Below are 57,671 nucleotides of genomic sequence, written 5' to 3'. Positions count from 1 at the left end.
GCCGATCGCGAGCAGACGGTGCTGCTGGCCGAGGCCGAGCGCGATGCACAGAAGCTGCGAGGCGAGGGCGATGCCGAGGCGACCCGTATCTACGGCGAAGCGGCCAACCGCGATCCGGGCTTCTACGCCTTCCAGCGCAGCCTGGAGTCGTACCGCAAGGCGTTCGAGAAGGGCGACAGCGTGATCGTGCTCGAGCGCAACGACCCGTTCCTGCAGTACCTGCGCAGCGACCGCTGAGCACGACGATGTCGCAGCTGTGGGCGGCGCTGTGCCTGGTGGCGGTGATCGAGGGCCTGATCCTCTTCGTCGCCCCGGGCCTGTGGAAGCGCACCGCAGCCCAAATGCTGGCGATGTCGTCCGGTGCGCTGCGCCGCGTGGGCGGGGTGATCCTGCTGTTGGGCGTGACCGCCCTGGTGCTGGTGCGCGGCGCAGGCTGAAACGCGCCCGTGCGCGGGGGCTGAACCTCCGGCCGCCCCTGGGGTGGCCCCGCACGACGAAAACCCGGAGAATGCACAAAAGCCGGCTGGCCGCCCCTGCAAGGGCGCGCTTGCCGGCTTTTTCCGTGTCCGGGTCCGGCGCGGCGGACGTGCCCCGATGGCGCGCTCCGCAGCGGCGCGTCGCGCCAGGTGCGGACCCACTCTGCGGCCCCGATGGCCGCACGCAACAGGAGTCATCAAGATGGGTCAGTCAGTCGTAGTGCTCGGCGCGCAATGGGGCGACGAAGGCAAGGGCAAGATCGTCGACCTGCTCACGCAGGACATCGGCGCTGTGGTGCGTTTCCAGGGCGGCCATAACGCCGGCCATACGCTGGTCATCGGCGGCAAGAAGACCGTTCTCCACCTCATTCCCTCGGGCATCCTGCGCGACGATGCGCTTTGCCTGATCGGCAACGGCGTGGTGCTCAGCCCCGCGGCGTTGATCAAGGAGATCGGCGAGCTCGAGGCCGCCGGCATCGAGGTGCGCTCGCGGCTGAAGATCAGCCCGGCCACGCCGCTGATCATGCCCTACCACATCGCCCTCGATCAGGCCCGTGAGAAGGCCGCCGGCGGCAAGGCCATCGGCACCACCGGACGCGGTATCGGCCCGGCCTACGAGGACAAGGTCGCTCGTCGCGGTATCCGGGTCGCCGACCTGCACTATCCCAAGCAGCTCGAGGACCAGCTGCGCACCGCGCTCGACTACCACAACTTCGTGCTGACCCAGTACCTGGGCGTGGAGGCGGTGGACTTCCAGAAGACCTACGACGAGGCGCTGGCCTTCGGCGAGTACGTCGAGCCGATGAAGTCCGACGTCGCCGGCATCCTGCACGACCTGCGCAAGCAGGGCAGCAAGGTGCTGTTCGAAGGCGCGCAGGGCGCGCTGCTCGACATCGACCACGGCACCTATCCCTACGTCACCAGCTCCAACACCACCGTCGGCGGCGCGCTGGCCGGCACCGGTGTGGGCGCGGATGCGATCGACTACGTGCTGGGCATCGCCAAGGCCTACGCCACGCGCGTGGGCGGCGGCCCATTCCCGACCGAGCTCGACGACGAGATCGGGCAGGGCATTCGCGATCGCGGCCAGGAATACGGCGCCTCGACCGGCCGCCCGCGCCGCTGCGGCTGGATGGACATCGTCGCACTCAAGCGCGCGGTCGCCATCAACGGGATCTCGGGACTGTGCATCACCAAGCTCGACGTGCTCGACGGCATGGAGAAGCTCAAGGTCTGCATCGCCTACGAATATCGCGGCAAGCGCACCGAGTACGCCCCGCTCGACGCCGCCGGCTGGGACGAGTGCACGCCGGTGTACCTCGAGTTCCCGGGTTGGGAAGAGACCACCCACGGCATCACCGAGTGGGACGATCTGCCGCCCGCAGCCCGCGCCTACCTGCGCGCGCTCGAGGAACTGGCCGGCTGCCCGATCAGCATCGTGAGCACCGGCCCCGACCGCGCGCACACGATGGTGCTGCAGGACCCGTTCGCCTGATCGCGGACGTGGCATGACCGACACGGCCCGGCGCGTCCGGGCCGTGTCGTATCCGGGCACCGGCATCGACCGGCCGCGGTCGCCCGGCGGGCAGGCCACGTGCATGCACGACGGGCTTGCGCGCAGCGACGCCGGACGCAACGATGCGTCCGTCACGCCGCCTCCGGCGTGCGATCGCCCGTTGCCCGCCACCGAGACCCCGATGCGCCTGTTCCCCGCCGTCCTCGCCATCGCCGCCGCCCTGTGTGCAGGCTGCCAGGCCGACGCGAAAGATCCGCCGCTGCCGTCGTTCGGCATCGACCTGTCGCATCCCGACAATCCCTATCTGGTCACGCCGGTCGAAGGCCATGTCGTGCTGCTCGACGGACGCCAGGTCGCGCTGCCCTACGGCAGCAGTTCGGGCACGTGGGGCCAGTCGGGAAAAGGCGCCGGCGAGGACCGCGGCATTCCGGTGGGCGCGCAGATCGTCTACTACGCCCGGTACGACGACACCTTCTACCGCCTGGACGCGGCCTTCCCGCGCGCGTTGATGGAAACGTTGGCTTACCGGGCCTATCCCAACAACGAGTCCGATTCCAGCGAGCAGCCGCTCCAGCCCTATATCGACGTGCGCCAGGTGCCGGACTACGCGCGGCAGTTCAATCGCTTCGGCATGAGTTACTACCCAATGCGCGGACTGGTGTTCGGCTTCGCGCCCGAGGGCCTGGTCGCAGTCTGGGTGCGCTACGGCGCCCAGCAGGTTCAGGTCGGTACGTTCCGGGCCCAGCCGGTCGAGGACGATGCGCGCTACGCGGACGCGTTGTTTTCGACCATCTCGGTGACGCGCGCGCAGATGCGGGCCCAGGTGATGCCTGACGCCTCGGCCCGTCCGTGGCTGGACTACCAGCAGCGCTACGACTGGGCCCCGGTGTTCGAGCCGCCCGGTTCCGACGCCGAGCTCTATCAGGTCATCACCGAGTACTTCAACGGCGAGCGCGAGATCATGCTGCGTCCCTGGGTGGGGCAGGGGATCGCCCAGTCGCGCGCGGTGCCCCGGGAGATGACCCTGTACTGGCGCTCGCCCAGCGGCAATACGCTCGAGACCGCAGTGCGATTCGACTGGGCCGCGTTGAACCGGCTGTTCGCCGCCCAGCCCGGCGCCCATGCGTTGCGTTTCGTCGATGACGGCCACGGCGGCCTGGACGTCAGACTGGGCGATGTCGCCGTGCCGACGCTGCACCTGGATTCGGCGCGCAGCGGGTTCACGTTCAAGCCCTGAGCGGGCCCGTCGCGGCAGGCGGACGACAGGCGCACGCGCCGATTGTCCGCAGCCGCGCGGCTTGCCATGATGCGGGCGAGGGTTCATCGGTTTGCCGGATGCAGGCCACGCATTTCACTTTTGCAGGGCTGGTTCGTCCAGGCATCCATGGAGTCCGTCCGTCACCCGATTGACCGCTTACCCGAGCCCGACGCGCCCGCCGTGCCGGCGCCGGCGGGCCGGCCTGCGCCCGGCACGCTCGACGCCGCCGAACTCGTGCGCAACCTCAACACGACCCTGGTCCGCTCGCTGCAGCACCGACTGGGGTCCTATGAGGACGCGCGCGAGGTCGCGCAGGAGGCCTATGCCCGGCTGCTGCATCTGGGCAATGCCCAGGTGGTCAGTTTCCAGCGCGCGCTGCTGTTCAAGATCGCGCAGAACCTGGCCACCGACCTGTTGCGGCGACGCGCCTACACCGAGCTTCCCGAGCCGGACGGGCTGGAGCTGTGGCCCGACCCGGGCACCGATCCCGAGCGTTCCGCGCGTGCCCGGCGGGTGGTGGAGCGACTGCCCGACGTGCTCGCCGAGCTGCCGGAGAAGTGCGCAGAGGCCTTTCGCCTGGTGCGGATGGAGCAATGCAGTTTCAAGGAAGCGGGGGAGCGTCTGAATCTGACCGACCGGATGGTGCGGATCCATGTCGCGCGCGCACTGGCGCTGTGCCAGCTGCGCTTCGACGAACTCAGGGACGATGCGGAAGGTGACGACCATGCATGAGCCCACTGCCGCGCGCCGTGCCCAGGCGCTCGAAGAGGCCGCGACCTGGCTCATCCGGCTGGGCGAGCACGACCTGAGCGACGCCGACGTCGATGCCTGGAATGCCTGGATGGAGGCCTCGCCCCTGCATGCGCAGGCTTTTGCCGACATCGACCTGCTGTGGGAGGCCGCCGCGGACGTCGATCCCGGCCGCGTCCAGGCCGTGCGCGAGGCGCAGGCGCCCCGCGTCGCCCCGGTTGCGGGCGATGACGCGGCGCGCGCCGCGATCACTCCGGCGGTCACCGAGGCCACGTTCCGGCCACGATCGTCGGTGCGCACGGCGCACGCGGCTCGCCGTGGTCGCCGCACCGGCGCCTGGGCGGCGCTGGCCGCCAGCGTCGCCGCGGTCGCCGTGGCCGTGGGCCTGTGGCGCGCCGATGCGCCCAACGTCGGGCCCGAAATGCACCTCGTTGCCGCCGTCGGCACACCGCGACAGACAACGCTTGCCGATGGCTCGCGCATCGATCTCGATGCCGGCAGCGAGATTGTCGTGCAGTACAGCAGCCAGCGGCGGCAGGTGGAGCTGGTCCGCGGGCAGGCCTATTTTTCAGTCGCCAAGGATCCGGCGCGGCCGTTCGAGGTCCGCGCCGGAGGTGCGATGGCGCAGGCACTGGGCACGCGATTCGTGGTCGCGCGTCGGGCCGAAGGCGAGCGCGTCTCGGTCACCGAGGGCCGCGTGCAGGTGACCGACCTCCGCGTCGACGGCGGTGCGGCGCACCAGGTGGTGCAGTTGACGGCCAACCAGAGCACGACCCTGGTCGAGGACGGGCCGCTGCTGGCGCCGGTGGCGCACGAGCCCGCGTCGACCCTGTCCTGGCTCGATGGCAATGTGACCTATCGGCGTGAATCGTTGCGCAACGTGGTCGCCGATCTCAATCGCTATTCCTCGCGCCCGATCGTCCTGCAGGACGAGGCCATGGCGCGGATGCAGGTGACCGGGCGCTGGCAGACAGGCGACCTGGATGCCTGGCTCGACAGCGTCGCCCGCGCGCTGTCGCTGCGGGTCGTACGCGATGGCGAGCGGATCGTGCTGACCCGCTCGGGGCCCGCGCCGCGCGTGTCCGATCAAAGCGGCGCGGATGCGCCGACCGCACGGGGGCTGCAATGACCGGGAGACGCTTGAGAGCTTGAGCGCATACCGTCGCCGGGCGGCATCCTGCGTTCCCCGCGCTCTGCGGTCGGGGGCGGGCGCGCGATGGCTGTTGTCGGCGTTGGCCGCGGTCTCGTTGTGGTCTGGCCCGGTGCGCGCCGTCGAACCGCCGGCCGCGCGGACCGTCTTCGACCTGCCGCCGCAGGCGCTCGAAGATGCGTTGATCCAGTTCTCCGAGCAGTCGGGCCGGCAGTTCGTGGCGATCGGCGATCTGCGCGCCGCCCCCAGAACGCCCCGAGTGCAGGGCGCGATGGACGATCGTGACGCATTGCGGCGCTTGCTCGCCGGCAGCGGTTTCGATTTCCGGGTCAGCGAGGACGGCGTCGTCGCCATCGCCCCGGCGATCGCCGCGCCGCCGCGCACGCCCGCAACGCCGCAGCAGTCGGCCGCGCCGCAGAGTCGCACACCGGTCGACATGGGCAAGGTGCAGGTGACCGCCCGGCGTCGGACCGAGCGCAGCCTGGATGTCCCGTTGGCGGTGACCGCGCTGCGTGGCGCACAGCTTGAGGCCGCTGGCGTGATGAATGCCGCCCACGCGATCGATTCGGTGCCCGGTGCATCGACGGTCGATGTCGGCGGCGGTTTCACCCAGGTGCAGATCCGCGGCGTGTCGAGTTCGCTGGGCGGCAACGACAATGGCTACTACCTCGACGAGATCCCGTTCACCGGCGTCACCGTGCCCTGGCACCCGGATGCGCGTGCGTTCGACCTGGACCGCGTCGAGGTGCTGCGCGGCCCGCAGGGCACGCTGTTTGGCGAAGGCTCGATGGGCGGCACCGTCCGCATTCTGACCAACGCGCCGGCCTTCGACCGCGTCGCGCTGCGCGCCACCGCCGGCCTGTCGACGGTGCGCGACGGCGGCAACGGCCGAAGCGCCAAGCTGATGGCCAACCTGCCGCTGGTGGCCGAGCGCCTGGCGTTGCGTGCGGTGGCCACCGACGAATCGCTGCCCGGCTGGGTCGACGACAGCCGTGACGGCCGCCGCGACATCAACAGCCAGCACGTGCGCACCGGCCGCTTGCGCCTGTCCGCACTGCCCACCGAGCGCTGGCGACTCGACGTGGCGCACTGGACCTTCGATTCGGACGCGCCGGGTGGCGGCTACGCGGCCGACGACGCGATGCAGACCTCGTACTTCTACAGCCGCGATGTGCGCTGGACCACGTCCAACCTGGTCAGCACCTATGAGGCCGACGCCTCGACCCTGGTCTACACGCATGCGCAGGCCGACCTCGAACAGCAGCAGGCCGGCGAGATCCTGCCGGGCACTGCCTATACCAGCGCGATCGACATCGCGCTGCAGACCAACGAACTGCGCTGGAGCTCGCGCGGACGCGGCGCGCTGTCATGGACGCTCGGTGCCTACCGGCGGCACGCAGCCCGCGCCGATGTCGCGGCGATCGGCGCCGTCGCACCCAGCCGCGCCCGGCAGACCAACGACGGCGCGGCGTACTTCGGCGAGGCGACGTTGCAACTGCCCAAACCCGAATGGAGCGTCAATCTGGGGCTGCGCTACTTCGAGGACCGTGTGCGCGGCGCGTCGTTGACCGCCGATGCCCAGACCGGGCTCGACGAGACCTTCCACAGTTGGAATCCGCGTCTGGGCGTGTCGTGGAAGCCGGCACCGGATGCCACCGTCTACGCGAGCCTCGCCAAGGGCTTCCGCTCCGGCCAGTTGCAGCCGGTGACCTCGGTGCTGCTGGCGCAGGCGGCCGGTATCGCACTACCCACCAGGATCGACGCCGACCGCATCCTGACCAGCGAAGTCGGGGCGAAGCTGCTGCTGCATGATCGGCGGGTGCTGCTCGAGACCGCGGTCTTCGACAGCCGTTGGCGCGACGTGCCCGTCCGCGTGCCCGTGACCGACGTGTTCAACGGCCTGGTCAATTCGGAGGGCGCGCGGATCCGCGGCGCTGAACTCGGGCTCACCGTACAGTCGCGCACCGACACCCGTTTCGAGTTCGAAGCGGCGTGGATCGATGCCGCCTATAGCGCGCGCGTCGAGGGCACGACCATCGCGCCGGGCACCCCGGTCTACAACATTCCACGGCTGACCGCTGGGGCCTCGGCCGAGCATCGCCATGCCGTGCGCGAGGGCCTGCAACTCGTCACCCGCGCCGGGCTGCGCTATCACAGCGCACGCCAGGTCTCGCTGACCCAGGGCTCGCCGGGCGACGCGATTCTGTGGGCGGGCGCGCGCGTGGGGCTGGAATCGGACGCCGGCTGGAGTCTGACCCTGTACGGCGACAACCTGAGCAACGAATCGGGCGCCGACGATGCCCGCAACATCCGTGGCATGGCCACGCGACTTCGGCCGCTGACAGTGGGCCTGGAGTTCGAGACGCGCTACTGACCCGTGCGCATGACAGGCGCATTTCACTTTTTCTTCATTCGCTCGTCACGGCTTTTGGAAGGCCATGCACGACGCCTGGTCTTCGACGCGCACATCGCGCCCCACCGATCGCCAGGAGAGAGCCGTGACCCGTACCGCCCGCGCTTCGCATCGCCCATCCGTCCCCGTCCGCCAGGTGCTGTGCGTAGGCATTGCCACGGCCCTGCTGTTCGCCGCCAATGCGCAGGCCGACGACGCCCTCGCCACCGATGCTCAGACCGCCGACACCGCTCGGGCCACCTCGCACGATGACGCGGTCAAGGAACTGGGCAGCGTCACCGTGACCGCGCGCAAGCGCAGCGAGCGTCAGATCGACGTGCCGATCGCGATGTCGGCCATCACCGGCGAGCAGATCGATGCCTTCGGCATCAACAACGTCTCGGAGATCATCACGATGACGCCGGGTGCCGCCTCGGTCGACAACGGCGGCGGCTTCACCCAGGTGCAGATCCGCGGCGTGTCCAGCTCGCTAGGCGGCAACGACAACGGCTACTACCTCGACGAGATCCCGTTCACCGGCGTCAGCGTGCCGTGGTATCCGGAAGCGCGCTCCTGGGACATCGACCGCGTCGAGATCCTCAAGGGGCCGCAGGGCACGCTGTTCGGCGAAGGCTCGATGGGCGGCACCGTGCGCATCCTCACCCGCAAGCCCGACTTCAACACCTTCGGCGGCGCTTTCGAGGGATCGGCCTCGACGACCAAGGGCGGCAGCAACGGCTGGGGCGGCAAGGGCGTGGTGAACATCCCGCTGATCGACGATCGCCTGGCCGCGCGCGTGGCGGTCACCGACGAAAAGCTCTCGGGCTGGACCGACGACAACACCACCGGCGACCAGGACATCAACGAGCAGCGCGTCAAGACCGGACGGGTGAAGGTGCGCTTCGCACCGGTCGAACAGTGGACGATGGACCTCGCCTACTGGAAGTACGAGTCGGACGCACCGGGCGGCGGCAACGGCGCGCTCGACGATCTGACGACGAACTCGTTCTACAGCAACACCGACGAATGGCACACCGCCAGCTTCGTGAGCACCTACGATTTCGGCGGCTCGGAACTGTTCTATTCGTTCGCCGACGCCGAACTCGACTATGCCAACGACGGCATGCTCAATCCGACCACCTCCTACGTCAGCAACATCAACCTGCAGGTGCGCACGCAGGAACTGCGCTGGTCGTCCACCGGCGACCGCCGGGTCGACTGGACCGTGGGCTACTACCTGCGCGAGGCCGAGCGCAACGACGCGTCGCAGGTCGGCGGTGCGCCGCCGAGCCAATCCAGCCAGACCAATGACGCCTACGCGGTCTTCGGCGAAGTCACGGTGAAGCTGCCCGATCCGCGCTGGGCACTGACCGGCGGCCTGCGCTACTTCAGCGACGACGTCGACGCGATCTCGGTCTCGACCACGCGCACCTCGACGCTCAACGCGAACTTCGACAGCTGGAATCCGCGCGTGTCGGTGTCGTTCAAGCCCGAGCGCGATACCACGCTGTACGCCAGTGCGGCCCGCGGTTTCCGCTCCGGCCAGCTGCAGCCGATCTCCTCGATCCTGCTCGCCGAGCAGAACGGCATCGTGTTGCCGTCGACCATCGATCCCGACTCGATCACCACCTACGAGCTCGGCGCCAAGTCGCTGTTCCTCGACGGCAGCCTGCTGGTGGAGGGCGCGCTGTTCTACAGCGACTGGAAGGATGTGGCGGTGCGCGTGCCGATCACCTCGACCATCAACGGCCTGACCAACTCCAAGGGCACCGAGAACAAGGGCGTCGAGTTCAACCTGGTCTACACGCCGACCGCATCGCTGATGCTGCAGCTCGGTGGCGCGATCATCGACGCCACCTACGTCGCCGATGTGCCCGGCACGCCGCTCAACAAGGGCACCGACGTCTACAACGTGCCGCGCAACAGCCTGTCGGCCTCGGCCGCCTACAGCTGGGACATCCGCAGCGACCTGCGCGGTGTCGCGCGCACCGGTTTGGTCCACGACTCGGCGCGTGAGACCGCGCTGACCGCCGGGTCGCCGGGCGATGCGATCACGATGCTCGATGCGCGCGTCGGTCTGGAGTCCGATGCCGGCTGGTCGGCCTTCCTCTACGGCGAGAACCTCACCGACGAGGATGGCGCGCTTAATGCCCGTACGACCCTGGGCGTGGCCAATCGCCTGCGGCCGCGGACCTTCGGCGTGCTGGTGCGCTACAGCTTCTGACCCGCCCCGACCGGCGCCTGCAACGGGCGCCGGTCTTCCGACAGGACGATCTCATGCCTTTCTCGCAACGGATTCACCCCGGTGCCCGGTTGCTGGCGCTCTCGGCGCTCGCGGCCCTCGCACCGGCGATGGCGCAGACCGCCGACCCGCAATGGCTGGAACCGCCGCACGACGCCCGCGCGCTGGAGTGGGCGCGGGGCAAGACCGCGGCCTCCGAAGCCGCGATCCGCGCGATGCCCGCCTATGCCCAGGTCAAGGCCGAACTGGCGGGTGCGCTCGCCACCGGCGCCGCTGAACCGGACATCACCTTGATGGGCCCGCGGGCGCTGCGCTTCTTCCGCGACGCCGCGCATCCCTATGGCCTGCTGCAGCTTGCCGACCGCGACGCAGACGGCCTGCCCGGGTCGTGGCGCACCGTGCTCGATGTCGGGCAACTGCGTCAGGCCGAAGGCACGCCATTCGAGTTGCAGGCCTACGATCTGTCCAGCGCCTGCCTCGCGCCGACGTTTGCGCGCTGTCTGCTGCGGTTGTCGCCGGCGGGCGGCGACGAGGTCGAGATCCGCGAATTCGATCTGGACGCCGCGCGCTTCGTCGACGAGGGCTTCCGCACACCGAAGGCGCGCGCCTTCGCCGAATGGATGGGTCCCGACCAGGTGCTCGTCGAACACACCGCCGATGGTGCGCCGAAAACGATGGCCGGCTGGCCGGCGTCGGTGCGCCTGTGGCAGCGCGGCGAACCCCTGGCGCGTGCGCGTGAGGTCTATGCCGCGCAGCCAACCGACGCGATCGTGCAGTTGTTCGCGGTCGGCGAGGGGGCGCAGCGCCGCGGCGTGATCGTGCGCGCAATCGATTACTCGACGTTCGAAGTCTTCGGCGTCGGCCAGGATGGCGCCGTCGAGCAGGCACCGCTGCCGCGCTCGCTCAAGCCGATGGCCGTGCAGGCGCTGGTCGGTGGGCAGGTGGTGGTCCAGCTCGGCGTCGATGCCACGGTCGAAGGCACGGCATATCCGGCCGAGACGTTGCTGGCCTGGAACAGCGACCCGGCCACGACCGGTGCGCGTGTCACCCGCATCTACACACCCGCCGACGGCGATTACCTGGGCGGCCGCAGCGACATCGCCAGCGCACAGGGCAAGCTGGCGTTCGTGGTCAACCAACTGCTGGTGCCGCGCGTGCTGCTGGCGACGCCGGTCGAGGCGGGCTGGCGCGTGGACGAAGCGATCGCCGGCGGCCCCGGCGATACGCTGTCGGTGCGTGGCGGCGGCAGTTCGGCCGACGACCTGATCGTGACCCGCGAAGGGTTCGTCGCACCGCGCCGGCAGTCGCTGTACCGGCCCGGACAACCGCTGCGCCTGCTGGCCGAGGACCGCAGCCTGTTCGACGGCGCCGGCTACATCACCGAGATCCGCACCGCGACCTCGCGTGATGGCACCACGGTCGACTACTGGCTGCTGCGGCCGAAGGCACTGGCGCCCGGTCCGCAGCCGTTGTTCATGACCGGCTATGGCGCGTTCGGCATCTCCTACCGCCCCGGTTACTTCGATCACACGGTCGGCGGCCCGGCCTTCAAGCTGTGGCTCGACCGCGGCGGCTCGCTGGCGATTCCGGCGGTGCGCGGCGGCGGCGAGCGTGGTGAGGCCTGGCACCAGGCGGCGATCCGCACCCAGCGTCAGCGCTCCTACGACGACTTCATCGCCGTGGCCGAGCAACTGGTGTCGAGCGGCTACACGGTCCCGGCGAAGATCGGCGTGTTCGGCATGTCGAACGGTGGCCTGCTGTCGGCGACGCTGGGCACTCAGCGCCCCGACCTGTTCGGCGCGGTGGTCAGCGATGTGCCGCTGACCGACCTGATCCGGATGCGGCACATGGGCATGGGCGCGGCCTGGATCAACGAGTACGGCGATCCCGACAAGCCCGACGAGGCGGCCGCGATGCGCGCGTACTCGCCGATGCAGAACGTGCGTGCGGGCGTGACCTATCCGCCGTTCCTGGTGACGATCTCGACCGAGGACAACCGCGTCGGACCGGGCCATGCCCGCAAGCTGGCGGCGCGGCTCGATGACGTCGGCGCACCGGTGTACTTCCTCGAGGACGAGGAGGGCGGGCACGGCGTCAGCGACGCATTCCGCAACCCCGAACTCATGGCCTTGCGCATGACGTTCCTGATCGACACCTTGCTGCCCGCGACGAACGCCACGCCCTGACGGCGCGCGGTACGAGCGCCGCACGACCACGCCAGGGATCGCCTGGCGTGGATTTTTTGCACGTGGCGTCGGCGAGGGCGTCGGTCTGCGGGCCCTCCAGCGCGTGACGCCGGGCGCGGACTGCCTGAATGGCCCCGCCGACGGCCCGTCCTTTGCGACAGTGATGCACAACACGCTTTGCCTCCCCCGCCTGCGGGGGGAGGCCGGCGCGCATTGCGCGTCGGGTAGGGGAGGGGCCTTCTCCGGAATACGCCCCCACCCAACCCTCCCCCGCAGGCGGGGGAGGGCAGGACGCGTCGGGCGTTTCGGTTGCTGATGTGACCCGGACGCGTGTGCGTGGGAGCGCTTCCGTCACGTATAGAAGACGCGATCACGCTGCGCGCCTCACGTAGCATGGTCGGGCTCGGGTGCATGATCGCGCCCGCGACCCACCGCATGACCCGACGGCTCGAGGGAGCGCCGATGTACCTGCAGACCGTGTTCGGCGATGCGCGCCATCCCAATCCCTGCCGCGGCTGCGGGGCCGACGACCCGCTCGGCTTCGATATCCGCATGGCGTTCCAGCCGATCGTCGACGCACGCGACCGCTCGATCTTCGGCTACGAGGCGCTGGTGCGGTCGATGGACGGCGGCGGCGCTGCGGCGGTGATTGCGCAAGTGCGCCCCGAACAGCTCTACCGCTTCGACCAGACCTGCCGGGTCAAGGCCATCGAGACCGCGGCGCGGCTGGGCCTGCGCGAGCGCCTGTCGATCAACTTCTTTCCCAATGCGGTCTACGAGCCGGCGACCTGCATCCGCCTGACGCTCGCCGCCGCGCAGACCTTCGGCTTCCCGACCGACAAGCTGATCTTCGAGACCGCGGAATCGGAACAGGTGCGCGACCATGGCCACCTGACCCGGATCTTCCGCGACTATCACAGCCGCGGCTTTTTGACCGCGATCGACGATTTCGGCGCCGGCTATGCCGGCCTGGGCTTGTTGGCGGATTTCCAGCCCGACCTGCTCAAGCTCGACATGGCGCTGGTGCGCAACGTCGATGCCGACCCCAACCGCGCCGCGATCATCGGCGGCGTGGTGCAGATTGCGCAATCGCTGGGGTGCACTGTGCTCGCCGAAGGCGTCGAGCGCGACGCCGAGTACCGCACACTGCGGGCCTTGGGCGTGCCGTTGTTCCAGGGCTATCTGTTCGGCAAGCCGGCGCTGGAGGCGCTGGTGCCGGTGCCGGATGCCCTCTGGGCCCATCTCGAGGCCTGAGGCGCGACCAGGCTCGGTCGGCGAGGGCAGGGACCATCGCATCGCGGGCGTTTCACCGGCCCTTGCCGCCGCATCGGGGAGGATGCCCGGTGCCGCGCGTGGCCCGCGCGCGACGCGTCCCGCCCTCACCGAGACCTTCCATGGACACACGCCCTGTCGTCGTGGCGCCATTGCACAGGCCGCTGCACCCCTTGCACATGCTGCTGGTCACCAGCGCATTCCCGCTGTTTCTCGGCGCCCTGATCGCCGATATCGCCTACGCGCGCAGCTACGAGATCCAGTGGACCAACTTCGCCTCCTGGCTGCTGGTCGGCGCGATGCTGTTCGCCGTCGTCGGCCTGGTCTGGGCGCTGGTCTCGCTGGCCACGCCGACCGCGCGCACGCGCACCCGGTTCCTCTATGCCGGCCTGCTGGCGCTGACCTGCGTGCTGGGCTTTCTCAATTCGCTGATCCACGCGATGGATGCGTGGCAGAAGATGCCGCAGGCGCTGGTGTGGTCGACGCTGTGCGTGCTGTCGATCGCCGCGACGCTTTGGTTCGCGCTGGGCGGCACGCTGCGCCGCCGGGAGGTGGTGGCATGAACATCCGGCATTCCCGATCGAAGATCGCATTGCGTGTGCTGGTGCCCGCGCTGGCGTTTGCGCTGGCGGCCTGCAATGGCACGCCCGAGGAGACCTATGTCGGCCCGTCGCCCGACCTGCCCAAGCCGCAGCGCGGTCTGTTCCCGACGTTGAAGGTCTCGCTGCCGGCGCAGTGGGGCGACGAGCGTCCGCAGGTGCCCGAGGGCTACGAGATCACGCCGATCGCCGACAACCTGCAGATTCCGCGGCAGATGCTGGTGCTGCCCAACGGCGACATCCTGGTCGCCGAAGGCCGCGGCGGCCGCGCGCCCAAGCTCACGCCCAAGGACATCATCGCCGGCGTCATCAAGGGCCGCGGCAATACCCAGGTCGAGAGCGGCAACCGCATCACCTTGCTGCGCGACGGCGATGGCGATGGCGCTTACGAGAGCCGCTCGATCTTCGCTGAAGGCCTGGATGCGCCGTACGGCCTGGCTTTCGGCAACGACTCGATCTACGTCGCGACGCAGGATGCGCTGCTGCGCTTCGACTACACCCCAGGCGCGGTCAACGCCGCCGGCCCGCCGCAGGAGATCACCCGGTTGCCGGCGGCGATCAATCACCACTGGACCAAGTCGCTGGCGATCAGCCATGACGGACGCTATCTGTTCGTGGGCATCGGCTCGGACAGCAACATCACCGAGCGGGGTCTTGCGGTGGAAGAGAACCGCGCGATGATCTGGCAGGTCGATGCACAGACCGGCTTCCATCGTGTCTTCGCCACCGGCCTGCGCAATCCCACTGCGCTGGCGATGCAGCCGGGCATGGATCAGCTGTGGGCGGTGGTCAACGAGCGCGACGAGATCGGCGACGAACTCGTGCCCGATTATCTGACCAGCGTGCGCCCCGGCGGCTTCTACGGCTGGCCCTACAGCTACTGGGGCCAGCACGTGGACGAGCGGGTGCGGCCGCAGAAGCCGGACAAGGTCGCCAGCGCGATCGTGCCGGACTTCGCGCTCGGCTCGCATGTCGCCGCGCTCGGCCTGGCGTTCTCGTCGCCCGCGATGGGCGCGCAATTCGCCAACGGTGTGTTCGTCGGCCAGCACGGCAGTTGGAACCGTGATCCGCCGGTCGGTTACAAGGTTTCGTTCGTGCCGTTCCGCGACGGTCGTCCGTCCGGCGAGGCGATCGACTTCGCCACCGGCTTCCTTGGCCAGGACGGCAAGGCCCGCGGCCGCCCGGTGGGCGTGGCGGTGGACCCGCGCGGCGCGCTGCTGGTCGCCGATGATCTGGCCAACACCATCTGGCGGATCGTGCCGACCGGGGCAGCGGCGGGTGCCACGGCCCCGGCCGCAATCTCCGCGCCCGCGGAGCCCCCATCTGCCGACGCGCCTGCGCCGGCATCGCCGTCGCCCGCAGGCTGACGAGCGTCGACACGACGAACGGACGGGCCCTGCGGGCCCGTCCTGCCGATTGTCTTGATTGCGCCGTGGCGGCTCAGCCCGCGTCGCGCGGGAGCCTGGCGACCACCTTGATCTCGAAATCGAAGCCGGCCAGCCAGGTCACGCCGACGACGGTCGCAGTCGGGAACGGCGCCTGTCCCCAGTACTCGGGCACGATCGCCCACGCCTGCTCGAAGCGGGTCGCCGGATCGACGACGAAGAACGTCACATCGATCACGTCGTCGAACGTGCAGCCGGCGGCATCGAGCACCGCATTGAGGTTCTCGAATGCCCGGTGGACCTGGCGTTCGAAGTCCGGCTCGGGCGATCCATCCTCGCGGCTGCCGACCTGGCCGGAGACGAACAGCAAGCCGTCGGCGCGGACCGCCGGCGAGTAGCGGTGGCGCTCGTACAGGGCATGGCGGTGGGTGGGAAACACGACATCGCGTGTGGTCATGGCGGTGCACCTTCAACAAGAACAGGATGGGCACCAGTCTGGTGGCCGTCGGCGGCGGGATAAACGCGCCGCGCTGTCCAGCACTGTTCGTAGAATCCGGACAATCTCATCAATCGGACGTCCGATGGACCGTTTCGACGCGATGCAGGCCTTCGCGCGCGTGGTGGAGACCGGCAGCTTCACCAAGGCCGCGGCCACGCTGCACATGAGCCGCACGACAGTGACGCAGTTGGTCCAGCAGTTGGAGGCGCGGCTGCGGGTGCGGTTGCTCAACCGCACCACGCGCCAGGTCAATGTGACGGCCGATGGCGCCGCCTATTACGACCGCGTGGTGCAGTTGCTGGCCGACATGGACGATGCCGAGACCAGCCTGTCGAGCGCCGCTGCCGCGCCGCGCGGGCGGCTGCGGGTGGACGTGCCCAGCCCGTTCGCACGCCTGGTGCTGGTGCCCGCGCTGCCGCAGTTCCATGCGCGCTACCCGGACATCCAGCTTGACCTGGGCGTCAGCGACCGCCGCATCGACCTGATCGGCGAGCACGTCGACTGCGTGGTGCGCGGCGGCACGATCACCGACCAGTCCCTGATAGCGCGGCACGTCGGCGACCTGCAGCTCGGCGTGTACGCCGCACCCGCGTACCTGCAACGCATGGGCGTGCCGGCGCATCCGCGCGAACTCGAGGACAGTGCGCACCGCATTGTCGGTTTCCTGTGGGCGCGCACTGGCAAGCCGCTGCGGATTGCGATGCGCCGCGGCGACGACCACCTGCAGGTGCAGGGGCGCTACGTGGTCGCGCTGGACGACGGCAACGCCTACCTCGCCGCCGGGCTCGCCGGCCTCGGCGTGCTGTGGCTGCCCGACTACATGGCCAAGGCACCGGCGGCGAGCGGCGCCCTGGTGCGCCTGTTCGAGGGCTGGCAACTCGACCCGATGCCAATGCACATTGCATTTCCGCCCAACCGCCACGTCAGCGCGAAGGTCCGGGTATTCATCGACTGGGTCATCGAATTGATGGCCGAACACGCCCCCTGGCCCGGCAACCACCCGCCTGACGCCGACCACTCGCAACATCACGCCTTCCCCGCTTGCGGGGGAGGGCTGGGGAGGGGGCTCCCGCCGCACGCAGCATCACTCCCTCTCCCACTTGGGGGGAGGGCCGGGGTTGGGGGCACCGCACGCTGCACACCCAACGCCGCCCGCCGACCCGCGGATTCGCGCCTCCTTGACGATTCGCTGGCGATCCTGCGGTGCCCCGCCATGGAGACCTGCATGACGATGAGCGCCTGCGGCCTTGGCCGCATCCCGATCGCAGCGCGGGCCGATCGCCTCGCGCTGGCCGCGCCTGCTGCCTGCGGCACACGCCGCACGGAGCGCTGACCGATGGCACGGCTCCGACACACCGACTGGCCGGACCGGCTGTGGATCGTGCGGCATGGGCAAAGCGCCGGCAATGTCGCACGCGACGAGGCCGAGCTCGCACAGACTCACCTGATCGATATCGAAACCCGCGATGCCGACACCCCGCTTTCGGACCTCGGACATCGCCAGTCCAAAGCGCTGGCCGCATGGTTTGCCGATCTGCCGGCCGACGAACGCCCCAACGTGCTGCTGACCTCGCCATTCGTCCGCGCCCAGCAGACCATCCATGCGGTTGCCGATGCCCTGCGCATCGATCGCGCCGACATCGTCGTTGACGAGCGCCTGCGCGAAAAGGAGTTCGGCATCCTCGACCGCTACACCGTGGCCGGGATCCAGGCCACGTTCCCGGAACTGGCCGCGCAGCGCGCGCAGGTCGGCAAGTTCTACTTCCGTCCGCCGGGCGGTGAGAGCTGGTGCGACGTGCTGCTGCGTCTGCGCAGCGTGACCGAGGTACTGCGCCGCGACCATGTCGGCGAGCGCGTGCTGATCGTCGCCCATCAGGTCATCGTCAACTGCTTCCGCTACCTGCTCGAGTGCATGGACGAACAGCAGATTCTCGACATCGACCGCAAGGCCGACGTGCCCAACTGCTCGATCACCGAATACGCACTCGACCGCAACTGGCGTGATGCGCGCTTCGAACTGCAGGTCGCGAACTTCGCGCTGCCGGTCGCGGCGGGCGGGGCACCGGTCACCGACGCCGCCGACGCCCCGGCCGGACCGAAATGACCTCCTCCATGCCGCGTCGCCCCAGTGTTCGCCGGTTGACCGCGCCGCTGCTGCGCGCCTGGCCATTGCCCGATCCATCGGGCGGGCAGAGCAAGGAGGACCGCGGCCGTGTGCTGGTGATCGGCGGCAGCGTGCAGATCCCGGGGGCTGTGCTGCTGGCCGGCCTGGCCGCACTGCGTGCCGGCGCCGGCAAGCTGCAGGTCGCCACCGTCGCCGAGGCCGCGCTGCCGCTGGCGATCGCGATGCCCGAGGCCAAGGTCATGGGCGTGCCGGGCACGCGTCAAGGCGCCATCCGCGACCTCGGCCGCGAGGCCACCGCTGCGGCCCGCAGCGCAGACGCGGTGCTGGTCGGCCCCGGCATGGATTGCACCGTGGCCACGCGACGCAACGTCGCTGCGGTGCTCAATGCGGCGGCCTGCCCGGTCGTCCTCGACGCCGGCGCCTTGCAGACCGATGTCGTGCGCACGTTGCAGCGCCGGACAGGTCAGGGCGCGACCATCATGACGCCGCACATCGGCGAAATGGCCGGCTTGCTGGGCATCGACGCCGATGCGATTTCCGCCGACGCGCAGGCCATCGCCCGCGACCATGCGCGCGACTGGGGCGTGGTACTCGTGCTCAAGGGCCCGACCACGACCATCGCCGCGCCCGATGGGCGCATGTGGCTCAATACCGCCGGCAGTGCGGGCCTGGGCACATCGGGCTCGGGCGATGTGCTCGCCGGCCTCATCGCCGGTCTTGTCGCCCGCGGCGCGGCGCCCGAGCAGGCCGCCGCCTGGGGCGTGTACCTGCACGCACGCGCAGGCGCCCGGCTCTCGCGTCGGCAGGGTATTGTGGGCTTCCTCGCCCGCGAAATCGGCGACGAAATTCCCGCGCTGATGCAGCGGCTGTAACCAGGCAGAACAAAGGGCGCAGTCATCGCTATCGCGCGATGCCGCCCGACAACGATCCCGGCCACTTGTCGCCACCGTTTCGGCAGCGCAACTCAGCACAGCCGACGGGCCGGAATCAGCATCGGACCGATGGGCCTGGCCAGGGGCCGACTGCAGTCTGGGCACGTCGGGCGGCAGGTCAGGGCACCGCAACACCGCACACGTCGCATGCAGGCGATGCGCGGAATGGGATGCGCGCTGCTTCACCGCCGCGACGCGACGACACGTAGCCCATCCAGCCCAGGAGCACGCCAATGCCGATTATCGACACCGGAAAGAAGGCCACCACCGCCAGCAACAGCGCGATCAGCGCGCTGCACAGCGAGAAACAGAAAGGCATCGCGAAGTGGAAGTCGTACCTCGACCCGAGGAACACCAATCCGGACCTGTATGTCCTGGCCGGCGCGGTGGTCGTGCACCTGGATCGGTTCGACCCGAAGACCTACAACGGCCCGGGCACGGTCTACGAGGACAAGAGCGGCCACTACTACGGCGAAATCGTGCCGCCGAGCGACCAGAGCGGTGACGACATCCCCCCGCAGCCCAACCGCGGCATGCCGCCGTCCTCGGACGACGAAAACGACTGACGCACTCGCTCCACGCAAGCGGAGGAGAGCCGCGGAAGGGGCAAGCCACGCCTGCACTCGCCTCACCCCCGCATCGCATGCTCCGCTCCCTCCCCCGCAAGCGGGGGAGGGCCGGGGTGGGGGCGAGCCGCACACGAACTCGCCTCAACACTCACGACCACGCGCTTCGCTTTGCTCCCCTCCCCGCACGCGGGGAGGGCTGGGGTGGGGGAGAGCGCGCCTCAGAACGACCCGTGGATGTCGGTCACCACCACGACCTTCTCGTTGACGAACTCGGTCAATCCCAGGTCGATCAACTCATGGCCATAACCCGAGTTCTTGACCCCGCCGAACGGGATATCCGCCTTCACGCCGGTGGGCTGGTTGATGTAGACCATGCCGGTCTCCAGCCGCGCCGCCACGCGCTTGGCCCGCTCGGTGTCCTGGCTGAAGACCGAACCGCCCAGGCCATACGGCGAATCGTTCGCCAGCTTGACCGCCTCGTCCTCGTCGGCGACGCGGTAGACCTGGCTCACCGGCCCGAAGAACTCGGTGCGGTAGGCCGGATTGTCGGCGGTGATGCCGGTCAGCAGCGTCGGCTGATAGAACGCGCCCTGCGTGGGCACCGGCGCGCCCAGCGTCTCGGCCTTCGCGCCATTGGCAATGGCTTCCTCGACCTGCCGCGCCAGCCCGTCGCGCGCGCCCTGCGACGACAGCGGCGCCAGCGTCGTGGCCGGGTCCATCGGATCGCCAGCCTTCAGCGCAGCCACGCCGGCGCGGTAGTGCTCGAGGAATTGGTCATACACCGGCGCCTCGACGATGATGCGCTTGGACGACACGCACACTTGGCCGGCATTCCAGTGGCGGCCGAACACCGCCCACTTCGCGGCCTGCGCCACGTCCGCGTCCGACAGCACGATGAATGCATCGGCGCCGCCCAGTTCCAGCGTGCTCTTCTTCATGTACTTGCCCGCCAGCGCCGCCACCGCCGAGCCTGCACGCTCGCTGCCGGTCAGTGCCACGCCACGCACGCGCGGGTCGGCGACCACGCGCTCGACGTTGTCGTGCGAGACGAACAGGTTGGTCAGCAGCCCGTCCGGCGCGCCGGCATCGCGGAACAACTGCTCCATCGCCAGCGCCGACTGCGGCACATTGGCCGCATGCTTGAGCACGATCGCATTGCCTGCGGTCGCCTGCGGCGCGGTGATGCGGATCACCTGATAGAACGGGAAATTCCACGGCTCCACCGCGAACAGCACGCCCAGCGGTTCCTTGACCAACTGCACGTCGGTCTCACCGAAGCCCTCGGCGGGCAGATAGCGCGGCCCCATCGCCTTGGCGCCATGCTGGACGTAGTAATCGAGGATCTTCGCGCACAGCTCGACTTCTGCCTCGGCCTCGCCGATCAGCTTGCCCATCTCCAGGGTCAGGATCTGCGCGTACTCGCGAGGCTTGGCGCGTAGCAGCTCGGCGGCGCGGCGCAGCACCTGCGCACGCTGCTCGAACGAGGTCTCGCGCCAGCGCAGGAACGCGGCGTGCGCGCGGCCCACGGCCGCGTCGATCTCAGCCGGCGTGGCCTCCTCGAACGTCTTGACGGTCTCGCCGGTGTAGGGATTGGTGGTCGCAAATGCCATGGGTGTCTCCTTCGCAGGGATGGGCAGCTCGTGGACACAACAGGCAGGGTGAGCTGTCCAAGGAGACCCTGCGTCGGCGGCGTCGCGATGCAAGCGGCTGCGTCCGGTCACCAGCACGTTGGGGCGCGACGGCGGCCCGGCAATGCGACACGATGCCGCGGGCGCAGAACGATGCGTGCCGCTCGCAGGTGTGCTGTGGAGGCGGTTGTTTGCACAAGACGGCCGCCATCGCATGGCGGCTGCGTCCCGGTGCCCTACGATGCCCGCCCGTTCGTCCGCTGCCACGCCATGTCCGCCCGTCGTCCTGACAAGCCGCCCCGCGATGCCCGCTTCGCAAGTGCCTATCCGCCGGAAGCCGCCGTCGCCCGGCTGGCCGCCGGAGTGCGGCGACGCGGCATCCTGCCGCCGCGCGAAGAGGTCATGATCGGGCGGGTCCAAGAGCGGCGGGTCGTGCTCGAGCGCCACGTCCCGCGCACGCGCAACGCCTTCAAGCCAGTGTTCGTCGGCCGCTTCCAACCCGTGGGCGCCGGTAGCGTCCTCGTCGGCCGCTTCGCCATGCACTGGAGCGTGCGCGCATTCCTCACGTTCTGGTTCGGCTTCGCCGTGGTGTGGACGGGCGCTGTGATCGCGCAAGGGATCGCCGGCACACCGCGCGCCTGGCTGCTGCTGCCGGTCGGCATTGTGCTGGGGGTGATCGGCGCCGGCCTCCTTGCGCTCGGTCGGAGCCTGGCGCAAACCGATATCGCCTGGCTCTCGGCCCGCATCGCCGCCGCGCTCGAGTCCCCGCCGGCCGAGTGATTGCACCGCACGCTCGGCGGCACGCGCCTACAATGGCAGGCCCTTCGAGACGGCCTGCGCATGGCGCCCAACGCGACGATCTACCGGCTGGAACTGCAGGTCAGCGACATGGACCGGCATTACTACGCCGAGCACAACCTCACGCTCGCCCAGCATCCGTCCGAGACTCCGAACCGGCTGATGGTGCGGTTGATCGCGTTCGCGCTGTACGCCCACGAGCGGCTGGAGTTCGGCCGCGGCCTGAGCAACGACGAAGAACCCGACCTGTGGCTGCGCGACTACACCGGCGACATCGAGCAGTGGATCGACCTTGGCCAGCCCGACGAAAGCCGCATCCGCAAGGCCTGTGCCCGGGCGCGCAGCGTCGTCGTGGTGAGCTACAGCGGCGGCAGCGCCGAGATCTGGTGGAGCAAGCAGGCCGCCACGCTCGCGCGGCTGAAGAACCTGACCGTCCTCGATCTCGACCCGGCCGACGTTGAGGCCGCTGTCGGCTTGCTGGAGCGCGGCATGCGCCTGACCGCGATGATCCAGGATGGCGAACTGCAGTTGATGAGCGACCGCGCCAGCGTTGCGCTGACGCCGCGGGTGCGGATGGCGCCGACGGGGTAGGGCGCACGCCGGAAGTGTCAGGACGATGCACCGCGTTGCCGCCTGCGGTTGCGGCGCGCCTGTGCCTCGGGCATGGTCCGCGTCACGACGAACGCACATCACAGCGGATATCGAGTGCCCGCCTACCAGCCTCCGTTTCAGTTGACCTGGTTGGGAGCCGACTCGGTTCGAAGATCTGCTGGCCGCGCATGCACTTCTGATGGCCGGCTTGCAGGAGGATGCCGGCAGGCTGCGCGCGGGTGATGTCGGTGTCTACCGTGGCGAGCGGCTCATCCATATGGCGCCTCCGACCAGCCAGTTGCCGCGGTTGATTGGCGACTTGCTGGATTGGCTCGGCATGACTGATGCGCATCCGCTGATTGCGTCGGCTGCCTTCCACTACGAATTCGAGTTCATTCATCCCTTCAGCGATGGCAACGGGCGGATGGGGCGGCTTTGGCAGACCCTGATCCTGAGCCGTTGGCAGCCGATCCTGGCGTATCTGCCAGTCGAAACTGTGATCAAAGCTCGCCAACATGCGTACTACGCCGAATTGGGGGCAGCGGACGCCAAGGGGGATTGCTCGTCCTTCGTCGAATTCATGCTTGATGCGATCGAGACGAGTCTGCAGGAGGCCGTCCAACCGGAAACGCCGGGGAAAACGCCGGGGAAAACGCCGGACCGCATCCTCGGCTTGTTGGCCGACACGCCAACATTGTCGATTCCAGAACTCGCCGCGCGGCTCGGCAAGTCAGAACGTGCCATTGAACGCGCCATTCGCACGCTTCGCGATGCCGGGCGTCTGGCCCGGATCGGTCCCGCCAAGGGCGGGCGCTGGCAGGTCCTGCCATAACGACGATCCGTGGCATCGACAAACGCGTCGGTGGCGATGCCGCGGATGCATCGTCATTGCGCAATGGCCTCGGTCATGCAGACAGACATCACCGCCAAACAGGTCCCGTCCTGCCTACTGCGTCGCGACGCCGCTGGCCCTGCTGCCACTGCGCCGGGTCCAGCCTTGCACCGCCAGCGCAAACGCCAGCAACACCAGCAGCGCGGGCACGAAGCTGCCCGGGCCCAGGCGTTCGAGCAGTAACCCGCCGATCAGGCCGCCGCCGGCGATCGCCGTGTTCCAGGTCGTTACGAGCATCGATTGCGCGACATCCACCGCGTCGCCCGCCGCATGCGCCAGCGCGGTCTGGAACAACGTCGGCACGCCGCCGAAGGCCAGGCCCCAGAGCGCGACGGCGCTATAGACCAACGCCGGTGTGCCAACGACTGCGGCCAGCAACAACGCAGCCAGGCCGAACAGCAACGTCGCCGCTAGTGTGAGCAGGCGCAGGTGGCGGTCGATCCAGACACCGACCACGCCGATTCCGGCCAGCGACGCCACTCCAAACACCAGCAACACGCGATCGGTGCTGGCGCGCATGTCCGCCGAGGCCAGGAACGGCGCGATGTAGGTGTAGAGGATGTTGTGCGCGAGTACGAACGTCAGTACCAGCCACAGCACAGGTGCGATCCCCGGCAACCGCGCCACCTGCGCCAGCGGACGACGTCGACCACTCGGCTGCCCCGGAAAGTCCGGCACCTGCAGCCACACCCAGGCCGCGGCGACCAAGGCCAGCACGCTCATCACGCCGAAGCTGGCGCGCCAGCCGAGCCAGCCGCCGAGGAACGTGCCGGCCGGCACGCCCAGCGCCAGCGCGACCGGCGCGCCAAGCATCGCCACGGCGATCGCGCGCCCGGCCTGCGACGGCGGCACCAGGCGCGCCGCATAGCCGGCCAGCAGCGCCCACAACAGCCCGGCCGAGACCCCGGCCACGCCGCGCGCGAGCAAGGTCAGCGCGTAGCTGCCCGATAGCGCAGTGACGGTATTGGCGACCAGGAACCCCGCGATCGCAGCCAGCAGCAGTGGCCGCCGCCGCAGGCCCTGCGTGGCGGTCGTGAGCGGGATCGCCGTCACCAGCGAGCCCACGGCGTACACCGTGACCGTCTGCCCGGCCCAGGCCTGCGTGACCCCCAGGCCGGCGGCCATCTGTGGCAGCAGCCCGGCCGGCAGCGCCTCGGTCAGGATGGTCACGAAGCCGGCCATCGCCATGGCCAGCAACGGGCCGAACGGAAGCGGCGCAGGGGAGGGCGAAGGCGATGCGGACACGGCGCGGGCTCGGACCAGGACGGGGCGCCATCGTCTGTCGCCGTCGATTACAGATAAAGCGGGCTATAGTTCCTGGCTCTACGGACACAAACGTCCGGAATCGGGAAGATCGACCGTGGACCGCCTGAGTGGCTTCGCCGTGTTCGTGCAGGTGGCCGAAACCCGGAGTTTCGTTGCCGCCGGGCGGTTGCTCGGCGTCTCGGCCTCGGCGGTGGGCAAGCGGGTCGCCCGGCTCGAGCAGCGGCTGGGCGTGCGCCTTTTCCATCGCAGCACCCGCAGCATCACCTTGACCGCCGAGGGCGCCACGTTTCTCGAACGCAGCCGCCGCGTACTCGCCGAGATCGAGGCAGCCGAGCAGGAGATCGCACAGGCCGCCGCCATGCCGCGCGGTCGCCTGCGGGTGAGCCTGCCGCTGGTCAGCGGCCTGGTGCTGCCAGCGCTGGGCGAGTTCATGGGTGCCTATCCAGAGATCGAACTGGACCTGGATTTCACCGATCGCCTTGTCGACGTCATCGACGAAGGCTTCGATGCAGTGGTGCGGACCGGCGTGCCCGGCGACTCGCGCCTGGTTGCGCGTCATCTGGGCGACTTCGAATTGATGCTGGTGGCCTCGCCCGGCTACCTGGCCGAGCGCGGCACACCGGCCACGCCGGATGATCTGCTGGCGCACGCCTGCATGCATTTTCGCTTTCCCAACAGCGGCAAGCTCGAGCCCTGGCCTCTGCGCCGACCGCCGGGCGCAGCCGAGCTGCAACTGCCGGTGGCGATGATCTGCAACAACATCGAGACCCGCCTGTGCTTCACGATCCAGGGGCGCGGCATCGCCTGCCTGCCGGACTTCGCGGTACGCGAGGCGCTGGCCGACGGCAGGCTGCAACGCGTACTGCCGGCGCATGCCGGGCGGACGGCGGCGTTCCACCTGCTCTGGCCAGCAAGCCGGCATCCCGCACCGAAGGTCCGCGCGCTGGTCGACTTCCTCGGCGCACGGCTGTTTCCTGCGACCGCGCCTGGTCACGATGCCGGCCCGTCCCCCGCGAGGGATGCAACGTGATCCATCCCACCTCCCACGCGTGACCATCATCACGTAATCTTCACTACAGGTCGGGCAGCCGCTGCCGATACGAGAAATCCGGGCAGTGCGACACCGCGTCGCAGACCGGGGAGGGCGATCGACGGCGGCGCGCCGGTCGGCCAGGGAACGCCAGCGCGCCAGTGTCTTGCTGGGGACCTGTCCATGTCGCATCGCGCCCGTTCGCATTCGTTGCTGTTGCCGTGGCTGCTTGCTGCCGCCGTTCCCTCACTGGCCGCCGACCCGGCAACCGCTGCATCCTGCACGACGCCGGACGACTTGCCGGCCTGCGTCACCGACCTCACCTCGCGCGACCCGGCCGCGGCCCTGCGCATCGGCGAACCCGCCTGGCAGGCGAGTATGGCCGCTGCGCCGGATGTCGCGCTGGGCCTGGCGCTGGTCGACGCCGCGAGCGCCGCCGGCCGACGCGACGCCGTGATCGAGATCGGCAGCGCGCTGCGCACCGGCGCGCAACTGACGCCCGAGCAGACGCTGCGCCTGCTCAAGAAGCTCAACGGCGCCATCGGGCAGGCCCGCGATGCCGCGCGCATCGCCGAACTCGAAACCGAGACCGCGCGGCTGGAAACCCGCCTCGGCGGCGAGCAGGACCTTGCCGAACTGTGGCGGCAACTCGCCGCGTCCTACTACAACATGGGCGCGCAGGACGACGCCTTGCGCGTGGCGCGCATCGCGCTGTCGAAGGTGCCCACGCACCCGCACCTGGTGGAATACAACGCCAACCAGATCGTCTTCATCATTTCCGCCCAGCAAGGCCGCATGCCCGAGGCGATCGAGGCCTTGCTGGAGGTCGAGCGCGTGGGCAAGGCGCTCAACCGCCCGGCCGACCCGGCCTTGCTCCAGAACGCCACCGGCGTGTTCGTCTACGCCCAGGACTGGCCCAAGGCCATCGAGTACGGCCGTCGCGCGCTGGCCGCCTACGACGCCAAGCCCCGGCCCGGCCTGCCGCGTGCCGAGATCCTCAGCAACCTCGGCTCGGCCTACGAAGGCGCCGCCCGACTGGGCCAGGCCGAAGCGCTCTACCGCCAGGCGCTCGACAGCGCCCGCGCCGAAGGCGCCTCGCCAGTGGCCGCCCTCAACAACCTGGCCAACGTGCTGCGTCGCCTCAATCGCCCGCGTGAAGCATTGCCGCTGCTGCGCGAGGCCGCGGGCGCGATCGAAGGGGCCGGCGACAACGGCGATGCCGCGATCGTCTACTCCAACATCGGCGCCACCCACGCGGACCTGGGCGAACACGAGGCCGCGGCCGTCGCATTCGAGCGCTCGCGTGCACTGTTCGCGCAGTCCGACAACGTGCCCCGCCGGCTGGAGCTTTACCCGCGCATGATCGACACGCTCGATGCGCTGGGCCGCCACCGCGAGGCGCTTGCGCTGATGCGCGAATACAAGACGCTCAACGACGAATCGGTGAACGTCGAATCGCGCACGCGTATCGCCGAACTCGAATCGGCCATCGGCCTGGCCCGCAAGGAGAGCGAACTGGCCGCCGTCGAGCGTGCCCGCGCCGACGAACAGGTCGCCTTCGCCGCACTGCAGGCCAGCGAACAGCGCCAGCGCAGCATCGTCTACGGCCTGCTGGCGGCGCTACTGGCGCTGGGCACCTTCGTCGTACTGAAGCTGCGCGAAGGCCGCCGCCGCCGTCACGCCAACGCCGAACTCGCCCGCAAGAATGTCGAGATCGAGGCCCAGCACCGCGAACTCGAACTGCTCAACGCCGCGATCCGCCGCCAGAGCGAAGAAGACGCATTGACCGGCCTGCGCAATCGCCGCTACGTGCAGACCTGGTTGGACATGCGCGTCGCCGCCCAGGCACAAGGTCAAGTGCAGGCACCGATGCTCGTCGCGCTGCTCGATCTCGACCACTTCAAGCGCGTCAACGACCTGCACGGCCATGAAGGCGGCGACCACGCCCTGATGCACCTGGGCGACATCCTGCGCGACTGCGGCCGCACCGGCGACGTCATCGCCCGCTGGGGTGGCGAGGAATTTCTGTGGATCTGCCCCGGCAGCACGTTGGCCGACGCGCCCGCGCTGTTCCGCCGCTTGCGCGAACGCCTGCAGGCCGAACCGCTGGTGCGCCCCACCGGCACTGTCGTGCTCAGTGTTTCCATGGGCGCCAGCCTGTTTCCCGCCCATCCCAGCCGCAGCGGCGACTGGCCGCTGAGCCTGCGCATCGCCGATGCCGCGCTGTATCGCGCCAAGCACGAAGGCCGTGGCCGCTGGGTGGGCTACGCGATCGCCGGCGATGGCCCGCTGCTGGCCGACGACGAACTCGACCTGGCCGTGGACCTGCTGGAAACGCGCGGGCGGCTGCGTCGGGTCGGGGATGTGGCCATGACACCCGCGCACTGACGGGGCGCGGCGTCGCCATCGCGCAGTGTGGACGTCGTATGCCGCTGAACGAGTGTGAACGCTTGGCTATCGACAGCCCGATGAACAGGGCGGCCCCGGGTTGACCCTAGCTGGTCCGCGCACGGGCCCTGGCTACCCTTTCAGGCATCTTTTCCAAGCCAGGGTGACAGCATGGGCGTCGACGGCATCCAGCAATGTAACGATCTGAATGCAATCGCGGACAACGTCCTCAAGGAAGGCGACAGGCCCTTCTGGGGAGACGATCTGGACGGTCGGCTCGATTTCTTCGCCGAGCAACTGACTGAGGTTCGGCCCGAAGAGCGCAGCGAACTCATCGACACCCTCCTGGAGAAGGATGGCGGCGCGACGATGTCCTGGCTGACGTCCGAGAAGCTGGACAAGCTGGTCGGCGACGGCCGCATCACCGACCTCGAACGCGAGACGATCACGCAAGCCGTGGCCGATGCCTACGTCGATGGCGCCATTGGCTTCCAGGACGTGGCCAGCTTCACGAACATCTTCGGCAACGGCGCTGTGGCGCCGGCTGGTCTCAACCCGAATGGCGCGGTGGTCACCGACACCATCGACGCACTGGCCAACAGCGCCAATGGCACTGCGTTCATCGAGAAGTTTGCAGGTGAGTGCCTGTCCGGGCGCATCCTGGCCGAACCGCCGATGTTCACGCCAATGGAGCAGGGCAACTTCGCCGGGGTCATGCTCAACGCGCTCGACCAGGCCGGCGGCACGGCCTCCGTCAATGCCGTGCTGTCGGGCCTGTCCGGCGACGCGCGCAGCACCTTGCAGGAGGTGGTCTCCGCCCATGGCATGGCATTCACCAACCCGGCCTTCGAAGGCCGGGATGTGCGCGACCCGATGGCGATCCTGATCGACACCGTCTCCGAGCACGGCACGTCGCAGGATGTGAACGATTTGGTGCGCTTCGTGGGTGACAACGCCAGCGGCGATGCCTTCGACAATCATTACTTCGACCATCAGAACAAGCCGCTGCCGCAGCGTGCCGAGGCACTGAGCGACCTGTTCGTGAACCACTCGGACGCTATCCTCAACGAACTCACGGTGGGCAACGAGGGCAAGCCGAGCGGCTCGACCAACCCCAATGAGACCCACGTCGGCAACGACCTGGCCACCTTGTCCAACCTGTTCCGCCTGACTGGCCTCAACCCCGACAACCCGAAGGCCTCGCAGGTGATGGACGCCGTGGCGGACTTCACGACCGACGCCATCAACATCAGCAACAAGCTCGAGGGTGTGGATGACGTGGACGGCAACGGCGTTGTCGATCACCAGGATCTGCGCATGATCGAGGGCGCCACCGCGGATGTCGCCATGATCACCGCGGCGCTGCAGGATGCGGTGGCTACCGGCTATGCCGACCTTGAGGCCGACAACGCGGCCCGCGACGCAATGGCCGGCTTCCTGATCGATGTGGCGGTCTCGGCCATCCCCGTGGTGGGCTCGAAGGCCTCCGGGCCGATCGCCGATGCCGTTTCTGACGCGCTGGGCGGCCTGAGCGAAGGCGTTCGCGAGGAAATCGCCGACGCCCTGGCCAGCATCCCCGAGGAATTGCTGACCACCGCGCAGGGCCAGCTGACCGATACCGCGAAGGCCGCCATCATCGACGCCCTGCCGGAGGACTACCAGTACCTGGAGGGCATCTCCCAGGATGCCGAGAAGTTCATCTTCGACACCATCTACGCCCAGGCCGCCCGCATCAACGACCTCTCCAATACCGTGCAGAAGTACCGCGGCTTCATCGATTCGGCGCGCGGCTGAGCACTGAGCGCGTCACGCTCGACAGCAGGACAGGGCCGGGCAACCGGCCCTGTCCTTTTGGGCGACACATAGCGAGAGGGCGCGCACCGCTCACAGGCTTGCGCGACTTGGCGATCAGCGGCCGACCGGCGTCGCCGTCACTTCAACGGCGGCATCGCCCTGCAGCCGCGCCACAAGCTCGGCCGCACGCGTCGGCTCATAGGCGATTGCGACAAGCGTAGCACCGCGCCGGTGCCCTCACGTCGAGCGACGGCGGCACATAGCGCCCACCAAGCGTGGCGATGGATTCGAGGTCGGCCGCGTTGCGTGCGTGAACCGCTCTGCCCTCGACGGCATCGGCGAAGCGCGCCACTACGTCCCCCACCAGGCCTCGGGGCGCAGGTCCGCGCTTTCTCTCTCTCAAGGGATCGCTCATACCAGACCCAGCGTGAATGGACCGGGTTGAAAAGACGGTGTCCATCGCGGATCATGCATCGCAATTGCAACGCAAGGTGCCGTATGAAGACTGCCACCCTCCCATCTCTGCGTGTCGACCCCGCACTCCGCCAAGCGGCGGAAGCCGTGCTGCAGGAGGGCGAGACGCTCTCGAGCTTTGTCGAACAATCGGTACGCGCCCAGGTCCAGTTGCGGCAGCAGCAGGACGCTTTCATTGCCCGCGGCCTGGCTGCGCGTGAGAGCGCACGACGCTCCGGAAAATACGCCTCCGCGCACGACGTTCTTGAAAGCCTGAAGAACCGATTGGACCAAGCTCGGGGAGTTTGATTCTTGGCATTCGACGTTCGTTTCACGGAAGAGGCGCAGCACGATCTTGAGCGTCTCTACGACTGGCTGCTGCAACGCGCAGACGGTGACTTCACTACGGCCGAGCGTGCGCTACAGGTGATTCGGGACGGCACGTCAGTGCTGGCAGTCGCGCCGCTCGCATGTCGAAAGGCGACCGCCCATGATCCCTTTCTACGCGAGCTCGTCGTCGGCTTCGGCGCCAGCGGCTACGTGTTGCTGTTCGAGGTAGAAGATAGCCGAACAGTGACCGTGCTGGCGGTGCGCCACCAGCGAGAGGATGATTACCGGTGATCGTGCTAGTTAGGAAGGCTGTGCATGATGCTGCGACTGCTGAATGGGCTGCCAAGAGCTCGACGTAACGTAGGGTTTTCTTGGGTTGACAGTAGATTTTTAGCCTTGCATTACCAGATGCAAACCCGACCCTGTTCTTGGGTGCCGCGCCCGATCGACGCGTGGCTGAGACTGAGCGCTTCTCTCTGAATCACACGGCGCCTGGCAAGCGGGCTGTCTTGATTGGCGATACAGGCGCGGAGTGGACGGACACGCGTGTCCGGAGCCACTTCCGCGCGTGTAAAGCCCTGGCGAACAGCAGGTGACGGGTGTCGCACTCCATGTTGATGTGCGCATCGTCCGGTGGTGACGCTACCTCGGCACCGTGAGTGCGTAGGTGGTTAGTCCGCTGTCGACCTATTGCGGACATTGTACATCCACGCCTACTCGCGCAATCCATGCTTCAAGGGCTAGCGATCACTCGCAGGTCGACGTTCGCAATATCACGCAGATACATGTAACTAGTACCAAGCACGGTCCTTACACTGTCCGTAACAGCAGTCGCAGAAAAAGCAGGCTGCACAATGAAGAACCCCATTCTCATTTCAATATCCCGCGCTTTGAGCCTCAAAATGTCGATCTGCAGCGGTGTTCCCTTTAGTAATCGTTGGGTGCCGCTGCCTTCGCCCGCGCCATATCGATCTAGCAAGCGCTGGAAGAGCGCGGGGCCCTTGTGGAGCCATTTTGCAGACCTGCTTGCCTGCCCAGCTACTACATACGCATCGTCCACACGTGCTCCGGGTCGTTGACCGATGCCGCAATATTTGCAGTGGTAGAGATCCACCGCGATGTGGTCAGGTGCTTCTCGGATTGCGACAAGGTCCGCAATCTCACCGGCGCCGTCATCGTTGAAAATGATGTCGTAGCTATCAAAAATCTTCTGAAGCGTAAATCCTTGGACCGAATCGAAGTCCGCGGAATGGGTCATCGATTCTTTATGGATATTAGTATTTCCCCAATTCCAAGTCGATAGAAGGGTGTCTGGCAGCAAGACATTAAGCGTGGCGTGGGTGAAGTAGCGATAGTTCCCAATGAGGATGGAGCCGTCAGCCTGTAGCAATCGCATGCGTTCGCGATCCAGGTAGTCATTGAGATCGTGCTCTTTACTGCCAATAAGTAGAGTGGCGCGGTCGCTCGAATACCGGTAGCCATAATTATCAAGGTGGATCCTAATAGTTGTCAGATCGTGCTCGTTGCCGTTTGGCAAAATCGCCGACAACGCAATGGCTATAGTGTCATCGCTTTCCTTGATTGGCTGGCCCAGCTTTGTATTCAGCAAGGGGTAGGATTCCCCATTTACGGTTATCGCGCAGCGTCCTTCGGTATCGATGCCTAGGGCGTCCGGCCAATCGGCAAAGAAAATTCCGTCAGGCCAACCGCCATTTAGTTTCTCCGCCCGCATGACGTTTCGAAGGATGGCTGCTGTATCGATTGCGGAGTTGTTGATCTTCGAGGCGACGACATCGCACCAATGAACCCAATCGTTAATAGCGCCGGAATCCATCTTCCAGAGCTTGCCTTTGGCCGAGCAGCCCGCGGTAGTGCTCTCCCCGTCTGCGTATCCGGCGCCGAAAATATTGGACTTGATAGACCGACCACTCTCAAGGTCCTCCATCACTCGATTGACGTCTTGCCCAACGTGCATGGTAAATCGTACGTCACGACCAGATCTGCTAAGCCCGACGTTCCGTAGCTTCAGTCTGTTAATTCCGTGCATGATACGAAAGACATCATCGCCGTTGATGCGGCGTGCAGACGGTGCAACAAGAGACTGAAAGCGCGAGGTTTGCCGTTCGTCCCCGGTGCACGAGATGAAGAGGGTCGAATCGCTTTTCCGGTAGTAGGCGAGATATAGATGCCAAGTCGAGCCATAGATGGATTCGCTTCTGGCCCAGGCAATGGGAGCAGTCTCATGGGACACAGCCATTACAATCGACTCGTCGTCGCTTACCGAGTGCAAGTGGAGCGCTTCGCTCCGCGACCCTAGATTTTTTACAGCACGGGGTTGCCAGCTCGATCTCCTCAGGCGATATGCAAGGCAGCTGATGTTAGGTGTTGGATTGAGGGCCGAGATTTTTGCTCCCTCAGAATCGCCTTCGAACCTTGATTCAAATTCCTGGCGCTGCAGTTCCCGTCCGATGCGTTCAGTGCTAACTTCACGAATTATCAAACTCCAATCCGCGCTTTCCTCAAATAGACGCTTCATGGGGCTGTCCGCACGCTGGTTAGCGATGTTGGCAACGAACTTCGCGGTGCCTAGGCGCGTGTCGGTTCGGGTCAGGCGACCAATAAATTGCAATGTGACCGCTGGGCTTTGATGCTGGTCGTGTATTGCGGCGATCTTTAGCTCGGGCAAGTCAAAGCCCTCGCCGAACATGTCGACGCAGACTACGATACGACTTTGCCGAGTTCTTATGCGCTCTAGATCCCTTTGCTTCGTTCTATTGCTATTGCTGTGAATGACAACTGGCTCAAATTCCGGTCCCAACTCGCGGTAAAGCTCAATAATCCGATTGGCTTTAGATATCTTGGAGCATCGCGCCATTAGAATGTGGTCAAACCCGGCTTCTAGGTCGTTGGTTAGTAGCTCAATGGCCTTAGATGCAATGGTTCGATCAATCTCGCTGGCTAAATATTCACGAACAGGGAAGAAATCAATTTTCTGGAAGTAATTGTCTCGCTGCGCTTGGCTCAGGCTATAGTTGAAGATAATTTTGCCTTCTAGCCGTTGCTGGTCGAGGCGGAACGGCGTTGCAGTGAAGTAGATGGCTGGTTTAGATCCAAAAGCGTTTCGAATGCGTTCCCACGTCACGGCGGCAGCGTGGTGAGCCTCGTCAAAGATGAGATGGCTGAAGTGCGCTGCAAAGGCTTCCAGTTCGTTGTTATCGAGTTGGGCCAGCGCGGCAGGCGTCGCGATGATGACGTTTGAGGCTGCGATGGCTTGCACGTCGACTGCGGCATCGTGACCATCGATGCGATGGACGATCGGTGAAATAATTTCGTCGGAAATTGCATCTATTGCCCGTAGGCGTTGCAAGCTGGTCAATCGATCGCCTATCTGGGTTCGAAGCGCATCAGATGGCACGATAAGAAGTGTGCGTTTGAAGCGTCCCGCTATGATGATTGCGAATATCGCGTCCGTTTTTCCCGTGCCGGTAGGCATAACAACTATCCCTGGCACTTCGGGTTCAGAATCGAGATGTGAGAAAACAGAAAACGCAGCAGCTCGTTGAGGCTTTCGGAATCCAGTGAACCCATTGGCTGGTCCTTCGATAGCGAAATTTAGGCTGTGATCGGCCCAGCTGCGGTAAACCAAGTTATCGCGGTAAAAATCGGCATCAACATCCATTTGCTTTCTCCTATGAAACCAGCTTCCGGCGGCGTGCGGTCCGTCTCGATGAATGCGATCCGCGCGAAGTTACATTCTGCCAGTAAAAGCAAGGAATGGAAGTAGGCATAGCTTGGTTTCTGATTCTTCCCGAAAAAAGTAGGCGCCAGGCTTATGGCGTCCAGGGGGGGGCTATAATTGCATGGTAAACAGTAGAAATTGGAGTGTGCGTTTCTGGCCGAAAGCTATCATCACAGATAATTACGCGGTGATTCGATTTCCACATCCGTCGCATACACATAACACCCCTTCATCCCCCGGCTCATCAGCGTCTTATAGGTGTTGCGGATGATTTGATCTACCCGCTCCCGTGTGGCCTCGGGGTCCTGCCTCATCAGCGTCTTGTAACCGCGAATCGAGCGGTCCATGCGCGAGCGGTGCTCGGGGGCGGTGACGAGCTGGCCGTCGCGTGATTGCAGGTCGGGGCCGATGATCACGCCGACGTAGTCCAGCTCCAGGCCCTGACAGGTGTGGATGCAACCGACCTGTTCGACGGAACCATCGGCGACGATCCAGAGGCTTTCGTCCTTCGTCAGGTTCCATTGCGCGCGGTAGTCGAACGCCGGGATCACAATGTCGTCGGCGTTCGGGTTCTTCTTGCTGTTCCAGTCCCAGCAGTAGCCCGCCACGACGCGCGACTTGTTGTTGACCTTGTTTTTCTCTCGGATCAGGTCGTGCAGTTCGACCGGTGAATCAACGATGCGGAAGTCGAAGGCATCGCGGTCGAAGTCCGGGTTGGCGGTCTCGCGCAGGCCCAGCCAGTCGTCGAGCCAGGCGATATAGCCGTCCGAGCCGCTGCAGCGGAACTGCGAGGCCAGTTCCAGCATCGTGACCTGGGCGCCGGCGGCGTTGGCCCACTGGACGAGTTCGTTCGTGTGTCCGATGTCGGCCAGGGTCACGATCTGGTCGTCGTCGACGAAGAAGATCGTGCATTTGGCGCTGCGGATCAGTTCCATCACCTGGTTCTGGCCGAGGTTGCCGTACAGGCCGCTCTTGGCGTTGAGGCGGTGGGCTTCGTCCACGATCAGCGTGTCGAAGACATGGGGCTCGGCGGCGTGGAACCGCCCGGAGCCCGAGAACAGCGCACTGATCTCGGCTTTGCGCAGGTGACCGGCCAGCTTCTGCGCGTAGACCGCGCGAGGGGCCGCGTTCTTGGAGACGTATTGGGTCAGCAGGCCGCGCTTGGTCAGTTCGACTAAGAGGTTCACCGCCACCACGGATTTACCGGTGCCCGGGCCACCTTTGACGATGACCACTTGCTTGCGCTCGGGGCTGGCTTCCACAGACCGCGCCAGGCAGGTCTCGTAGACCACCTTCTGGTCGTCGATCAGCACAAACTCGCGATTGCCCTTGAGCATCTTGACGACGCTGTCGGCCAGCATCTTGGGGGGACGGATGCGGCCGTTCTCGATCTGGTAGAGCAGGGCGCCGTTATCGCCCTTGCGCACGTGCTGACGGATGAACGCGCGCAGTCGCTCCAGCTCATCGTCGCCCCGCAGGAACAGCGGTGCCTTGTCGAGGTAGGGAGCGTAATGCGGGTGCCGGATGACGCCGTCATCGCGGTAGTTGTGCAGGTAGGCGCACGGCCGCAGTTCGGTGCCGCTGTCGTAGACGGCCTCGTTGAAGCCGTCGAGCAGGGCAGCGTAGGACCACGCCTGATAGCTGGGGTGCGGGCCTTCGGTCTCGCTGCGGCCGCCACGGTTGGCGACGATGAGGCCGTCCTTCCCGCTCAGTCGGGCGCTCGACCACTGTTTGAGCTCCACGATCACCACATGCGGCGTGCCGTTCTCGGCATGGCCGGAGAGGATGAAATCGATGCGCTTGCCGCTTTGAGGAATGCCGAACTCGACGCCGACGCCGGTGTCATCGGGAATCTGGCGGTCGCGCAGCACGCGTGCCATCTCGCGCAATGACCCGTGCCAGGCGCGGGACTCGCTCTCGCTGGCGTAGCGCCCGGTCTTTTGCAGGTAGGCATCGCGGATCAGGTCCTCGATGTCGCGGTTGTCGCTGTCGTCGAGGAACTGCTGTTTGGTGGACTGGTAAACGATCACGCGGCCGGTTCCCCCCGGTAGGCCTGTGGTTAGATCTCGGTGTACTTGGCGCTGCTGCCCTTGGCGCGCTCGACGGGATAGCGCTCGGCATTGCGGGCGAGCTTGTCGCGTGCGGCGGTCAGGGGGTCGATGCCCAGCTTGTCGGCCAGTTGCAGCAGATAGAGCAGCACATCGGCGATCTCGTCGGCCACCTGCGCCGTGCGCTCGGCATCGAGCTGGCGACTCTGCGCGTCGGTGAGCCACTGGAAGTGCTCCAGCACTTCAGCGGCCTCGATCGATAGCGAGGCCGCGAGATTCTTGGGGCTATGGAACTGCTCCCAGTCGCGCGCCTGGGCGAAGGCACGCAATGCGGCCTGGAGGGCCTTGATGTCCTGGCTCAAGCAGTGAGGTCCGTTCCCTGTTGGCTGGCAGTATAGGCGGGTCGGCGGCGGGCGAGGATGCGACCAATGGACTGCGTGGGGGTGGATGGTGCGGGCGCCGGCTGGGTCGCCGTCTGGCGTGCAGGTGCGGAGTTCGTCTTCGCGGTGTACACCAGTCCACGGGCGCTTGTGGATGCCCATCGGCAGGCCCGGGTGGTGGCGGTGGACGTGCCGATCGGCTTGGCCGAGCATGGCGCGCGTCCGGTGGACAGCCTGGCGCGCCGGTTCGTGGGCGGGCGCCGTGCCTGCAGCGTGTTCTCGGCGCCGGTGCGGGGCATTCTGGATGCGGCCAGCCAGCGCGAGGCTTCCCGACGGCACCGGGCGATCGACGGGCGCGGATTCGGCGCGCAGGCGTTCGGTTTGCTGGCGAAGGTCCGCGCCTGGGACACGGTGCTCCAGAGCTAGGCCCATGCACGTGCGGTGGTGCACGAAGTGCATCCCGAGGTGTCGTTCGCGGCGTTGAATGGCGGCGTTGGCTTGGCGGCTGGCAAGAAATCGGAGGCGGGTGCCGCACTCCGGATGCAATTGTTGTCGGCGGTCTACGGCACGCAGGTCGAGGCGCTGTCGGCCGCGGTGCCGCGGCGCATGGCGGCCCGTGATGACGTGCTGGATGCAGTGGCCGCGCTGTGGAGCGCCGAGCGCATTGCGGCGGGTGTTGCGTGTTCGCTACCGTCACCGCCGGGCCGGGATGCGGTCGGGCTGCCGATGGCGATTTGGTACTGAGTCGGGCTGGAGATTGACCGTCATACTGATCGGCTGTTTTGCTGGGTAATCGCACTGGGTATTGAGAAAAGAAAAACAGTAAATTCAGGGCTTGACATCCTGTCCTTTCAGTAGCAGGCTCATCCACGGAGCCTCGAAACTCCTCGTATAGCGGTACCCACCTCCGAAAAACCGGTGGGTTTTTTGTGCCTGTGACGTTCGCGGGTGCAACCGGCGCGATGTCTGCGTCGGGAGGGCGGTGAATACAACACCCGTAAGGGGAATAAGCCCGCCGGCTATACGCGGTTTCGAGCCTCCCGACTTCCCGTCCACCGTGCGCGGTGGCGGGGCACTTCCCATGGAATGGAGGCAAACGCGATGTCCAAGCATGACCATGATGATCAGAATCAGCCTGGCTACTTCGTACCGGAAGACAGCCGCACGCGGCTGCGGCAGCTGATCGAGCATATGCAGTTCTTGTCGGAACTGGCGCAGCCGCGCTCGCTGGCCGATGAGGAGCAAGGCATCCCGCAGGTGCGTGGCGGCGATGTGGCCACCTGCCTGACGCTGTTGGCCGAGCAGGCCGATCAGGTGCTCGACGCGATGACGTGGCGCTCGTCGCGGGAGGCGCGGCAGGATGCGTACACGCCGCCGGAGGATCTCGAATCTGACGAGGCCACGCATGCCGATGACACGCCGCAAGAGGCGACCAGGGGCGCTTACGCCAAGGCACGCGCAGCGGAGCCGTTTGATGTGCCGGACGACTTCGTGTTCGGCGTGACCATCGACCAGGCGGATGCGCTGGACCGTCTGGTGCAGACGCTGATGGCGCATGGCGATGTGCTGGCGTCCGGTCATGAGGACGATCTGGCTGACGCCACGATCTCGACGCTGGGCCTTGCGATCTCGGAAGGCGCCGACACGATGCACGAGATTCTGGAGCAGGTGCAGGAGCAGCAGTTGCACGCGCCGTCGCGGCCGGCCACGGGTGTGCGTGAGCCGCGTCCGACGTACGGAGCCGTGCTGCACTGAAGTCGGGGATGGGGCCGGGCGCGCCGCGTTGACGTTGCGCGCCCGGCTTTGAGTATCTAAACTTCAGATCAAGGGTGACGGAAACTTCGCAGTGCATGTCAGGCCATTTGGGTGCGCGGCCTGTGGCCTCTGCGGGGACACCCGGAATGACTTCTCTGGACTCACTGCACAGGAAGCTCGCCGACATGACAACGCAACGGATGGTGGCTGGGGTCACGCTGGATCAGGTGGATCGACTCGACCACTTGCTGCAATCGATCACCGCCCTGGGTGATGTACTCGCGATGGGGGATGTCCCCCTCCTGCAGGAACACACGGTGTCCACGCTCGGGCACGCGGTCTTTCGCGCCGGGCTCGAGGCGCAGGAGATTCTGGACACGGTAGGCGCGCAGCGGCTTGGAATGAACGTCACGGTCGACCCAGCGGCCAGCTGCGATGTCGATAGCCGCAAGTCGCGTTCGGTCAGGGAGAACGAGTTGCGGCGCCGCCTGTCGGAGGCGCGCACGCGCGAAGAACTGGAGCGTGTGCTGGAGGACAGCTATTTCGACAGGATCCGCCAGGTGCTGGCCGATGGGCCCGGTTCGCCTGACAAGGACGATGACTAGCGCCAGGGTGCGGGCGCGGTTCGATGCCGCGGTGCCGGGCTTGCGTCGGGATTGCCTGACGTACTTGCGTCGTCGCGTTCGCCAAGCGGATGTGCTCGAAGATCTGACCCAGGAAACGCTCGTTCGCCTACTGTCGTATCGGGAGAATCCTGACATCGAAAGCCATACGCGCCTGATGTATCGGATTGCACAGAACTTGATAATCGAGTTCAGACGCGCTCGCGGGCGCCGGCATGCCGCGCAGCATGTCTGCCTGGACGAATGCGGGCAGGCTGCAGGCGCCGTTACCCCCGGTCGAGGAGCGGACGCTGTCGACGTTACGTGCTGCAACAAGCTGACGATCCGTGCTTGGTGTTGCAGCGCAATCTGCGGTCGAACGCGATCTCTCGCGTCTTGCGCCGCCTGAAGCGGATCGAAGGACGTTTCCCCCACACATGGAGGTCAATCATGACCGGATCATCGAACGACACGGACGAGCACCTGGGTTACTACCTATCGGTGGATGCGCAGTTCCGCCTGGAGCGGCTGCGCGTGTTCATGCGCTTCATCGCGCGGCTGGCCGAGCCGCGCACCAGTGAAGACGACCCACCGCAACTGGACTGGCAGGAACTGCAGTTCTGCATGGAACAGCTGGCCGAGCAGATCGACAGCGTGATGGAGGTGCTGGACTGGCCGGCGCGGCGGAATGCGGCCGACCGCACTGCCGAGGACGCAACGTCCGCGTCGGTGGACGAGGGCGTGCACGACGCAGCACCTGCCGAGCATGCGGCCAAGACGGCACGGCCTGGCGGCCAGGCGCGCGCGTCGAGCGGCCAGGCTGAGGACGCACCTGCGGCGACCTCGTTCGGCCAGTGCACGGATGGCGAGCCGTTTGTCTTTGGCCTCACGACGGACCAGGCCGATGCGCTGGGGCGGCTGTTGCAGACGATTGCCGCGCATGGCGACGTCATCGCCTCCGATCACGCGGAGGACCTCGCCGACGACACCTTGTCGACGCTGGGCCTGGCGATCTCCGAGGGCGCGGATGACGCCCGTGTGCTGCTGGATCAGATCGAGACGCAGCGGCTCGGCGTCGCCTCGCGGCCGATCCACGGCGTCGAAGAACCCCGGCCTCGCTATGGCGCAACCCGCGTCGAGCGCACACGCCGCCCTACGGTTCGGCAGGCGGCCGCGCCGGTGTATCAGGTGCATTGAACAGGTGGACTTGGGGCTGCCGGACGCTTTGGCGTCCGGCAGTTTGAGGATGAAATGAGGTTGCGCATGTCTACCACTACCATTCGCCTACCTAGTGCGCTGAAGGCGCGTGTCGAGAAAGCAGCCGAGCAGGCAGGTAAGGGCCCCGATGCGTTCATCATGCATGCGATTGCCAAACCGGTCGAATTGGATGGGCGGCACGCCGACTTCGATGCCGTTGTAGAGGCGCGCTATGCACGCTTGGCTGCGACAGGCCACGCTATTCCCTGGGACAACATGCGCACTTATCTGGAGGCGGTAATCGCCGGTGAACAACCGGAGCCGCTTGTGGCGCGCCACTGGAAGCGGGAGTGACGCGTGTCAAGTTGGAACGTGAAGCGGGCTATGCAGGTTGACGCATTGCTCACTTGCAGCGCCGAACCACGGACACGATCACCTGTTCGAGCTCGTCCTGGGCCTGCGCAGGCGTGATGTCACCGGCGCAGGCGGCATCGGATAGGGCGTCGGCTGCGCCGAGCACCGCCCAGAGCGATGCCGGCGACAGGCCCGCCGGACCGACGAATGGGGCGAGGACTGCGGCGCATTTGTCCAGGAACGTGTGCTGGTAGCGGCGTTTGACGGCAGCCAGTTCGGGCGAGCCGCTGAGGGCGGCCAGTACGCCGGCGATCTCCGCGCCCTGAGTCAACACGCAGTCCACGTAGCTGGCGGCGATGGTGCGGGCCTTGGCCTGCAGCGTTGGCCGTGCGGCCGCGACGGCGGCGTCGAAGAGCATCGTCTGGCGCACGTCGAAGTCCTCGTACAGCGCCGCCAGCAGGCCGTTGCGCGTTCCGAAGTGGTCATAGACGACAGGCTTGGTCACGCCTGCAGCCTCCGCCAGCTTGGCCAGCGTCAGGGCGTCCGTGCCTTCGTGGCCGATCAACGTCCAGGCGGCGTCCAGCAACTGCCGCGTGCGCTCGGCACGTGGCAGTCGGCGACGGGTGTTGTCGGGGGCGGGCGAGGGCAAGGTGTCGTGTCCGGTGTCGTCAGGGGCGGGGGGCAAACACACGTTGGCCCAGCGCATGAGCCGTGTCGAGGTGCGCCTGTGGAAAGCCGGCGTCGGAGGCGAGCAGCAGTTCGGAGGTCAGTACCCGTGCGCCGCAGTAATCGAAGATGCCATGGTCGATCTGGGTCTTCATCGCGCCGAAGTAGCCGTGCCGCGCCATGGTGCGCTGGTCGGCACCGCCGTTGGCGATCAGGTGCACCTGCAGGCGTTGCAGCTTCTTGTGCAGCTTGCCGCCGTCATCTTGGTCGTAGGCCCAGCCATTGGTGAAGACGCGATCGATCCAGCCCTTGAGCAGCGCGGGGAACGACCACCAGTAGATCGGATACACCAACGCCAGCGCGTCGGCGCGCTGGATGCGCGCGTGTTCGGCGGCCACGTCGTCCGGTGGCGGCGCCTGCTTGTGGAACAGGGCGAGATCGGCTTGGTTGAAGCGCGGGTCGAAGCCTTCTGCGGCCAGATCGACGGTTTCGGCGGTATGGCCGCTGGCTTCAATGCCAGCGACGAGGTGCGCGGCGATGGCGTGGGTCAGGGAAGCGGGGCGGGATGGGCAACGACGACAAGCGCGTGCATGGCGGACGTCCGTAAGGAATATCCTACCAATCGTAACTTACGATTTGTAACTTAAGCTGAAGCGGTGGGGGCGATGGATCCGGCGTGTGGCGCCTCGCAGAAGAAATCCACGAATACGCGCAGCTTGGGCGCCATCAGTTCGCGTGCGGGGAAGTAGAGGTAGAAGCCGGGCTGCGCGCAGCGGTAGTCCGCCAGCACCTCGACCAGTCGTCCAGCGGCGAGGTCCTGCGCGATGCTCTGCACGAACTGCCGTGACAGGCCCAGGCCGTCGCGCACCGCTTCGCGCACGAGGCGGTCGTCGGCGAATATCAGGCGGCCGTGCACATCGAGATCGATGGCGCCGCCGGCTTCGGCGAAGCGCCAGGCTTCGATGCGGCCACTGCCGGGCAGGCGGAAGCGGATGCAGTCGTGTGCGGCCAGGTCGCCAGGGGCGGCCGGCACGCCATGCCGGCGCAGATAGTCCGGTGTGCCGACGACGATGCGTTGCTGCGCACCGCCGATGGGCCGGGCGACGACATCCTGGGCGAGCGACTGGCCGAGCCGGATGCCGGCATCGAAGCCGCCGGCCACGAGGTCGGACAGGGTGTCGTCGGTGAACAGCTCGACCTGGATGTCGGGATAGCGGGCCAGGAAGTCGGGCAACCGCGGCACCACCAGCAGGTCGGCGGCCAATCGCGAGAGATTGATTCGCAGCAGCCCGCTGGGCTGGCCACTGCCGGCGCGTGCCTGCTGCATCGCGATGTCGATGCGGTCGAGCGGGGCGTCGATCTGTTCGAGAAACGCGCGCCCGGCCTCGGTCAGCGTGACCCGGCGGCGGCTGCGGTGCAGGAGCCGCACACCGAGCCGGGCCTCGAGCGCGCGCACGCCCTGGGACACCGCCGACGGGCTGACGCCCGCGGCATCGGCCGCGCGGGTGAAGCTGCCCAACCGCGCGACGCTGCGGAATGCGGTCAGGCCGGCGAGGGTTTCGTGCTTGGACATGAAGCAGAACTTACAGCCCGGTGAAGCCCGATCCGCTGTTTCCGGCGTGTCGCCGGCAGGACAGTGTGTGCCCCCGCCCCCGAGAGTCGCCATGACCGCCTTGTCCGCCTTGCTCGCGTTGTCCATCGCCACCGGCCCTGAACAGACCACGCCACCGGCGCCCGCGCTGGCAGCGCGGCTCGACGCCGTGCTCGATACCGCGGTGCAGGAGCAGCGGATCGTCGGTGCGGTGCTGCAGGTCGAGCGTGATGGACGCACGGTGTACCGGCGGGCGGTGGGCCAGATCGACCGCGAGGCTGGCCGCCCGATGCCCGACGACGCAGTGTTTCGCCTGGCCTCGGTCACCAAGCCGATCGTGACCTTGGCGGCGCTGCGCCTCGTCGATCAGGGCCGGTTGCGGCTGGACGACCCGGTCACGCGCTGGATTCCGGCGTTCCGCCCCGCGCTGGCGGACGGCCGCGTGCCGACGATCACCGTGCATCACCTGCTCACGCACAGCGCAGGGCTCGGCAATCCGGGCGCGCAGCCGCCGGATGGGCCGTATCACCGGCTCGGCGTGTCGGATGGACTCGACCGCACAACGCTGACGCTGGCGCAGAACGTGCAGCGGATCGCCGACGCGCCGCTCGCGTTCGCACCGGGCACCGGCTGGCGGTACTCACTGGCGATCGACGTGCTCGGCGAGGTCGTCGCCCAGGCGCACGGCACCGATCTGCCGCGCGCGGTGGCCGACCTCGTCACCGGACCGCTCGGCATGACGGACACGGCGTTCTGGGTGCCGCCGTTGGATCGGGTCGCGGTGCCCTACGTCGATGGCGTTCCGGTGCCGCGGCGGATGACCGGTGCGATGGACATGCCGCTGCCCCCGGGGCTGGGCGTGTCGCTGCGCTTCGATCCCGAGCGTGCGTTCGATGCGCAGGCCTTCGCATCGGGCGGTGCGGGCATGCTCGGCACGGCCGACGATGTCGTGCGCGCGCTCGAGGTGTTCCATGGTCGCGGGCCGGCGTTCCTGCAGGCGGCCACCATCGCCCAGGCGAGGCGCGACCACGTAGGCACAGCTGCAGCCACGCAGGGGCCGGGCTGGGGCTTCGGCTACGGGGGCGCGGTGCTCGTCGATCCAGTTGCCGCCGCCACCCGGCAGGCGCCCGGCACGCTGCAGTGGGGCGGGGTATACGGCCACACCTGGTTCGTCGATCCGGCCAACGGCCTGACCGTCGTGCTGCTGACCAACACCGCGTTCGAAGGCATGTCCGGCGCACTGCCGCGCGAGGTCCGCGATGCGGTGTATGCGGGCGAGTAGCGCCAGCAGGCGATGCCATCGCCCATGCCGTGGCCCGTCGCTGATTGGGCACCGATGCGCCAACAGCGCGTTTCAGCGTGCTGGTGCGTGCGCTTAATCCCGCACCTGGGCTGGGTGTGGTTTTGCCGGGTTTCGTGTCCGAGGTGCGAAGCGCGCGTCTATTCACCGCATCGCGTGCGGTGAATAGCATGCTCAATCGCCGCAAGCGTTGGCACGTGCGCGGTCGTTAGCCGCGTCGCAGGTGGATCGCCCAATAGCCGAACCCGACACAAGCGCCGCCGAGGATGTTGCCCAGTGTCGCCCACAGCAGGTTGGCGCCGGCGCTGGCCCAGGACAGCTCGGCAGGCGGCACGATGCCGCTGGCGGACGCGGCCAGCAGGCCGAGCGGCAGCAATGACATGTTGGCGATGGAATGCTCTAGCCCGAGCGCGACGAACGCTGCGATCGGCGGCACGATCACCGCGACCTTGTCGACCGCGGTCTTGGCGCCGACCGCCATCCACACGGCCAGGCAGACCAGGATGTTGGCGAGGACGCCGCTGGCAAGGATGGTGACCGGGGATTTCGCGGTCTTGGTCGCGGCGAGCTCGATTGCCGACGCCGCGACGGTGCCGTCGCCCGCCGCAGGCAGGCCGGCGGCGATCGCCAGCAGCACCAGCGCGAGCGCGCCGACGAGGTTGGCCAGCCAGACCACGCTCCAGGCACGCAGCAGACGTCTCGGACTGAGGCGGCGCTGGGCGAGCGGCAAGGTCATCAGCGTATTGCCGGTGAACAGTTCGGCGCCGGCCAGCAGCACCAGGATCAGGCCGAGCGCGAAGCCGGTGCCGATCGCAAGTTGCGCGGGGCCGTAGGGCAGGTCCTCGGTGCCGGCGCCAAGCAACGCGGCCATCAGGCTGCCGAAGCCGATGTAGGCGCCAGCCAGGATGCCCAGGCCGATTATCGCGCCGAGCGGCCGATGGGCCTTGTCGACGCAGGTCTCGGACATGGTCTTGGCGATGGCATCGGGCGGTGGCATCGCAGGGGAAGGCGTCGTCATCGGCGCGGTCCGTGCGGAGGGACAGGTGTAGCGGATGCGGGGTGAACGTGGCGGCCAGAGCGTTTTCGCGAACGGCTGCCCCCATCCCAACCTTCCACCCGTGAAGGGCGCAATGCCCCGTGCACGGGGGAAGGAGACAAGCAGCCGCTCGCGTGGTGGCACCCCACCGCGCGGGGAAGGAAACAGGCGATGGAAGGAGAAAAAGAGGGGCCCGGGCGGTTACCTCCCCCGCGTGCGGGGAGGTCGGTGCCGTGGGCACCGGGTGGGGGCGGGTTCGCAGGTACGAGGGGCTCGAGCCATGACCGGTGCAGGAGATGCCGATGGGAGGATCAGCACGGTGCGTCTTCCGCAATGGCCTTCACGCGTGCCGTCCTAGCCTCGAGGCTCTACCCATCGGGACAACGCCATGACCACGCAAGCCGGCAAGACGCAGGGCGGCGGCGCGCCGCAGGACGACGACACCACGCGCACCCCACCGCGCGATCCGAAGACAGGCATCGACCGCGAGGTCGGCGATCTCGATGATCCGGATGCGCCGGATAACGACGATGCACTGCCGGGGCGTGCAGGCGGGGGACTGGCGGGCGGATGACGCCGAGCGCGTCTGCGACGCACCGCTTCGATCGCCGTTGGTGCGCGCAGCACACCTGCGAAAGCGACACGTTGCGACCCGCGACATTGCGTTCGCGACAACATCGCGTCGGACGCGACACTCGGGTTCTTGCGGTCGACGCGCACATTGGGGTCATCGTCCGCATTGAAGTCACCGAAACGCACGAGACGAGGTTGTCGCCTCGTGCGTTTCGATGCGAAGCGCCAGGCCTGCGATCGGACGATATCAGGCGACGTCCGGCAAACCGGGCAGCAGCTTGTCGAGCGTGATCGGGTAATCGCGCACGCGCACGCCGGTGGCGTTGTGGATGGCGTTGGCGATCGCGGCACTGACGCCGCACAGGCCCAGTTCGCCGACGCCCTTGGCCTTCATCGGGGAGCTGTCGGCGTCGGCTTCATCCAGGAACACGACCTCCTGCTCGGGCACGTCGGCATGCACGGGGACTTCGTAGCCGGCAAGGTCGTGATTGACGAAGAAGCCGAGGCGCTCGTCGACGGCCAGTTCTTCCGACAAAGCGGCGCCGATGCCCATCGTCATCGCGCCGATGACCTGGCTGCGTGCCTGCTTCGGGTTGAGGATGCGGCCGGCGGCGCACACGGCGAGCATGCGGCGCACGCGGGTTTCGCCAGTCAGCGCGTCAACACCGACTTCGCAGAAGTGCGCAGCGAACGTGGACAGCTGTTTGCGCTTGTCGAGGTCGCCAAACTCGATCGCATCTTCGACGACGATCTGGCCGTCGCCGGCCACCTCGGCAAGCTTCATTGCACGTCCGCCGCCGCGCACTTCGCCGTCGACGAACTCTGCGGTCGCCGGATCGAGGTCGAGCCGGGTCGCGATGACTTCGCGCAATTTCATGCAGGCGGCATAGACGCCGGCGGTCGCGCTGTTGGCGCCCCATTGGCCGCCGGAACCGGCGGAAGCGGGGAAGGCGGAATCGCCAAGCTTGACCTCGATCTGGTCGATCGGCAGCCCCATCGTTTCGGCAGCGGTCTGCGCAATGATCGTGTAGCTGCCGGTACCGATGTCGGTCATGTCGGTTTCGACCGTGACCCGGCCGTCGGGCTGCAGGCGCGCACGGGCGCCGGACTTGGTGACCGGCGCATTGCGGAAGCCGGCGGCCATGCCGAGGCCGACGAGCCAGCGGCCATCGCGGACGCTGCCATGCGCGGCACGGCGATGCCAGCCGAAGCGCTCGGCGCCCTGGCGCAGGCATTCGACGAGCTGGCGCTGCGAGAACGGCCGCTCGGGCTTCTCGGGATCGACCTGGGTGTCATTGCGAATGCGGAACTCTACCGGGTCCATGCCGAGCTTCTCGGCCATTTCGTCCATGGCGATTTCCAGCGCCATCAGCCCAGGCGTCTCGCCCGGCGCACGCATCGCGTTGCCCTCCGGCAGGTCGAGCGTGGCCAGCCGCATCCTGGTCATGCGGTGTTCGCCGGCGTAGAGCAGGCGGGTCTGCTGGATCGCGACCTCCGGGTCGCCGCCGGGCAGGTTGCCTGACCAGCTCTCGTGGCCGATCGCGGTGATGCGACCGTCGCGGCGCGCGCCAATGCGAATGCGTTGCTCGGTTGCCGGGCGGTGCGTGGTGTTGTTGGCGATCAGCGGGCGGTGCAGGGCGACCTTGACCGGGCGCTTGGCCGCGCGTGCACCGAGTGCGGCGAGGATGGCGTCGGCGCGCACGAACAGCTTGCCGCCGAAGCCGCCGCCGATGTACGGCGAGACCAGACGCACCTTCTCCGGCGCAAGCCCGAGCGTGCGGGCGACGTCGCCGCGGCTCCAGGCGATCATCTGGTTCGACGTCCAGATCGTCACGTGGTCGCCGTCCCAGGCCGCGAGCGAGGCCATCGGTTCCATCATCGCGTGCGACTGGTCGGGCGTGGTGTAGGTCGCGTCGAGCGTGACCTCGGCCGATGCAAATGCGCTGTCGAAGTCGCCGACCGCTGTGTCGGCCGGCGTGTCGCCCTCCGGCTTGATGGCGCGGTCCTTCTCGGCATGCAGCGAGAAGCGACCGGGCTCGCGCGCATAGGTCACGCGGACCAGTGCGGCTGCGGCGCGCGCCTGCTCGAAGGTCTCGGCGACGACCAGCGCGATGGCTTGGTGGTAGTGCTCGATCGCCGGGCCGCCGAGCAAGGTCGCGGTGTTCATCTTGCCCTTGCCGAGCTCGCCGGCGTTGCGCGCAGTGACGACTGCCAGCACGCCCGGCGCGCGTTCTGCGGCCGAGGTGTCGAGCGCGGCGATGCGGCCCTTGGCAATGCCCGCGCCGACGACGTGGCCATAAGCGGCGCGTTCGGTGACGTCGTGCCATTCGTAGGCATAGGGGGCGGTGCCGGTGACCTTGTGTGGGCCGTCGATGCGGTCGAGCGGCTGGCCGACCACACGCAGGCGGTCGATCGGGTTGGGGCCGGCAGGGGTGTCGAATTTCATGCGCGGGTCTCCTGTGCGTCGACGAGCACGGCCGCGATCGTGCGCTGGGCGAGCGTGAGCTTGAAACGGTTGTCGTCGGTGGGCGTGGCGCCCTCGAACAGGCGCGCAGCGACGGCGGTCGCGCCGTTGGACAGTTCGGCATCGGCGGCGTCGCTGCGCCAGGGCGTGTGCGCGACGCCGCCCACGGCGATGCGGCCGCGGCCATCGTCGTGCACGATCGCCGCGACCGACACCAGCGCGAAGGCGTACGAGGCGCGGTCTCGGACCTTGCGGTAGAGCTGGCGGCCGCCGACTGGCGGTGGCAGCACGACCGCGGTGATCAGTTCGCCGGGGGCAAGCGCGGTCTCGCGCTGCGGTGTGTCGCCGGGTGCGAGATACAGATCGGCGAGCGCGATGCGACGTTCGCGTCCGTCGGGCTGGACGGTCTCCACCGCCGCATCGAGTGCGCGCATCGCGACCGCCATGTCGCTGGGATGGGTCGCGATGCAGGCGCGGCTGCCGCCGATGACCGCGAGCTGCCGGCTGTAGCCGTCGAGCGCGCCGCAGCCGCTGCCGGGCAGGCGCTTGTTGCACGGCTGCGCGGTGTCGTAGAAGTAGGGGCAGCGTGTGCGCTGCAGCAGGTTGCCGGCGGTGGTGGCGCGGTTGCGCAACTGGCCGGACGCGCCGGCGAGCAGGGCGCGCGACAGTACCGGATAGTCGCGGCGCACACGGGCATCGGCGGCAAGATCGGTGTTGCGCACCAGCGCGCCGATGCGCAGGCCGCCATCGGGTGTCGCGTCGATGGTGTCCAGTGCCAGGCCATTGACGTCGATCAGCTGCGCGGGGGTCTCGATCTCGAGCTTCATCAGGTCGAGCAGGTTGGTCCCGCCGGCGATGAACTTCGCGCCCGGCGCGCGGGCAGCGGCTGCCGCGGCCTCGGCCGGGGAGGTGGCACGCGTGTAGTCAAAGGCCTTCATGCGCCAGCCTCCGTTGCGCGACGGCTGCCGGCCACATCCTCGATCGCGTCGAGGATGTTGGCGTAGGCACCGCAGCGGCAAAGGTTGCCGCTCATGCGCTCGCGGATCTCGTCGGGGTTGAGTGCGGGACGCGCGGTGAGGTCGCCGGTGACATGGCTCGGAATGCCGTCGCGCACTTCGTCGAGCACCGCCACCGCCGAGCAGATCTGCCCAGGCGTGCAATAGCCGCATTGGTAACCGTCGTGCTTGACGAAGGCGGCCTGCATCGGATGCAGCCGCTCGGGCGTGCCGAGGCCTTCGATCGTGGTGACCTTGGCGCCGGTGTTCATCACCGCCAGTGTCAGGCAGGTATTGATGCGGCGGCCATCGACGATCGCGGTACACGCGCCGCACTGGCCGTGGTCGCAGCCCTTCTTGGTGCCGGTGAGCTGCAGGTGCTCGCGCAGCAGGTCGAGCAGTGTGGTGCGGGTGTCGACCTCGCGCTCAATGCGTCGGCCGTTGACCTCGAGCGTGACGCGCTGCATGACGGGTGGGCGGGGCGGCGCGGCGGTCACGGAGGCGGTGGCGGCCTGGGCGATGCCGGGCGCGGCGACAGCGCCGGCCGAGGCCGCGCCTGCTTTGAGCAGCTCGCGGCGGGAGAGCGGGGACATGGCGGAATCCTTCTGGCTGGCGACCGGGGGCACGGGCTGGCGGGGATTGGTGTGGGGCGGAAGATGCGCGCGCGGCGTGCGCACGTGAACGAGATGCACAGCGAGCGTGCCGGTCGTGGCGTGTCGAGGGGATCAAGAATGCAGCGGGTTGTTGATCGGCGTGCGCGGCATGCCTATTCATTCGCCGCAAGCAGATGCGATCTGCGGACTTGCGGCGTGCTGGCGGTGGGGGGCCACCGGTCGCGACCGCCACCGATCTCAGCTGCACAGGGGCCTGCATGCTCGCGGGCGTTGATTCGGCGCGTGTAGACCGCGACCGTGACATGCAATTGTGGGCGCCTACGCGTGTGCGCCGCGCCAGAGCTGCAGTTGCGTGGCGATGCTCAACGCAATCGCCGCCGCGCCGCGGCCGCAGCCGGGAACACCGACCGGCGACTGCAGGCGCTCGGCGAGCGCGTCGCGATCTTGAGCGCGCAGCAACTTGAACAGGTCGCGACGCCGACGCTCGGGCCCGAGCAGGCCGATGAAGGGAATGTGTGAGGCCGCCAGTGCTTCGAGTGCATCGCGGTCGGCCTCGAAGCCGTGGTGCATGACCAGCGCGACGTCGGCATCGGCGTGGGCGGTGATCGCGGCGGTGGGGGGACCTCGATCACGTCGATGTCCGGCGCGACGCGGGCGCGCCAGGCGGGGCGGGCCTCGGCGATGACCACACGCCAGCCCAGCGTGCGCAGCATGGGCACGAGTACCGGCGTTTCCGGCCCGGTGCCGAGTACGAGCGCGAACGGCATGCGTCGCACGCTGATTGGCCAGAGGTCCACTTCGGAGGGCGGCACCGGCCCGCTGGGCAGGCGCCAATGCCATCGGCGTGCGCCGATGCGCCAGTCGATGGCGCCTTCGCGATCGAGCGTGATCGTCAGGTCCTGGTGTTCGGCGAGCCAGGCCTGCACTGCGGTGTCGATGTCGTCTAGCGCAGCGAGCGGCAACAAGGCGATCAGCTGGCGGCCGCGACAGCCCACGGCCGAGCCCAGGAACAGCGCACCATCGTCGGTGGTGTCGATCTCCAGCCAGCCGATGCGTTTGCCGTCCGCGGCCTCCATCGCCAAGCGCGCGATCTCGGGTTCCAGACACCCGCCGCTGATCCAGCCGTGCTGCAGAGCCTCGCCGAACAGCGCGAGCGTGCCAGGCGCGGCATAGGTCGAGCCCTCGGTCTCGACAACGATCGCCAGCACCGGGCGCGTCCCTGCCGCCAGCGCATCGCGCGCTGCCCGCAGCACCGCGCCGGGGTCGCCGTCCGCAAAGCGGGAGGGCGGCGCCTGCGGACGTGGCGTCGATGCCGGTACGGTCGGCATCGGCGACGTGCGGAGCAGGGGAGCGACTGCGGCCATCGGGATCGGGAGCGCCGGCAGCGGAGCGTGATACCGGACAGAAGCGAAGGAGCAGCCAGCGTCTATCAGCGGGTGTGAAGGAGGGTTGTAGGTGGTGCGGGTGGCTGGTTGAGCGCTTCGGGCAAGGCGGCCCCATCCCAACCTTCCCCCGCAAGCGGGGGAAGGAGCAAAAACACCGCCGCGCGCAGATCACCTCCCCCGCCTGCGGGGGAGGTCACCGCGCTTGCGGCGGGTGGGGCAGGGCTCTGCGCGCGCGCTAGCCGCGGTGCGCGCGATCGGCGCCGACGGCGGCGGCGCCACGCAGCAGCATGCGGATCATCTTCGCGAGATCGTCGACCAGGGCGTCGTCGCGTTCGGGCGGAGAGTCGAGCGCGGTGCCGCCCAGCGCGAACACCAGGCGGGTGATCGCCCGGGCCACCAGCGCGGGTTCGTGGAAGGCCGCGCCTTGCGCGGCGGCGATGCGCACCAGATCGGCGCGCAGTTCGTCCTCGAAGAAATGCAATTGCCGATCCACCGCGCGCTTGAACGCGTCCGAGCCCACAGTGCCTTCGCGCAGCAACACATGCAGCAGTTTGTCGTCTGCGCGCAGGCGTTCCATGAACGCCTCCAGCGAACCGCGGACGATGCTGCGGCCCGAGACCGCGCGCTTGCGGGCGTCGCCGACGATGCGGCGCAGGGATTCGCCGGCCTGGTCGATCAGCGCGACGGCCAGTTCGTCCATGTCGTGGAACTGGCGATAGAAGCTATTCGGGGCGATGCCGGCTTCGCGCGCGACTTCGCGCAGGCTCAGCGTCGAAACGCTGCGGTGCGGACCGATCAGGCGCAGCGTTGCGGCGATCAGGTCATCGCGGACGATGGTCGGCTTGCGGCCGGGTTGACCGTCCTGAGCGGCGGGATCGCCGGCGGGCGCGGGAGCGGTGACGGTCAAAGGGGAAGCCAGGTGAAGCGGGCGACCAGCATAACAGTGCAGCCGGAACGTCCGCCTGACCGCGGGAGACGGCGCGCTGAACAATTAATGCACAACTGTATACACGCCTGTGCGGATGCCTGTACAGTCGCGCCATGTCCGCCGTCTCCCCGCTTGTCTCCCGCCCGCGCAGCCCGCTTCGTCGGCTTGCCGCGCCCTTCGTCGCACCCCCGGTGTTCGACTTTTGGGCCCGCCGGCTGCATCCCACGTGGACCTGGGAGCGGCCGCTTGCACGGGTCGTCGGCCGGGTGCCGGCCGCCGACGGAGCGGTCACGCTGACCTTGCAGCCCAATCGCCACTGGACGGGGCGCAGCCGGGCCAGCACGTGAATCTCGGCGTCGAGATCGACGGCGTGCGCATCACGCGCAGCTACAGCCTCGATGCGCCGGTCGCGGCCGATGGCCGGCTGACGATCACGGTCAAGCAGGTCGAGGGCGGCCGCGTCAGCGGGCATCTGCTCGAGCGCGCACGGCGTGGCGACGTGTTCGATATTGGTCCGGGCTTCGGCGACCTGGTGCTGTCCGAGGTGCCGCAGGGCAGTTGGCTGCTGCTGGCGGCCGGCAGCGGGATCACGCCGATGATGGCGCTGATCCGGCAACTCGCCGCGCAGGACATGCCGGTGCCGGTCACGCTGTTGTACTGGGTGCGTCATCGCGCGCAGGCCTGTTTTCGTCGCGGAACTCAGGACCTTGGCCGCACGCCATGCCGGATTCGACGTGCGCTTCCTCCTGACGGGCGAAGTGCCAGCGGCCGACGACGAAACGGCGGGCCGCATCGATGCTGCGTTGTTGGACACGCTGGTGCCCGATCTTGCGCAGCGCCAGGTCTATGCCTGCGGGCCCGGCGGCTTTGTCGCCACCGCGCAGACGCTGCTCGACGGGCGCGTGCCGCTGTTGCGTAGCGAAGCCTTTACACCGCCGCAAGCCCGCGGTCGACGATGCCGGCACGGTGTCGGTGCAGTTGGCGCGCAGCGGACGCGCGCTTGTACTGCCGCGCGGCACCAACCTGCTTGCCGCCTCGAAGCCGAGGGGCTCAAGCCCGGTCGGGCTGCCGCATGGGCATCTGCAACACCTGCGCCTGCGGTAAGGCCGCAGGCGCTGCGCGCGACCTGCGCACCGGTCACGTCCACGGCGAGCCCTCGGCTGCGCTGAAGCTGTGTGTCAGCAGCGCGGTCACCGATCTCGTTCTCGATCTGTAGAAATTTGCGGAGCTCCCTGATGTCCAAGACCACCGCCCGCCGATTGGGCGCGCAGGAACTCGAAGCCTTCGGCGCCGAACTCGATGCGCTGCACACGCGCACGATGGCGCAGGTGGGCAAGGTCGATGCCGACTACATCCGTCGGATCGTTGCTGCGGTGCGCTGGACGGGCCTGGCCGGTCGCGCGCTGTTGATGCTCGGTGCGGTCGCCGGCGCGTTCGTGCGTGGGTGCTGTGGGCGGCGTGGCGCTGGGCGTGCTGTTGCTGGCGCTGGCCAAGATCCTGGAGAACATGGAGGTCGGGCACAACGTGATGCACGGCCAGTACGACTTCATGGGCGATCCGCAGCTCGAGGGCCAGCGGTACGAGTGGGACATCGTCGCGACCGGCGACAACTGGCGGCATTCGCACAACTACCGCCATCACACGTACACCAATGTGCGCGGCATGGACGACGACATCGGTTACGGCCTGCTGCGGATCTTTCCCGAGCAGCGCTGGAAGCCGTTCTACCTGCTGCAGCCGCTGATCGCGCCGGTGTTCGCGCTGTACTTCCAGTGGGGTGTGGCGATCCAGGAACTGAAGGTCGGTCGCTGGTTCGCTGGCAAGATGCCCAAGGGCAAGCTCGCGCGCGATTTCGCGCCGGTTGGCCGCAAGATGGGCCGGCAGTTGCTCAAGGACTACGTGCTGTTCCCGGCGCTGGCCGGGCCGTTCTTCCTGCCGGTGCTGCTGGGCAACCTGGTCGCCAACGGCCTGCGCAACATCTGGACGTTCGTGGTGATCTTCTGCGGCCACTTCACCGCCGATGCCGAGGTGTTCCCGAAGGACTGCCTGCGCCAGGAGACCCGCGGCCACTGGTACCTGCGCCAGTTGCGCGGCTCGTCGAACATCGGCGGTGGCCGGCTGATGCACCTGCTGACCGGCAACCTGAGCCACCAGATCGAGCATCACTTTTATCCCGACGTGCCGGCGCACCGCTATGGCGCAATGGCGGTCGAGGTGCGCGAGATTTGTGCGCGCTACGGCCAGCCTTACAACACCGGATCGCTGCTGCGGCAGTTCGGCCAGGTGACCTGGCGGATCGTGCGGCATGCCTTCCCGAGCCGGCGCGCCGCGCGCCGGCGCCGCGCGTCGGCGCCCGCAGCAGGCCTGAGGGGGCAAAGACGCGACCGCACGCGGCCGACACGGCGCGGGCCGATAATGCCGGCCGCTTCCGCTTGTCAGGCCGCCCATGCCCAAGTCGCCGTCGTCGATGCCGCCCGGTCCCGCGCACTGCGTGCGCGTGCGTGGCGCGCGCGAGCAAACCTCAAGGACATCGATGTCGACATCCGCGCGATGCGCTGGTGGTGTTCACCGGTGTGTCGGCTCGGGCAAGTCGTCGCTGGCCTTCGGCACGCTGTTTGCCGAGGCGCAGCGCCGTTATCTCGATTCGATTTCGCCCTATGCGCGCCGGTTGATCGACCAGGCGGCGTGCCGCAGGTCGATGCGATCGAGGGCCTGCCGCGGCGGTGGCGCTGCAACAGGCGCGCGGCACGCCGACCGCGCGCTCGTCGGTGGGCAGCCTGACGACGATCTCCAACTCGCTGCGCATGCTGTACTCGCGCGCCGGCGACTACCCACCGGGGCAATCGATCATCTACGCCGACGGGTTCTCGCCAATACGCCGGCCGGCGCCTGCCCGACCTGTCACGGGCTGGGCCGGATCTACGACGCGACCGAGGCGTCGATGGTGCCCGATCGCAGCCTGACGATCCGCGAGCGTGCGGTCGCGGCGTGGCCGGGCGCCTGGCACGGTCAGAACCAGCGCGACATCCTGACCACACTCGGCATCGACGTCGACGTCCCGTGGTCGAAGCTGCCGAAGAAGACCCGCGACTGGATTCTGTTTCACGACGAGCAGCCGGTGGTGCCGGTGTATGCCGGCTTCGGCCTGGACGAGGTGCAGCGTGCGCTGAAGAAAAAGATGGAGCCAGCTACATGGGCACCTTCACCAGTGCGCGGCGACACGTGCTGCACACCTTTGCCAACACCCAGAGCCGCAACAGAAGAAGCGCGCGGCGCAGTACCTGATCGGCGCCGACTGCCCGGAGTGCGACGGCAAGCGACTGCGCCGCGAGGCGCTGTCGGTGACCTTCGCCGGGCTCGATATCGCCGCATTCTCGCAGCGCCCGCTCGACGAACTCGCCGGCCTGCTGGCCCGGCCGCGGCCGGCGAGACCCATGCCGCGCGCATCCGGAGCAGGCGCTGGCCGCGCAGCGCATCGCACAGGACCTGCTGCCCGCATTGCGGTGCTGCAGGACCTGGGGCTGGGCTATCTGACGCTCGCGCGCAGCACACCGACGCTGTCGCCGGGTGAGTTGCAGCGCTTGCGCCTGGGCACGCAGATCGCTCGCAGCTGTTCGGCGTGGTCTACGTGATGGATGAGCCTCGGCCGGCCTGCATCCGGCCGATGCGCAGGCGCTGCTGCGCGCGCTCGACCAGCTCAAAAGCGCCGGCAATTCGCTGTTCGTGGTCGAGCACGAGATCGATGTGATCCGCCATGCCGACTGGATCGTCGACGTGGGCCGGCCGCGGCGAGCAGGGCGGCCGGGTGCTCTACAGCGGACCGCCGGCAGGCCTGGCGGACGTCGAGGCCTCGTCGACGCGGCGCTATCTGTTCGCCGGGCACGCCCCCGCGGCCAGCCGCCTGCGCGCGCCGGCCGGCTGGCTGCAACTGCGCGACATCGTGCGCAACAACGTGCGCGGACTCGATGTCGACCTGCCGCTGGCGTGTTCACGACGGTGACCGGCGTCAGCGGCTCGGGCAAGTCGTCGCTGGTGAGCCAGGCGCTGGTCGAATTGCTCGGCGCGCACCTGGGCCAGGCCGCCGATGCCGACGAGGCGCCGCTCGATCCGCTCGAACGCGGCGTCGAGACGCCGTCGAGGGCCGTATCGTCGGCGGACTCGACGCGGTGCGCCGGCTTGTGCGCGTGGACCAGAAAGCCGATCGGGCGCACGCCGCGCTCGAACCTGGCGACCTACACCGGCCTGTTCGACCACGTGCGCAAGCGCTTCGCCGACACGCCGGCTGCACGCCGTCGCCGGTTCGATGCCGGGCATTTCTCCTTCAACGTCGCCAAGGGGCGCTTGCGCGACCTGCGAGGGCGAGGGCTTCGTCAGCGTGGAGCTGCTGTTCATGCCAGCGTCTACGCGCCCATGCCGACCTGCCACGGCAGCCGCTTCGATGCGAAGACGCTGACGATCACGCTGCGCGGCAAGACCATCGCGACGTACTGGCATGACTGTCGCCGAAGCCGCGGCGTTCTTCGAGGACGACGCCGCGATCGCGCGACCGCTGCAGGTGCTGCTCGAAGTTGGTCTGGGGTAATCTGCGGCTGGGTCAGCCGGCGACCGAGCTGTCGGGCGGCGAGGCCCAGCGCATCAAGCTGGCCAGCGAGCTGCAACGCGCGCAGCGGCGCGGCACCGTCTATGTGCTCGACGAGCCGACGACCGGCCTGCACCCGAGCGATGTCGACACCTTGATGACGCAACTGCACGGGCTGGTCGACGCGGGCAACACGGTGATCGTCGTCGAGCACGACATGCGCGTGGCGGCTGCCAGCGACTGGGTCGTCGATATGGGGCCGGGTGCGGGCGCGGCGGGGCCATGTGGTCGTGGCCGGGACGCCGGCGGCCGTCGCCAAGCATCGCAACAGCCGGACCGCGCCGTTCCTGCGCGAGGGGATGGTGAGGTCGTACGCCGTCAGTCTGACGTGCAGACGCCCGAGCCGCGCGCAACTAAGGCGAGATCGAGAACGCCACGAACGCGCCGATCTCGCCGGCGTCGGACTGGATACGTTCCACACGCAAGGTGCGGTTGCCGACGGTCAGCGTATCGCCGGCGCGCAGTTCGAGGGCCTCGATCTGGTCGGCCGGCGTCCTCGCCAGCGGTTGCAGCTTGGGCCAGCGCCGGACATGGGCGATCTTCGCCTCCGGGGGAGCTACCAGTTCCAGGCGGGTCGATCCGATGTCCAGGCTGCCATGCAGCGGCAGGACCGCGTGCTCGGGTGGCACGGGTGCGATTGCACCTGTGTCGCTCGCCGGCGACAGGGCGATCCAGCCGCCGGGTTCGCCGTGACGGATCTCCGACACCCGCAGGAATCGGCCGCCGGCGGGCAGGATTGCATCTGGCTGCAGGCGGTGTGCACCGACCAGGCCGGCTCGGCCTCGCTCCAGACATCAAGCAGGGCGCCGCCGCGTCCGTCGGCGCCGACGTAACCGAGCCGTTGGCCCTGCCACGTCGAGGCGGCACCCTGGCGGATCTGGAGG

44 protein-coding genes and 5 pseudogenes (1 of these 49 running past the window's edge) are annotated in these 57,671 nt (G+C 67.8%); 34 read left to right on the top strand and 15 right to left on the bottom strand.

Annotation, left to right across the window (positions count from 1 at the left end; all coding sequences use genetic code 11):
* From BEN78_00245 to BEN78_00190, 12 genes are all read left to right on the top strand, one after another.
* Positions 1-237, top strand: partial view of an HflC protein gene (locus BEN78_00245; protein ASR42077.1) — the 3' portion only. Its footprint begins 627 nt before the window's first position; only the last 237 of its 864 coding nucleotides appear in the window; its start codon lies off the left edge, out of view; it ends in the stop codon at positions 235-237.
* A gap of 8 nt (positions 238-245) precedes the next feature.
* Positions 246-437, top strand: coding sequence for a hypothetical protein (locus tag BEN78_00240; protein ID ASR42076.1), 192 nt, complete (start codon positions 246-248; stop codon positions 435-437).
* A gap of 241 nt (positions 438-678) precedes the next feature.
* Positions 679-1,971, top strand: coding sequence for an adenylosuccinate synthase (locus BEN78_00235; protein ID ASR42075.1), 1,293 nt, complete (start codon positions 679-681; stop codon positions 1,969-1,971).
* A gap of 13 nt (positions 1,972-1,984) precedes the next feature.
* Positions 1,985-3,229: a hypothetical protein gene (locus tag BEN78_00230; protein ASR42074.1), complete on the top strand. Its 1,245-nt coding sequence runs from the start codon at positions 1,985-1,987 to the stop codon at positions 3,227-3,229.
* Between the two features lie 201 nt (positions 3,230-3,430).
* The gene (locus BEN78_00225) at positions 3,431-3,982 is read left to right on the top strand and encodes a hypothetical protein (protein ASR44796.1); all 552 of its coding nucleotides are present in this window, start codon (positions 3,431-3,433) and stop codon (positions 3,980-3,982) included.
* Positions 3,957-5,129 carry a hypothetical protein gene (locus BEN78_00220; protein ID ASR42073.1) on the top strand — a complete coding sequence of 391 codons (1,173 nt, stop codon included), beginning with the start codon at positions 3,957-3,959 and terminating at the stop codon, positions 5,127-5,129. The genes BEN78_00225 and BEN78_00220 overlap by 26 nt, the downstream gene beginning before the upstream one ends.
* A 94-nt stretch (positions 5,130-5,223) precedes the next feature.
* A complete protein-coding gene (locus BEN78_00215) occupies positions 5,224-7,524 on the top strand; it encodes a hypothetical protein (protein ASR42072.1) in 2,301 nt (766 codons plus the stop codon).
* Positions 7,525-7,699: 175 nt separating this feature from the next.
* A complete protein-coding gene (locus BEN78_00210) occupies positions 7,700-9,766 on the top strand; it encodes a hypothetical protein (protein ASR42071.1) in 2,067 nt (688 codons plus the stop codon).
* 89 nt (positions 9,767-9,855) lie between these two features.
* Positions 9,856-11,970, top strand: a complete 2,115-nt coding sequence (locus tag BEN78_00205) for a hypothetical protein (protein ID ASR42070.1) — start codon at positions 9,856-9,858, stop codon at positions 11,968-11,970.
* 462 nt (positions 11,971-12,432) lie between these two features.
* Positions 12,433-13,224 (top strand): diguanylate phosphodiesterase, encoded by a 792-nt coding sequence (locus tag BEN78_00200; protein ASR44795.1) that lies wholly within the window; start codon positions 12,433-12,435, stop codon positions 13,222-13,224.
* Positions 13,225-13,364: 140 nt separating this feature from the next.
* Positions 13,365-13,805, top strand: coding sequence for a hypothetical protein (locus BEN78_00195; GenBank protein ID ASR42069.1), 441 nt, complete (start codon positions 13,365-13,367; stop codon positions 13,803-13,805).
* Positions 13,802-15,208 carry a sorbosone dehydrogenase gene (locus tag BEN78_00190; protein ASR42068.1) on the top strand — a complete coding sequence of 469 codons (1,407 nt, stop codon included), beginning with the start codon at positions 13,802-13,804 and terminating at the stop codon, positions 15,206-15,208. Before BEN78_00195 ends, BEN78_00190 begins: the two co-directional genes overlap by 4 nt.
* A 73-nt stretch (positions 15,209-15,281) precedes the next feature.
* On the opposite strand, the gene BEN78_00185 is transcribed toward BEN78_00190, so the two are convergent.
* Positions 15,282-15,683 carry a hypothetical protein gene (locus BEN78_00185; protein ID ASR42067.1) on the bottom strand — a complete coding sequence of 134 codons (402 nt, stop codon included), beginning with the start codon at positions 15,681-15,683 and terminating at the stop codon, positions 15,282-15,284.
* A gap of 124 nt (positions 15,684-15,807) precedes the next feature.
* On the opposite strand from BEN78_00185, the pseudogene BEN78_00180 reads away from it, so the two are divergent.
* The 4 genes and pseudogenes from BEN78_00180 to BEN78_00165 all read left to right on the top strand — a co-directional run bounded on the left by BEN78_00180 (position 15,808) and on the right by BEN78_00165 (position 19,348).
* Positions 15,808-16,710: pseudogene (locus tag BEN78_00180) on the top strand (LysR family transcriptional regulator).
* 351 nt (positions 16,711-17,061) lie between these two features.
* Positions 17,062-17,829 carry a phosphoglycerate mutase gene (locus BEN78_00175; protein ID ASR42066.1) on the top strand — a complete coding sequence of 256 codons (768 nt, stop codon included), beginning with the start codon at positions 17,062-17,064 and terminating at the stop codon, positions 17,827-17,829.
* Positions 17,830-17,837: 8 nt separating this feature from the next.
* Entirely contained in the window at positions 17,838-18,722 is an 885-nt protein-coding gene (locus BEN78_00170) for an NAD(P)H-hydrate dehydratase (protein ASR42065.1), read from the top strand.
* A gap of 293 nt (positions 18,723-19,015) precedes the next feature.
* On the top strand, positions 19,016-19,348 hold the full coding sequence (locus tag BEN78_00165; protein ASR42064.1) for a hypothetical protein: 333 nt from the start codon (positions 19,016-19,018) through the stop codon (positions 19,346-19,348).
* Between the two features lie 221 nt (positions 19,349-19,569).
* On the opposite strand, the gene BEN78_00160 is transcribed toward BEN78_00165, so the two are convergent.
* Positions 19,570-20,961 carry a succinate-semialdehyde dehydrogenase gene (locus BEN78_00160; GenBank protein ASR42063.1) on the bottom strand — a complete coding sequence of 464 codons (1,392 nt, stop codon included), beginning with the start codon at positions 20,959-20,961 and terminating at the stop codon, positions 19,570-19,572.
* A 249-nt stretch (positions 20,962-21,210) separates the two neighbouring features.
* Between BEN78_00160 and BEN78_00155 the strand changes: the two genes are divergently transcribed.
* The 3 genes from BEN78_00155 to BEN78_00145 all read left to right on the top strand — a co-directional run bounded on the left by BEN78_00155 (position 21,211) and on the right by BEN78_00145 (position 23,200).
* Positions 21,211-21,759, top strand: coding sequence for a hypothetical protein (locus BEN78_00155; protein ID ASR42062.1), 549 nt, complete (start codon positions 21,211-21,213; stop codon positions 21,757-21,759).
* Between the two features lie 60 nt (positions 21,760-21,819).
* Positions 21,820-22,368, top strand: a complete 549-nt coding sequence (locus BEN78_00150; protein ASR42061.1) for a hypothetical protein — start codon at positions 21,820-21,822, stop codon at positions 22,366-22,368.
* 199 nt (positions 22,369-22,567) lie between these two features.
* Complete coding sequence (locus BEN78_00145) at positions 22,568-23,200, top strand: hypothetical protein (protein ASR42060.1); 633 nt, start codon at positions 22,568-22,570, stop codon at positions 23,198-23,200.
* Positions 23,201-23,314: 114 nt separating this feature from the next.
* Here BEN78_00145 and BEN78_00140 read toward each other — a convergent pair whose 3' ends face one another.
* Entirely contained in the window at positions 23,315-24,448 is a 1,134-nt protein-coding gene (locus BEN78_00140) for an MFS transporter (GenBank protein ASR42059.1), read from the bottom strand.
* A gap of 172 nt (positions 24,449-24,620) precedes the next feature.
* Here BEN78_00140 and BEN78_00135 point away from each other — a divergent pair, with 172 nt between their 5' ends.
* The 5 genes from BEN78_00135 (at position 24,621) to BEN78_00115 (ending at position 30,812) form a co-directional block, all read left to right on the top strand.
* Positions 24,621-25,556: a LysR family transcriptional regulator gene (locus tag BEN78_00135; GenBank protein ID ASR42058.1), complete on the top strand. Its 936-nt coding sequence runs from the start codon at positions 24,621-24,623 to the stop codon at positions 25,554-25,556.
* 183 nt (positions 25,557-25,739) lie between these two features.
* On the top strand, positions 25,740-27,944 hold the full coding sequence (locus tag BEN78_00130) for a hypothetical protein (protein ASR42057.1): 2,205 nt from the start codon (positions 25,740-25,742) through the stop codon (positions 27,942-27,944).
* Positions 27,945-28,115: 171 nt separating this feature from the next.
* The gene (locus BEN78_00125) at positions 28,116-29,738 is read left to right on the top strand and encodes a hypothetical protein (GenBank protein ID ASR42056.1); all 1,623 of its coding nucleotides are present in this window, start codon (positions 28,116-28,118) and stop codon (positions 29,736-29,738) included.
* A 498-nt stretch (positions 29,739-30,236) separates the two neighbouring features.
* Positions 30,237-30,500, top strand: a complete 264-nt coding sequence (locus tag BEN78_00120; protein ID ASR42055.1) for a hypothetical protein — start codon at positions 30,237-30,239, stop codon at positions 30,498-30,500.
* 3 nt (positions 30,501-30,503) lie between these two features.
* A complete protein-coding gene (locus tag BEN78_00115; GenBank protein ID ASR42054.1) occupies positions 30,504-30,812 on the top strand; it encodes a plasmid stabilization protein in 309 nt (102 codons plus the stop codon).
* A gap of 3,618 nt (positions 30,813-34,430) precedes the next feature.
* On the opposite strand, the gene BEN78_00110 is transcribed toward BEN78_00115, so the two are convergent.
* Together BEN78_00110 and BEN78_00105 are read right to left on the bottom strand one after the other, a co-directional pair.
* A complete protein-coding gene (locus BEN78_00110; protein ASR42053.1) occupies positions 34,431-36,290 on the bottom strand; it encodes an ATP-binding protein in 1,860 nt (619 codons plus the stop codon).
* A gap of 29 nt (positions 36,291-36,319) precedes the next feature.
* A complete protein-coding gene (locus tag BEN78_00105) occupies positions 36,320-36,670 on the bottom strand; it encodes a nucleotide pyrophosphohydrolase (GenBank protein ASR42052.1) in 351 nt (116 codons plus the stop codon).
* A 66-nt stretch (positions 36,671-36,736) separates the two neighbouring features.
* On the opposite strand from BEN78_00105, the gene BEN78_00100 reads away from it, so the two are divergent.
* The 5 genes from BEN78_00100 (at position 36,737) to BEN78_00080 (ending at position 40,242) form a co-directional block, all read left to right on the top strand.
* The gene (locus tag BEN78_00100; GenBank protein ID ASR42051.1) at positions 36,737-37,114 is read left to right on the top strand and encodes a hypothetical protein; all 378 of its coding nucleotides are present in this window, start codon (positions 36,737-36,739) and stop codon (positions 37,112-37,114) included.
* Between the two features lie 15 nt (positions 37,115-37,129).
* A complete protein-coding gene (locus tag BEN78_00095; protein ID ASR42050.1) occupies positions 37,130-37,432 on the top strand; it encodes a hypothetical protein in 303 nt (100 codons plus the stop codon).
* A 342-nt stretch (positions 37,433-37,774) separates the two neighbouring features.
* Positions 37,775-38,443, top strand: a complete 669-nt coding sequence (locus tag BEN78_00090) for a hypothetical protein (protein ASR42049.1) — start codon at positions 37,775-37,777, stop codon at positions 38,441-38,443.
* 146 nt (positions 38,444-38,589) lie between these two features.
* A complete protein-coding gene (locus BEN78_00085) occupies positions 38,590-39,048 on the top strand; it encodes a hypothetical protein (GenBank protein ID ASR42048.1) in 459 nt (152 codons plus the stop codon).
* Positions 39,049-39,495: 447 nt separating this feature from the next.
* Entirely contained in the window at positions 39,496-40,242 is a 747-nt protein-coding gene (locus BEN78_00080; GenBank protein ASR42047.1) for a hypothetical protein, read from the top strand.
* Between the two features lie 87 nt (positions 40,243-40,329).
* Here BEN78_00080 and BEN78_00075 read toward each other — a convergent pair whose 3' ends face one another.
* From BEN78_00075 to BEN78_00060, 4 genes are all read right to left on the bottom strand, one after another.
* Complete coding sequence (locus tag BEN78_00075; protein ID ASR42046.1) at positions 40,330-40,581, bottom strand: hypothetical protein; 252 nt, start codon at positions 40,579-40,581, stop codon at positions 40,330-40,332.
* Between the two features lie 64 nt (positions 40,582-40,645).
* Positions 40,646-41,245: a TetR family transcriptional regulator gene (locus tag BEN78_00070; protein ID ASR44794.1), complete on the bottom strand. Its 600-nt coding sequence runs from the start codon at positions 41,243-41,245 to the stop codon at positions 40,646-40,648.
* A 19-nt stretch (positions 41,246-41,264) separates the two neighbouring features.
* Complete coding sequence (locus BEN78_00065; GenBank protein ID ASR42045.1) at positions 41,265-41,741, bottom strand: NAD(P)H oxidoreductase; 477 nt, start codon at positions 41,739-41,741, stop codon at positions 41,265-41,267.
* A 164-nt stretch (positions 41,742-41,905) separates the two neighbouring features.
* Positions 41,906-42,835 (bottom strand): LysR family transcriptional regulator, encoded by a 930-nt coding sequence (locus tag BEN78_00060; GenBank protein ASR42044.1) that lies wholly within the window; start codon positions 42,833-42,835, stop codon positions 41,906-41,908.
* Between the two features lie 91 nt (positions 42,836-42,926).
* Between BEN78_00060 and BEN78_00055 the strand changes: the two genes are divergently transcribed.
* Complete coding sequence (locus tag BEN78_00055) at positions 42,927-44,135, top strand: serine hydrolase (GenBank protein ID ASR42043.1); 1,209 nt, start codon at positions 42,927-42,929, stop codon at positions 44,133-44,135.
* A 226-nt stretch (positions 44,136-44,361) separates the two neighbouring features.
* On the opposite strand, the gene BEN78_00050 is transcribed toward BEN78_00055, so the two are convergent.
* The gene (locus tag BEN78_00050; GenBank protein ASR42042.1) at positions 44,362-45,171 is read right to left on the bottom strand and encodes a hypothetical protein; all 810 of its coding nucleotides are present in this window, start codon (positions 45,169-45,171) and stop codon (positions 44,362-44,364) included.
* Positions 45,172-45,577: 406 nt separating this feature from the next.
* On the opposite strand from BEN78_00050, the gene BEN78_00045 reads away from it, so the two are divergent.
* Complete coding sequence (locus BEN78_00045; GenBank protein ASR42041.1) at positions 45,578-45,763, top strand: hypothetical protein; 186 nt, start codon at positions 45,578-45,580, stop codon at positions 45,761-45,763.
* A 246-nt stretch (positions 45,764-46,009) separates the two neighbouring features.
* On the opposite strand, the gene BEN78_00040 is transcribed toward BEN78_00045, so the two are convergent.
* From BEN78_00040 to BEN78_00020, 5 genes and pseudogenes are all read right to left on the bottom strand, one after another.
* Positions 46,010-48,208, bottom strand: a complete 2,199-nt coding sequence (locus BEN78_00040) for a xanthine dehydrogenase (GenBank protein ID ASR42040.1) — start codon at positions 48,206-48,208, stop codon at positions 46,010-46,012.
* Positions 48,205-49,164, bottom strand: coding sequence for a molybdopterin dehydrogenase (locus BEN78_00035; protein ID ASR42039.1), 960 nt, complete (start codon positions 49,162-49,164; stop codon positions 48,205-48,207). Before BEN78_00035 ends, BEN78_00040 begins: the two co-directional genes overlap by 4 nt.
* A complete protein-coding gene (locus BEN78_00030; protein ASR42038.1) occupies positions 49,161-49,814 on the bottom strand; it encodes an aldehyde dehydrogenase iron-sulfur subunit in 654 nt (217 codons plus the stop codon). Before BEN78_00030 ends, BEN78_00035 begins: the two co-directional genes overlap by 4 nt.
* A 339-nt stretch (positions 49,815-50,153) precedes the next feature.
* Positions 50,154-51,043 (bottom strand): annotated as a pseudogene (locus tag BEN78_00025) (hypothetical protein).
* A gap of 412 nt (positions 51,044-51,455) precedes the next feature.
* Complete coding sequence (locus BEN78_00020) at positions 51,456-52,127, bottom strand: TetR family transcriptional regulator (protein ID ASR42037.1); 672 nt, start codon at positions 52,125-52,127, stop codon at positions 51,456-51,458.
* Between the two features lie 134 nt (positions 52,128-52,261).
* Here BEN78_00020 and BEN78_00015 point away from each other — a divergent pair.
* From BEN78_00015 to BEN78_00005, 3 pseudogenes are all read left to right on the top strand, one after another.
* Positions 52,262-53,364, top strand: a pseudogene (locus tag BEN78_00015) (oxidoreductase).
* Positions 53,365-53,383: 19 nt separating this feature from the next.
* Positions 53,384-54,500, top strand: a pseudogene (locus BEN78_00010) (acyl-CoA desaturase).
* Positions 54,501-54,594: 94 nt separating this feature from the next.
* Positions 54,595-57,077, top strand: a pseudogene (locus BEN78_00005) (excinuclease ABC subunit A).
* The last annotated feature ends 594 nt before the right edge of the window (positions 57,078-57,671 follow it).

Origin of the sequence: Xanthomonas citri pv. mangiferaeindicae (genome assembly GCA_002240395.1) — a bacterium.
GTDB lineage: Bacteria > Pseudomonadota > Gammaproteobacteria > Xanthomonadales > Xanthomonadaceae > Luteimonas > Luteimonas citri_A.
Note: the sequence above shows the minus strand (reverse complement) of the source record. Positions and strands in the feature narration are given on the sequence as shown.

Bases quoted from the DNA above. Each gene is read 5' to 3' on its own strand.
- BEN78_00060 (ASR42044.1), bottom strand. From the start codon at position 42,835: ATGTCCAAGCACGAAACCCTCGCCGGCCTGACCGCATTCCGCAGCGTC.
- BEN78_00035 (ASR42039.1), bottom strand. From the start codon at position 49,164: ATGAAGGCCTTTGACTACACGCGTGCCACCTCCCCGGCCGAGGCCGCG.
- BEN78_00085 (ASR42048.1), top strand. From the start codon at position 38,590: ATGACTTCTCTGGACTCACTGCACAGGAAGCTCGCCGACATGACAACG.
- BEN78_00230 (ASR42074.1), top strand. From the start codon at position 1,985: ATGACCGACACGGCCCGGCGCGTCCGGGCCGTGTCGTATCCGGGCACC.
- BEN78_00145 (ASR42060.1), top strand. From the start codon at position 22,568: ATGGCCGGCTTGCAGGAGGATGCCGGCAGGCTGCGCGCGGGTGATGTC.
- BEN78_00125 (ASR42056.1), top strand. From the start codon at position 28,116: ATGGGCGTCGACGGCATCCAGCAATGTAACGATCTGAATGCAATCGCG.
- BEN78_00175 (ASR42066.1), top strand. From the start codon at position 17,062: ATGGCACGGCTCCGACACACCGACTGGCCGGACCGGCTGTGGATCGTG.
- BEN78_00190 (ASR42068.1), top strand. From the start codon at position 13,802: ATGAACATCCGGCATTCCCGATCGAAGATCGCATTGCGTGTGCTGGTG.
- BEN78_00185 (ASR42067.1), bottom strand. From the start codon at position 15,683: ATGACCACACGCGATGTCGTGTTTCCCACCCACCGCCATGCCCTGTAC.
- BEN78_00160 (ASR42063.1), bottom strand. From the start codon at position 20,961: ATGGCATTTGCGACCACCAATCCCTACACCGGCGAGACCGTCAAGACG.
- BEN78_00050 (ASR42042.1), bottom strand. From the start codon at position 45,171: ATGACGACGCCTTCCCCTGCGATGCCACCGCCCGATGCCATCGCCAAG.
- BEN78_00140 (ASR42059.1), bottom strand. From the start codon at position 24,448: ATGGCGATGGCCGGCTTCGTGACCATCCTGACCGAGGCGCTGCCGGCC.
- BEN78_00220 (ASR42073.1), top strand. From the start codon at position 3,957: ATGCGGAAGGTGACGACCATGCATGAGCCCACTGCCGCGCGCCGTGCC.
- BEN78_00200 (ASR44795.1), top strand. From the start codon at position 12,433: ATGTACCTGCAGACCGTGTTCGGCGATGCGCGCCATCCCAATCCCTGC.
- BEN78_00055 (ASR42043.1), top strand. From the start codon at position 42,927: ATGACCGCCTTGTCCGCCTTGCTCGCGTTGTCCATCGCCACCGGCCCT.
- BEN78_00040 (ASR42040.1), bottom strand. From the start codon at position 48,208: ATGAAATTCGACACCCCTGCCGGCCCCAACCCGATCGACCGCCTGCGT.
- BEN78_00170 (ASR42065.1), top strand. From the start codon at position 17,838: ATGCCGCGTCGCCCCAGTGTTCGCCGGTTGACCGCGCCGCTGCTGCGC.
- BEN78_00120 (ASR42055.1), top strand. From the start codon at position 30,237: ATGAAGACTGCCACCCTCCCATCTCTGCGTGTCGACCCCGCACTCCGC.
- BEN78_00165 (ASR42064.1), top strand. From the start codon at position 19,016: ATGCCGATTATCGACACCGGAAAGAAGGCCACCACCGCCAGCAACAGC.
- BEN78_00240 (ASR42076.1), top strand. From the start codon at position 246: ATGTCGCAGCTGTGGGCGGCGCTGTGCCTGGTGGCGGTGATCGAGGGC.
- BEN78_00235 (ASR42075.1), top strand. From the start codon at position 679: ATGGGTCAGTCAGTCGTAGTGCTCGGCGCGCAATGGGGCGACGAAGGC.
- BEN78_00030 (ASR42038.1), bottom strand. From the start codon at position 49,814: ATGTCCCCGCTCTCCCGCCGCGAGCTGCTCAAAGCAGGCGCGGCCTCG.
- BEN78_00130 (ASR42057.1), top strand. From the start codon at position 25,740: ATGTCGCATCGCGCCCGTTCGCATTCGTTGCTGTTGCCGTGGCTGCTT.
- BEN78_00080 (ASR42047.1), top strand. From the start codon at position 39,496: ATGACCGGATCATCGAACGACACGGACGAGCACCTGGGTTACTACCTA.
- BEN78_00045 (ASR42041.1), top strand. From the start codon at position 45,578: ATGACCACGCAAGCCGGCAAGACGCAGGGCGGCGGCGCGCCGCAGGAC.
- BEN78_00100 (ASR42051.1), top strand. From the start codon at position 36,737: ATGGACTGCGTGGGGGTGGATGGTGCGGGCGCCGGCTGGGTCGCCGTC.
- BEN78_00150 (ASR42061.1), top strand. From the start codon at position 21,820: ATGGCGCCCAACGCGACGATCTACCGGCTGGAACTGCAGGTCAGCGAC.
- BEN78_00090 (ASR42049.1), top strand. From the start codon at position 37,775: ATGGAGGCAAACGCGATGTCCAAGCATGACCATGATGATCAGAATCAG.
- BEN78_00195 (ASR42069.1), top strand. From the start codon at position 13,365: ATGGACACACGCCCTGTCGTCGTGGCGCCATTGCACAGGCCGCTGCAC.